Genomic DNA, 57,671 nt, shown 5'->3' on the forward strand with positions numbered 1-57,671 from the left:
ACCATATCGGCTTTGTTAAGGAAGACGAGAATATAAGGTACACCTACTTGACGAGACAACAAGATGTGCTCGCGAGTTTGTGGCATTGGGCCGTCAGCGGCTGAACATACGAGAATCGCACCGTCCATTTGCGCGGCACCCGTAATCATGTTTTTGACGTAGTCAGCGTGTCCTGGGCAGTCTACGTGCGCATAGTGACGAGTCGCTGTTTCGTACTCAACGTGAGAGGTATTGATGGTAATACCACGCGCTTTTTCTTCTGGGGCATTGTCAATTTGGCTGTAGTCTCTGGCCTCACCGCCGTTCTCTTTTGCAAGAATCGTTGTGATTGCTGCAGTTAATGTGGTTTTACCATGATCGACGTGACCAATCGTACCTACGTTGACGTGCGGTTTGGTACGTTCAAACTTTCCTTTTGCCATATCAGACTCCTGAAAGACGGTGTTTAATTAGTGCGATTGCTGTTGTGGTGCTCATGGTGGGAATCGGACCCACGACCTCTCCCTTACCAAGGGAGTGCTCTACCACTGAGCCACATGAGCATTGAAATCATGTTTGTCAGATATGGAGCGGGTGAAGGGAATCGAACCCTCGTCATCAGCTTGGAAGGCTGTTGCACTACCATTGTGCTACACCCGCACTAAACGCCTACCACAATAAAAAGGTGGAGCGTATGTGTAGCGACTGCTTATGCTAGAAATGAGCTACCACCCTAAATCTATCTGACATTTTAATAGCAACTACAGCATAACGCCGTAGTTGCTATGGATAATTCTGGTGGTGGAGGTTGGATTCGAACCAACGTAGGCGCAAGCCAACAGATTTACAGTCTGCCCCCTTTAGCCACTCGGGCACTCCACCAAATGGAATTAAGCATTATCACTAATTTACAAAGCTTTGTCAAGGCTTCGTGCTTAATTTTTTTGAAAAAGTTTTGTTTTTGTGTGATTTAAGACTCAATAATATCGCTAAGTCCTTGTTTTTTAAGGATATAATTAAGTTGGTCCCAGTTATGAAAATTAATGACCAAGCTGCCTTGTTGTTTTTTGTTGACTTTAATCTCTACTTGCGTACCTAGGTAATCGGCAATGGCACGTTCTAGTCTCAACGTGTCGCCGTTTTTAGTGGCGGTACTCGGTTTGCTTTTGATGACGCCCTCGCGAGCATTTTTCATGCGATTAATGAGTTTTTCGGCTTCACGCACGCTTAACGCTTGGCTGACAATTTTATTGGCGGCAATAATTTGTTCGGCGCTGGTCAAGGCCAATAAGGCTCTGCCCTGCCCCATGCTTAGCTTGTTTTGCGCCATCATTACTTGCACCGGTTCGGCAAGATTTAGGAGGCGCAAAATATTAGTAGTGGTCGCTCGTGAACGTCCAATCGCCTGCGCCGCTTGTTCATGCGTATAGTTAAACTCATTGATTAAGCGCTGTACACCTTTGGCCTCCTCGAGTGGATTTAAATCCTCCCGTTGCATATTTTCAATTAATGCAATGATGGCGGCTTTTTCGTCATTCACTTCAAAAATCACCACGGGTACTTCTTTGAGACCCGCCAGTTGCGAAGCCACAAAACGCCGTTCACCCGCAATAATCTCATATTTAACGTCTTTTTCTTTTTCTGCCTTATTGAGCGGGCGTACCAAAAGCGGCTGCACTACCCCTTCCGTCTTAATCGAGGCCGCTAATTCTTGCAGGGCTTCTTGTTCCATATGATGGCGGGGTTGATATTTACCGGCTTGCAGTTGGTGTAGGCCCAGCATGCGTGGTTTTTGTTGGTCGTCTTGCGTTTCTGTTTTGTTTTTTTGTTGTAAGCTTGCTGAAAAATCAATATCTTTGCCTAATAAACCATCTAGACCGCGTCCTAGACCTTTTTTGATTGGCGTTTTACCGGCTGTGGTTTTGCCTGTAGAAACCGTTTTTTTGCCACTGGCTTTTTTTGCTGTTGAATTATTTGATTTTTTTGAAATACTCACAATCTGTACCGTGTTCGTTGAAAGGGTTTAGTTGGATGGATTTATCTACAATTAAGTTTGCTTTTGTTTGGCTTTTTTCTTGATGCGTTGGATTAACTCTTTACCAAAAGCGCTATAGGCTTTAGCACCTCTCGAATGTTTATCATACAACACCCCTGGCAAGCCGTAGCTAGGTGCTTCTGCCAATCTGACATTGCGCGGTATCACCGTCTTAAAGACATTATCACCAAAATACTGCTCAAGCTGCTCAGAGACTTGTTGCTGCAAAGTAATTCTCGGATCATACATGACGCGCAAAATTCCCATAAATAACAACTCTGGATTGATGTTGTTATAGACCCGTTTGACGGTATTTACTAAGTCGGATAACCCTTCTAAAGCAAAATACTCGCATTGCATAGGAATGATAACGCCGTGTGCAATCGCTAAAGCATTTAGCGTCAGTAGCGATAAGGTGGGCGGGCAATCAATAAAAATATAGTCGTAATTGGCTCGTATCGGTTTTAGTGCTTTTTTTAGTCTAAATTCACGATCCTCTAAATCCGCCAAATCTATATCGATGCCGGCCAATTCCCTATTACTTGGTAAGACATCATAGCCAACTTCGTCTGGGTGTTGAATCGCCTCAATCAACGGCGCTTGACCTATCAAAATATCGTAAAGATTTATCTTCAATTGGCTTTTATCGATGCCTGAACCCATGGTGGCATTGCCCTGAGGATCAATATCAATGAGTAGTACTTTTTTGCCCATAGCCGCTACCACAGCAGATAAATTAGTTGCTGTGGTGGTTTTTCCTACGCCCCCTTTTTGGTTGGCAATACACAGTATTTTGGCTTTATCGGACATGCTTTCCCTTTTTGCTTTGTAAAGATATAAAAAATAACAAAATTTCAGCGAGCTAATGAGTTTGTGGCGTTGCTTGTTTTTTGGCTTGCAAATAAATTAAGCTGCGCTGCGCCTGCATTTCAGGCACCTGTAACTCAAGATACTTATGCACCTGCCAGGAGGTGTGCGCCAGTGCTTGCATTTCTGACTCATGATATTGAGCTTTCATGGCCACCATCATGCCTTTGTTTTTGAGGCAGTGCCCTGACCAATCTACGAAATCTCGTAATGATGCAAATGCACGAGAGATCACTATATCTGCACAGTGCGCTGGATAATCCTGAATCCTTGTGTGCACTGCATTAAGATTTTTCAGCTTAAGTAAACCCGCTACCATCGTGATAAAGGCTGTTTTTTTGTGGACCGCATCAATACACGTAACGTGCCAAGTCGGATTCATAATCGCCAAAACAACGCCTGGTAAGCCACCACCAGACCCTACATCAAGCACCGATAATGGTTGGACAGAGACATCTTGTGTGGACACTTGAGCGGCTTCGCTAAGTGCAGGATTACTGTAGGCCTTTAGATCTTGTTGCACTAATTCTTGTAAAGGCTTGACCACAGTTAAGCTATCAATAATATGCTGGATTAAGATATCCCGTGGGTCTTTGATCGCGGTGATGTTATAGGTTTTATTCCACTTTTTTATGAGTTCTACATAAGCCAATAGACGCTCGGCTTGTTGCGCACTCAGCGCCAAGCCTAAGACTTGACTGGCGGCTTGTAAGCGCTCAGCGAGCTGAGATTGGTCAGTGGCAAAAACGGGCGGCATAATATAGACAATCCTTAGACTTTGTTGATTGTAACGTGCATATAAAGCGATCGCTTACTGTAAATTTTGCGCTAATTGCAGACGTTTAAGATGGATCAGCAACAAAGAAATAGCGGCGGGTGTCACTCCAGAAATACGCGCGGCCTGACCAATGGTCTCAGGTTTGTGTTGTTTTAGTTTTTGGCGAACCTCAAAAGACAAGTTTTTAAGTTCATCATAGTCAATAGTGGCTGGGATTTTATGACTCTCGTACTGATTTTGGCGACGTACTTCTTCTTGTTGTCGCTCAATATAGCCGGCATATTTAATCTGCACTTCAACTTGGTGAATCGCCTCATCGCTTAAATTCACACCAGCAAATAGATCCAGACCTTGGGTCGTGGGTAGCTGTTGCAAATCGCTATAAGAGACATTTGGTCGTTTTAGTAATTCTGCCAAACTATAGTCTTTTTCTGGTGCTTTACCAAGCACTTGCGTAGCCGCCTCAGTTTGTAATTCACTTGGTTTGACACGAGTCGTTTGTAAGCGTTTAATTTCTGCTGCCACTTGTTGCTGTTTACTAGCAAACTGTTGCCAGCGTTCTTCGGGGACTACTCCCAGACGATAACCTATTTCTGTGAGGCGGAAATCCGCATTATCCTCACGTAAGCTCAAACGATATTCAGCTCTTGAGGTAAACATACGATATGGCTCAGTCACGCCGCTAGTGATTAAATCATCGACCAATACACCCAAGTAGGCTTGATTACGAGCCGGTGTCCAGCTGTCTTGACCCTTGATAGCAAGTGCTGCATTCAAACCCGCTAACAGACCTTGAGCAGCGGCTTCTTCATAGCCCGTGGTGCCATTGATTTGACCCGCAAAATATAGTCCTTGGATATATTTGGTTTCTAAACTTGATTTCAGTTCCCGCGGATCAAAATAGTCATATTCAATAGCATAGCCTGGGCGCATGATATGGGCATTTTCAAGCCCTTCTATGCTGTGTACTAAATCCAATTGCACATCAAAAGGCAAACTTGTTGAGATACCGTTAGGGTAGACTTCATGTGTATTTAACCCTTCTGGTTCTAAAAAGATTTGATGACTTTGTTTATCGGCAAACCGATTAACTTTATCTTCAATAGATGGGCAATAACGAGGCCCTACACCGCCAATCACACCTGTATACAAAGGTGAGCGGTCCAGCCCTTTACGAATAATCTCATGTGTATGAGCATTAGTTTTAGTAATCCAGCAAGAGACCTGAGCTGGATGCATGGCCGCATTGCCCATGTAAGAAAAAACAGGTACAGGATCACTGTCACCTTTTTGCTCTTGGAGTTTACTAAAGTCAATAGTACGAGCATCAATCCGTGGCGGTGTACCTGTTTTAAGTCGACCAATAGGTAGTTTTAATTCATTAAGTCGTTCTGCAAGACGACTCGCAGGCGGATCACCAGCACGTCCTCCCTTATAGTTACTCAAACCTATATGAATCTTGCCATTCAAAAAGGTGCCTGCAGTTAAGATCACTTTTTGCGCCATAAATTGCGTGCCAATTTGCGTAACGACACCAGCCACACGATCGCCTTGGAGAATCAGATCTTCAACGCCTTGTTGAAAAATCCAAAGATTCTCTTGATTTTCTAGAATAGAACGGATCGCTGCTTTATAAAGGGTACGGTCTGCTTGCACACGTGTGGCACGCACAGCCGGCCCTTTAGAACTATTGAGGATCCTAAACTGAATACCACCCCTATCGGCTGCCAATGCCATAGCACCGCCTAGGGCATCAATTTCCTTAACCAAATGACCCTTACCAATACCACCAATTGAGGGATTGCAAGACATCTGACCAAGGGTTTCGATGTTATGTGTGACTAAGAGCGTCTTACAGCCCATACGTGCAGCAGCAAGGCAAGCCTCTGTGCCTGCATGTCCGCCACCCACAACAATGACATCAAATATTTCTGGGTATTTCATTTTCTAACCTAAAAATCTTATTATTTTGCTATATAAAACAGAGACTATTTAAGAGTAGTCTATTCATTGCGTAAAGCAATTTGAAGTATGTTCCACGTGGAACAATTGCCTATTGAGAATTGGTTGATACTGATGAGATATAGGTACTTAATCAACCATTTGTGAAGCTATTATTATAATTTAAATACCATCTTTTTACATGATAGTAGGATATTTTAATCCCTAGTTTTCTACGTTTTTTGAGAAAACTTAAGTTTATGTTAGTGAGTTCAAATTTTTTTTCACTTGAAACTGTTTCTTTTGTGATTCTTATGTTTTGGGTATTTTTATAAAGTAAAAGCGTTAAGTGATAAAACAAAATCAATTTTTGTGATTTTATTTTATGTCTACATTAATAAGCATAATGCTAATAAAGCCAAGCAATGTTTTTCATATGTTCCACGTGGAACAAACCAGTTAAAAAACATTTGTTACCATGCAAAGTTTTTTAATTCTTTCATTTAATAAAAAAGGTCATGTTCCACGTGGAACATGACCTTTTTAGTATTTTGCTGTGATTAAACTCGAGTATTAATTTGCTGCAAAAATTGTTTAGTCAATGCTTGTTGTGGCTGATTAAGTAAATCTTCTGGACGGCCTTCCTCTATCACTCTCCCGTGATCCATAACTAAAACTTTATCAGCTACATCAAGCGCAAACTTGATTTCATGTGTCACTACAACCATGGTCCAACCCTGTGTGGCGAGTTCTTTTATGGTGTTGAGAACTTCTCCTACCAACTCAGGATCTAGGGCAGAGGTAGGTTCATCGAACAACAATAATTGAGGTGCCAGGGCCAGTGCGCGGGCGATGCCAATACGTTGTTGCTGACCACCAGAGAGCTGATAAGGATAAAGATTTGCTTTATCTGCTAAACCGACTTGAGCAATTAATTTTTGGGCAAGTTCTCGTGCCTCATTCTTGCTCTTGCCCTGAACGACAACCTGCCCTTCCATAACATTACCTAAGGCTGTCTTGTGAGGAAACAAGTTATATTGTTGAAAGACCATACCGGATTTGCGACGCAAAGCGAGTATCCGACTCTTAGAGGGTTTTTGACCAAAGTCGATACTTAAGGCTTGCTCCCCTGTAAACTCAATCGTTCCTTGTTCAGGCATTTCAAGCGCATTAAGGCAGCGCAAAAATGTGGTTTTACCAGAGCCTGACGGCCCCAGAATAACGACGACGCTACCTTTAGCAATATCTAAATCAATACCATGCAAAATTTCATGGTTATTAAAAGATTTATGAATATTTCGAACTTTAATCATTGATTCGCCCTATACAGCAATATGTTTACCTAAACGTTTTTCGAGGCGAGCCTGCAATACAAATAAAATCGTACAAAAGAACCAATAAAGCATAGCGGCTTCAATATAAACGGGTAGGAAATCATAAGTTCGATTACCTGCTTGTGAGGCTTCACGAAATAACTCAGTTACCGTCACAAATGACGCCAGTGAGGTGCCTTTGAATAAATTTATAAATTCATTACTCAAAGGCGGAACCGCCACTCGAACGGCTTGCGGAATAATGATATGACGGAAATTTTGTAAATACGTCATACCGATCGAATATCCCGCTTCCCATTGCCCTTTGTGTACGGATAGAATCGCCGCTCTGACAGTCTCAGAGCAATAAGCACCCACATTTAAGGAAAACGCAATAATAGCGGCAGGAATCGGATCAATGACAATATTGAGTGCTGGTAGGCCATAAAAAACAATACATAACTGTACTAACATCGGCGTACCACGAATGATGGAAACATAACTTCTTGCTATGGCTCGCAACAGCTTTATCGTGATGCCTTTATTGGGTACCACACGAATCAAGGCCACAATCAGTGCCAGTATCATGCCGATTAAAAATGAAACAATGGCCATCGGAATGGAGACCACAATACCTGCCTTAAGCATTGGCCAAAAAGCCAGCACGATGTTATGCGCCCTATCATCTGTCATGAAGGGCAACATAGCAAGAAGAGCTTCTATAGATGCGCTAATTTTTTCAAACACTTAACTATCCTGCAAAGATTAAAAGCCATTAAGTCTTATCTTATTTTTTGGGAATGCTGACATCCTCACCAAAATATTTTTCACCCAATTCTTTGAGTACACCCTCTTCTTTAAGCTCTTTGACAGCTTGACTGATTTTTTCCATCGCTTCTTCATTACCTTTGTTGGCGACCACAGAAGTACCGATTTTTTCATCAGGGCCCGCGCGCCATGCAATACGCACGTTAGCGTCTGGGTGTTGTTTCATATAATCTAAGAATGACAACTCATCATTAAAAGTCGCCTCAGCACGTTTTTGATTAATCAACATAATGGATTGAGCTAAACCATCGACTGGAACGATCTTGGCTTGGTACTTACGAGCCATTTCTCCGTAGTTACTGCTTAGGCTTTGTGCAGTTTTACGACCTTTGACATCTTCTGGTTTATTGATATCTGTCACGTCTTTGGGTGTGACGAGCATGGCGCCAGAGTAGGTATAGGGCTCAGACTTGATAAAGGTCTTTTGACGTTCCGGTGTGGTTAAGCCTACCTGATTGACGACAACATCAAAACGACCTGATTTCAACCCCGTCATCATGGCATCCCATTGGGTTTCTCTGAAATCTAATTTAATGTCTAGTTTTTTAGCAATAGCCCGCATTACATCGACGTCATAACCCACCAATTTATTAGACTTATCATGATAAGTAAACGGTGCATACGTACCTTCTGTCCCAACACTCACCGTACCATGATTATTAATCCGATCTAATAAAGAATCTGCTTGAGCAAGGCTTACACCACTTAACATAAGACTCACTAAAGCGGTTTTGAAAACAAATTTGGATAATTTCATATAATTCCTTGGTCAAAATAAAATGCTAGAAAAAAACAAATTTCTATAGCAAAAGCCTTTAGTTTACTAGTGACTTTAGATTTTTAAATTATAAGGTTAAATTGATTGTAACCTATGACGCTATTTTTAAAAAACAGCCATTAACTGTACGAAAAACCTTCGACTCAATCATAATAGTGTTCCACGTGGAACAATCCCTACACCTACTATAAAAGCCGATTAGTGAAAAACAATAATCGGCTTTTTGTACACACAATATCGGTTATTTTTTGCCAATATTGATACTAGCGTGATCAGGTGTTTTTTCTTCGGTTGCTTTAAAAGCGGGACGCGCTGTAACACGCTCGACATAGGCGAGAATATTTGGGCTAGTCGCTACTTTCTTAAGCGTCAGGGCACGTAAAGGGAACGCCATTTGAATATCAGCAAAACCAAATTTATCGCTACTAAAGTATTCATGTGAGCCTAAATAGTTTTCTACAAAAGCAATAATCTTACGAATTCTAGGCGTAGAGTAATTACTTTGAATTTGTTCCCGAATTTTTTTGGTGACAGGTCGCATCATCATAGGCACGACATCACTGTCGAGCATGTCTGTAACTGTCGTGAATGTCAGTAAAGGCATAAATGAGCCCTCCGCAAACTGCAGCCAAAAGTCATAATTCGTGAAAGCTTCTTCATCGCTAGGCTTGAATTCATTATTAGTATCAAAACGGCGTTGCAATAAATTTAAAATAGCGCCAGATTCTGTTAGCATTTGGCCATCGAGTTCTAACACTGGGGATACTCCCAAAGGATGAGCATTACTCAACTCATCTGCTGCTTGGCCATCCTCCTGCCGTTTATAGGGCACAATTTCATAGTTTTGTTTGAGTTCTTCTAGTGCCCATACGATTCTTTGGGCGCGGGAATTTTCTAGATAGTGTACCTTGATAGTCGCTGCGCTCATGACTGTCTCCTTAATAGTAAATGCTGTGAATTAAATTTAACTTTTAACAGTCGTTATCACTCAACACAATGAATGATAACTTTACTATGGTAGTCCTATCGATACAGCTTTATAACTAGGGTTTTTGCGCTATTTCGTAAAAAATTCTAATTTTCATATTAATCTAGGCGCTGTTCTTGATAGAATGTAATCCCTTATTTATTATTTAGTGTAAATTCATAGACTTGTTTGTATTTTTATGGCAAACAAGCAGATACCCATTAAAACTAGCCATCCTACTAATCATACGATGATTGCGAACAGATACGAAACGATATACATCGCCATCATGTTTTATAGGAGAACCTAATGTCTGCTACGACAGCCGTCAATTCTCAACACCCCTCCCAACCCAAAAAAAACTGGACACGTAAAGAAATCGAGGCCTTATTTGAATTGCCTTTTATGACTTTGATAGATAGAGCTCATCAAATTCATAAGCAATTTCATGATCCGCAAACGGTGCAATTATCTACCCTTTTATCGATTAAAACAGGTGGTTGTCCAGAAGATTGTTCTTACTGTCCTCAAGCTCAACGCTATCACACAGGCGTGCAAGCCCAAAAACTCATGGATCCAGAGACAGTTTTAGAAGCTGCTAAAGCCGCTAAAGCTGGCGGCGCTACTCGTTTTTGTATGGGTGCCGCTTGGCGCGGTCCAAAAGATCGTGACATTGAAAAGGTCGCAGAAATTATCCGTCAAGTCAAAGCACTAGGTCTAGAAACATGTGCAACCTTAGGCATGTTACAAGAAGGGCAAGCAGAAGCACTTAAAGATGCCGGTTTAGATTATTACAATCACAATATCGATACGGCTCCAGAATTTTATGGCAATATTATTCGTACACGTGAGTTCGAAGAGCGTATTGATACCCTAGAGAAAGTCCGCGACGCAGGTCTAAAGACATGTTGTGGTGGTATTGTAGGTATGGGTGAAACTCGTAGTCAACGCGCTGGCTTGCTACACACATTAAGTCAACTACCACAAGCCCCAGAGTCTTTACCCATTAATAATCTCGTACCAGTTCCTGGCACCCCTTTAGCCGATAGCGATCCAATTGATCCTTTCGAGTTTGTGCGAACCATTGCGGTAGCGCGTATTGTCTGTCCAACCTCTGTGGTGCGACTGGCGGCGGGTCGTCTAGAAATGAGTGATGAATTACAAGCGCTTTGCTTTTTTGCTGGCGTCGGTTCTATCTTTACCGGAGATAAATTGCTTATCACAGGTAACCCAGGTGAAAGCCATGACTTGCAATTGCTAGAGCGTTTAGGCCTAAAACCTCTGCATGTGGAGGAACCCGTAAGTGCTCACCAAGATATTATTGTGAATGAAGTCAGACGCGAGCGCAACGAAGAAACTGCCCACGCCTAAACCTATTTATCGCTTCATCTACTAAGGTATTGCCTATCAGGGCAATACCTTTTTTTGTCCTATTAATGAAGGTAATGACATAGACACTTTAAAAAGAACAATGTTCCACGTGGAACATTGCTGTGCATAAACCCTTAATAAGCTGTATATAAACTCTGCATAGTGTGTTATCTTTATACCATTATTTGTGGATTTCTTTTGATAGCACCATGTTGACTTCCAAGCTTCCAAATGTAGGCACGACGATTTTTACCACCATGAGTAAAATGGCTAAGCAATACAATACCGTTGACTTAGGCCAGGGTTACCCTAGTTTTGATCCTGACAAAGGGCTCATTCAAGCTGTTAATCAGGCGATGTTGGACGGCTACAATCAATATCCAGAAATGGCTGGTGTCAAAGCCTTAAGGGATGTGCTAGCACAAAAGATTAACTCCCTATACGGTTATCAATATCACCCTGATACCGAGATAACGATTACCAGTGGCGCCACTGAAGCCATTATGGTTGCCATTCAAACCGTCATTCGGCCAGGAGACGAAGTCATCGTCATAGAACCTTTTTATGACATGTATGTGCCCTGCATTGAATTAGCTGGCGGCTCTCCGGTATTTGTCCCACTGGATCCACCTTCAGTGACCAATCACAAATACTCTTTGAATTGGAATAAAGTGGCGACGGCGATAACCCCTAAAACTCGCCTGATTATTCTCAATTTTCCACACAATCCAACGGGTATTACCCTAAAAAGTAGTGATCTAGACGCACTCGAAGAAATTGTGCGTAATCGTAATCTCTATATTTTGGCAGATGAGGTTTATGAACATATCGTGTTCCACCATAAATTCTTAAGTCTTAGCACACGCCCTAATTTAGCGCAGCGCAGCTTTGTGGTGGGCTCTTTTGGTAAAACTTACAATACTACAGGTTGGAAAATAGGTTTTTGTGCAGCGCCTGCTGAATTGACTAAAGAATTTAGAAAAATTCATCAATTCACCGTCTTTACTGTGCCTTCACCAATGCAACATGGCTTGGCAAATTTCGCAAGCAATCCAGAGACCTATTTGCATCTCTCCGATTTTTACCAGAAATATCACGATTATTTATTTACAGAATTACAAGACAAGACTCGCTTTAAACCTCTCAGAAGTGAAGGTACATTCTTCTTGTTAGCGAGTTATGCAGACATTAGTGACAAAAAAGAAAATGATTTTGTTATCGAGTTAACGCAAAAACATGGGGTGACCGCAATTCCAATTTCTGCTTTTTATATGCAGCCTGATTCAGTTCGAGCCAATAATCGTATCGTGCGCTTTTGCTTTGCTAAGAAATTTGAACTCTTAGAAGAAGCGGTTACTCGCTTAGCTAAGTTATAGACTGATAAATCAAACGGTAAGCATATTACAAAAAAGCAAACTCCATTCTCTTAAAAAGCAGAGCTTAAGGCTCTGCTTTTTTGTGCATAACTGCTCTATATATAATCTGTGTATAAATTGTGCATAGTATGAAAATAAGTGATCTACCTTAAGAACGCACAAAATTTATGCCATTTTATTATTGAGTTAAAAGACAAGCTTATACGCTCAAAAAATTACGTTAAGTGTTTGTTTATGCATTAAATTTAAAACTTTTCAAGTTATGCACAGGATATATTATTATTTCTTTATATATATAAAAATAAATGGATAAATAAAGATTGCCCAGACTTTATAAAATAATTTAAAAAACATTAAAGAACAACATTTAAAGCCTACACGGACTTGATACTTGCACTGCACAGTACACTGCCAATGGTAATCAACGATTAGAATATGCTGATGCTTATAGCCAGTAAGCTTACGATCGATGTTGTCATCATCGATGGCTATAAAGACAAACAAAGCCTTATAGCTCACCTCATGACTCTTAGCTATCTTTGATGGCAAATAGTCACAGGATCAATCAATGGCTAGGTCTGTGATTTGTGGTTCTAGTCTTTTAGCAATCAACTTACAACGATCATCACGATGTCATCTAAAAGATATCACCTGCACTAGCCACTATCTTCCAGCGCTCTTTAATTCACCCCGATCGTTTGTGCATAACTCCTCTATGAGTCCTTTGTGTATAAGACGTGTTCTTGTTTTTTATAACTTCAATATTGCCAACTACCGCAAAACTTATTCGACGTTATAAGTCTTTTTATCAAAAGGCTTATACCCTTATAAAATATTAACTAAGGCCTTGTTTAAACAACGCTTTTCAACATTATGCAGTTATGCACAGGCTATATTATTATTTCTTTATATATATAAAAATAAAGGTATAAAAAGAAGCAAAACGCTTTGGCCCATCAAGCGCAACAGAAACGCAAAAAAAATCCCCTAAAAATTAGGGGATTTAATCAATCAGCAAATGAGCTTATTTATATTTGGCGATATGTTCAAAAATAGTCGTTTGCACATCCACCCCATTGTTAGGCAGCCAGTGAGTGGCTTTAACTTTTTCGAATTGATAGGGTGCATCGACATATTTCTCGCAGTTTTTGGCACTGACTTCACCGACAGCGACATCTTCGGAAGCCCAAATGTATAAAGCAGGAACTTTGACAATCGGAGTTTCAAACGTAAAGCTATCTGATTTCTGGTCCATGCTGGCGCGGTACCAATGAACAGACGTGCGATAGGTATGCCCCTGTTGCATACGGTCTGCATTAAATTGAATTAATTCCTCTGGAATGGAATTTTCGAAGGCGGCTTTGACGCGCTCACCCTGATTTTTTTGAAGATATTGATCCGTTTCTTCTACATTTTGGAAGTTACGCACATATTCAAAACGTTTATGTTGATCAGGATCGTTATTGTAGGCTTCGCGCAATGATACCGGGTGCGGTGTTGTTAAGCTAGAAATCGAAATCACACGATCTGGAAAATCAGCGGCCACTTGCCAAGACACTAAACCGCCCCAATCATGACCCACTACGTGGAATTTTTGGGCACCGAGTTGATCTGCGACGTCGATGACATCTTGCGCTAATTTTTCGATTTGATAGCTTTCGATATCGTCAGGTTGTGCTTCTAGCGCGTAGCCGCGTTGATCGAAGGCTACCGCAAAATAACCTTTGTCGGCGGCGACAGGTAGTTCATTGTCCCACCAATTAGCAAATTCAGGCCAACCATGTAGAAAAATAATCAATGGCTTGTCTTTGTCACCACAAAAACGCGCACTAAAAGTAAATTTATCGGTTTTAATGTTGCCTGTTTCGATGGTATACGTCATGTTTAATCCTTGAGTTAAATAATTCGTATTAAAAAACCACTCTTTAATCATAACGTTATCAGTTTAATGTCTTGTTACAAATCCTCGATTAGCCATGTAACAATTTGTTGAATCATCCTAAACACTGCTGTTTATTTGCAACATAGGAAGTATTTTTTTTGAAAAAAAATTTGTTGATTATAGTTACCCTTATTTTTTATATATAAAGATAATAATTAATATGTCCTGTGCATAAGTAGTATAAGGTAGAAAATCCCCGTAGATTCAGACAATTAAGACCATAAAAATCAGCCAAAAAAGTTTTTCATGAAAACTTCATAAGCTTGCATAAGTTTTTTTAATGTACAAAAAAATATAGATATGCAGAATTTTTTGATGGACTTATGCACATATGCATACCCAGAGCTTATGCACAAACTAAGGCACCTCTTAAGACCTTTAGCGGCTTTCGCGACGGTTTTAAAAAATCTAAAACTAGGCTATATTAAGCAATTACAGCGTTAGTTTTGAGTTTTGTGCGGCATTTTTAGCAAGGAAACGATTTATGATCCATAACCATTATGAAGACAATGTATTTACCAAGATCCTTAATGGCGACTTGCCGGCCATCAAGGTTTTTGAGGACGAAAAAACCTTTGTCATGATGGATATCATGCCGCAAACTAAAGGGCATTTATTAGTGTTGCCTAAGCAAAAAGCTGTAAATTTCTTTGATATTTCAAGTGATTATTTACAAGCATGCATAGACACTGCCAAAAAAGTGGCGCCGGCATTAATGGCCGCGACCCAAGCTGATGGTATGGTCTTGACGCAATTTAACGGTAGTACGGCTGGGCAGACTGTTTTTCATATCCATTTTCATTTGATTCCTACTTATAAGGATCAAAGCCTCAAAGGTCATGGACGTGAACAAGCGGATCAAGAACAACTTAAGGCCTTGGCACAAGAAATTATCAAAAATCTCGATGCCTAAAGACTTAATTAGCCTATAACACATTATCTAAGGCGGTATATCTGGCACTGCTGTATCGAGTGATGCCCGTTCTACACCAAGGCCCTTTATACACAACTTATGCACAGCAAAAATAGCTGTGCATAAGTTCTTAAAGACTGTCTAAAAATTGTGTATTTTCTATAAAAATTAGAATAAATTCAAGTAGTTATATGAAATTTTTAAGCTATAGTCTTGTTCATAAAGTGGTGCATGAATGTATACGTATTGGCTGACTCGTATTTATTTACCAATACAAAAACTCGAGAAAATCTCGCCTAATAGTTCATCACTACTGAATTCACCGGTAATTTGCATCAGAGCTTCATGGGCTAAACGGAGTTCTTCGGCAAATAAATCCAAGACACGATCATTGAATTGGGCATGTTGCGCAGCCATCTCTAGATGTTCATTTGCTTGAATGAGCGCGTTAATATGACGCTCACGGGCCAACCAAGGCGTTTCTTGTTGATTATGCCAACCCACAAGCTGTAATAAGCGTTGTTTGAGTTGTTCTAGATGTGTGCCCTCTTTAACAGAGATAAATAAGCTAGCGACCTCTGTGTCAGAGCTTGTAGTCGGTTTGGCTTGCATGCTTTGCAATTGCTCTGGACTGAGAAGGTCTATTTTGTTGATGACATTAATAATGGGCACATGTTTAGGCATACGGGCACGGATAGCTTGGACATCGACTAGGCTATCCTGACACGGATCTTGTAGATGTAAAATAACGTCCGCTTTGGCGATTTCTTGCCAACTGCGTTCAATCCCTATGCGTTCAACTTCGTCGTCGGTTTGGCGCAGTCCAGCGGTATCGATAATATGTAAAGGAATGCCTTCGAGTTGTATTTGCTCTACGACGCGATCGCGCGTGGTGCCTGCTATCGGGGTCACAATCGCGACGTCATCGCCTGCTAAGGCGTTTAGTAAGCTAGATTTGCCCACATTGGGTTGGCCCGCTAACACAATATGTAGCCCTTCTCGCAAAATCAAGCCTTGGCGAGAGATCGTGAGCACTTTTTGTAAGTGTTGTTGGATTTCTAGGAGTCGTTGTGAGGCCTGATATTTTTCAAGAAATTCAATTTCTTCTTCAGGGAAATCTAAGGTGGCTTCCACCAGCATGCGCAAATGCACGATTTGCTCAGAAAGCTGATTGATTTGTTTTGAAAAGTCGCCCTTGAGAGAACTCATGGCACTTTTTGCGGCGGATTCAGAGCCCGCATCAATTAGGTCAGCAATGGCTTCGGCTTGAGCTAAGTCGAGTTGACCATTTAAATAAGCCCGTTGAGTGAACTCGCCAGGCAGCGCTAGACGCATATTTAAGTGATGTTGTTGGCTAATAGTCAGGCAGCTTTGTAAGACCCGTTTAAGAACTGCTGGACCGCCGTGCCCTTGTAGTTCAAGAATATCCTCTTTGGTATAGGAATGCGGCGCCTTAAAGTAAAGCACAAGGCCTTCATCAATGGTATCGCCGTTGTGATCTCTAAAGGGACGCAAATGCGCATATCGAGGCGTTAGAGATGAGCCAAAATAATGCTCAATAAAGGCGCTTAAGTCTTTGCCGGAAATGCGTACAACACCGATACCACCACGACCTGGCGCGGTGGCGATGGCAGCGATGGGTGTATCGTCAAAGGGAATCATAGAAACTGTACTTGAAGGACTTGTATAAAGTTAAATTATACCGGTTCAAGTACAGTGAATGGGCATAGCCATTGATTGCTATGCCCTAAGTATGAGGATGTGGCTTACCACCACCAGAACATAAAGCCCCAAGCGCAATCAATGACCGCTAGGACTAAGGCAAACATAAAGAGTGTAAAGGCCGTTTGCTTTTTGGAGAGTTGCCAAAAGGCTGTGATTTTAGCGGCTAAGTAAAAACTGAATAAAGTCGCGACTACGAGTAATGCCAAACGGGCATTATTAATCCAGTAGAGATGAAAACCATCATAGCGTAAGATATTTACTGTGGTGGCGGAAAGACCCAAAAACACACCTACGCCAGCAATCGGAATTAAAGATTGTGAAAAATGAATAAAGAAACGCTTGCGGTTTTGTTTGATGGCAAGACAGGAAATGGCTAATAAAGCAGAAATAATACTCGCCATAATAATGCCGGTAGCGACAATATAAAACACCACCAAGAAGCCATCTAACCAGCTAAATACGTCATTTTGTTCTGGGTAGTTGGTAAAGATAAACCAAGGCGTATTGGTGGCGAGTGGCCACATAATATTGTGGTCAATTAAGAAGTTCGCACAGGCGATTTTCAGTTGAATCATGTAGGGACTGACTGTCCAGTGGAAGGCGCCAATTGCTAATCCTAATAAACCGAAAATCAATAAGAAGCTTTGCCAGCCAGTGCTATTTTCTTTGTCGACTTGTACCACTTCTTCGGTGATAGGACGACGTGTCAATTCGACCGCACCGCGGTAGTCCGAACAACGTGAACACATATGACAGTGTGTATTACCTTGCATATTGCGCACGTGTACTAAGGGGGCACAGTTAAAGGCAATGTTTTTTTCGGGGTGTAAACGTTTTCCTTCTTCCCAGGCTTGTTGATCAACCTTGTAGTGAATTGGTGCTAGTTTGGAGAGTAATTGAAAGACGCCATTGACGGGACAGAGATAGCGACACCAGATACGTTTTTTGCGGGCAAATAAAAACCCTACTACAATTGCCGCCGCTGTAGACCCCCCTAAGACAAGAAGGACGGCCAGCGGATATTGATAGACGCTGACCATTTGGCCATAAATCGTGGTGCCTGCAAAGGCCACGGTCGGCCAACCACCCCAACGTAACCAGCGAGGTGTGGCTTTTTTGAGACTATAATGGGAAGCCCATTCGCTCAATGCACCTTCTGGGCATAATACGCCGCACCAAATACGACCAAATAAGACCATAGAGAGCAGTACAAATGGCCACCAAATGCCCCAAAAGACGAACTGTGCAAAGACAGTAATATGGGTGAGAATGTGGTCACTATTACCTGGCAACGGTACAAAAATAGGCACAATGATTAAGGTGGCATAAAGTAAAACAATTGCCATCTGAATCCAAAATATTAAACGCTGATGCCGTTTGATAAAATTACCAATATGGATTAAGCCAGCATCGAACTTGTCTATAAATGTAGGTTGGCGAGTAGTTGTTTGCATAATAGTGACCACGCACGGTTAAATTAAACCTGAGCTTGTTCAGTGTGATTATGCGTCACTTTAGGAGTGGCAGAATTACGATTGCTGCGAGCAAATAAAGCCAGCACAATAATCCAATAAACAGCTAAGGTGATTAAAACCAAATAGGTTGGTTTAGAACGATAAGCAAAGAACGACGTCAGTAAACTACCGATAGCACTATCGTCAGATAGGATGCCTGAGGTGTCCCAAACTTGGGTAAATAACCAGTCTGGCAACATGATGTCGTGCTCGATTAAATATTCATTTTCGAGGGAAATATCAGCAAGTGATAGTACCCCTTGGAGGAACAAAGAAGAACCTAGGAATAACAATAAAATTGCGGTGATTTTGAAGAAAAATTTCCAGGCAATAAAATGATTAAATACTTGTAATAAAAGAAATGAGAGTAAAGCTAAGACAATACCGACGGCAATGGTAAGAATAAATTGCGGTGTGGTATCAGAGGTTAATGCTGCGATTTCTGCAGATAAGAAAATCACAATCTCACTACCTTCTCGAGCGATAGCAATGGCTGCAATAATAGCCACGCCTAACCAACTTGATTTTTCGTAGCTCCTGTTTAAGTCATTTTCTAGGTTCTTTTTTAGCATTTTACTATTTTTACTCATCCAAAGCACCATTTGTACGATAAGTATGGATGCAAAAATAGTTAAAACAGCAATAAAGATGTCATTAGCCTCTGGACTCAGTAAGTAACTCGTGCCATATAAGCTCAATGCCAGCATGACGGCTAGTAAAATACCGCCGATAACCCCTAAACCTAGGTATTTTTTGCCTCTTGCGCCATCAGGGTGACGATTGAGCCAACTGTACAAAATACCAATCACAAGTAAGGCTTCGATAGATTCGCGCCAAACAATAAATAAAACGGAAGAATCCATAAATCACAGTCTCACAAAAAGTTATTCGGCAATAATGGTGGCATGTTTTGAGCCGGGGCTGAAATCATCAAAAAACTTGTATTCGCCGGGAGATAATTTTTTGATGACCATGACGCGGTTAACACCTGGAGCCAGAACCTTTTCTTTGTAGAGTTCGGTACTTTCGAATTCGGCAGGTTTAGTACCTGAATTGGTAATATTGAGGCGAATCATCGTGTTGGCCGGTACCCTGATTTCTAGCGGTGTGATAACACCATCCTTCATATCAATATCAATGGTTTTGGATTCAGCGTTTGCTGTATTAACGCTTAATAAACCTGACAAGACGGTCAGGCAAAGTAACAAAAATCTTTTCATGGTGTGTTACCTAACAAAAAAATTGGGAAAACCGTACAGGCTTTCCCAATTGCATTTATAAAAAGGCTTTGTAGTCATGCATTTCGAACACGTCTTGTACGCTAGACGCGACAAGCACTACAAAATCCAAAGGCTTATTAGTAACCGCCTTTTTTGCCTGTACCGGCATAGTTAAAGTCCCAAGAAACTTCAACTGGTTTGAACCATTCATCGACACCAGTTTCTTTGTCAGTGTGGCGACCGAAGACGATGTCTTGGTTAGCTGATGGTGGAAGAATTTCATATTTGAGGTTGTATTTACCAGGACCGTCAAGTTTGACGTTTTCGCCGTAGTGAGGACCGTCATCAGCTACCATGGCCATGAAAGTACCTTTTTTAGACCAGTCGCTGTCTTTTTTCTTGAGTTCGTAGTTAACGGTCAAGTAAGGAACCCATTCGTCTTCAGCAAAACCGTTTTTGTTTTTAGCTAAGGCGTGGATGTCGGCTTCAACGTGAACGTCAGCTTCTTTGGCGCTCAACATTTTGTGACCTTTTTTGACCCATTGGTCACCGATTTCCATCTCGATAGGTTGTAAGTATACAGCGGCGATTTCTAGGCCAGCATCTTCGTTTTTGACTGGTTCACCGATAGGTGTTTCGGCGGCCATGGCGGTGGCACCTAAACCTAAAAGAGAAAGGGCTAAAAGGGTTTTTTTGAAAGTTTTCATAGATAACCTCTGAGTTGACATAAAAAAATCTGAATAAAACTTATAGATCATCAGATAATTGCTAAGCTCCATTTTAAAAAATATAAATGCAAATAGCAATTATTATTAGTTAAATCAAGTCTTAATACCTACTTTTTATAAGGTTTTTAGGTAAATTTGTTAGAAAATGTTAACAAAAAAGCCCTAGCAAAATGCTAGGGCTTGGCGATTAATCAAGCTTATTTATGCTTGATAATTTCTTGATTCGAGGCTTGGTTAAGGCGTCGAGTAATAAATTGCTGTTGGATAATGGATAGGATGTTATTTACAATCCAGTACAACACTAAACCTGCTGGGAAGGCAAACATCATGACGCCAAAGACCAAGGGCATAAACATCATGATTTTGGCCTGGGTCGGATCGGCTGGTTTAGGGTTGAGTTGGAACTGTAAGAACATGGTACCAACCATAATCACAGGCAGGATGTAATATGGGTCCATGACAGAGAGGTCATGAATCCAACCAATCCATGGGGCACCGCGTAACTCGACACTGGCCAAAATAACGCGATACAAGGTCAAGAAAATAGGGATTTGAATCAACATTGGGAAGCAACCCCCTAATGGGTTGATCTTCTCGGTACGATACATTTGCATCATGGCTTGGTTAAGCGCTTGACGATCATCACCGTATTTCTCTTTGAGTGCTTGCATACGAGGTTGCAAGTTTTTCATTTTGGCCATGGATTTATAACCCTTGGCAGACAATGGGAAAAGCAAGAGTTTGAGAAGTACGGTGAGAGCCACAATCGTCCAGCCCCAGTTACCAATAAAGGAATGAAGCCAGGTCATGACGGCAAACATCGGTTTAGCGATGATGGTAATCCAACCGTAGTCCACCACCAAGGGTAGGGTTTTATTGACCTGGTGTAAAAGACCTTGGTCTTCGGGACCGACCCAAAGCGTAGAGTTAGCTTCTTGGCTACTACCGGGCTCGATCTCACCCATATTGTGCACAGCACTGATGGCATAGAGATTTTTGTTGCCTTTGAGTTTACGGATCGTGACGTCGTGCTCTTGGCCTGGCTCAGGTAGCCAAGCTGTCACAAAGAAGTGTTGAATAAAACTAATCCAACCGTCATGGATTTGCTTGGTGTAATTCATGTCGTTTTTGTCGACATCAGAGAGCGCCACTTTTTGGAATTTATTGGCCTCAGAATACATAGCAAAGCCATGGAAGGTGCTGTAGAACTTAACAGTGCCTGGAGGCTCAGTATCGTCACGTGTGATTTGGTAATACACCGAAGGATCTTGCGCTTGGTCTGAGATGTTTTCGACCTTATCGTTGACATCCACCTTGTAATTATTTTGATGCAAGGTATAAGTCCGAGTGACCTTTAGACCGCCTGCTTCGGCTTCAAAGACCACCGGTAGCGTACCGTCACCGTTAAGCTCAGTTTGTTGGGAGACGAGTTTAAACGGTGTGGTGTGATTAGGGAATTGGCCTTGCTGTTTGCTAGCACCAATTAAACCACTTTGCACTGTATAGATTTGCTCACCATTATCCAAAAGCGTAAAGCGTTTGGCCTCTGATTTATTATCACGAATATCGATAATATCGGCGTGAATAATTTGGGCACCTTTGGTATCAAAGGTCAATTCCATCACATTATTTTTGACGAGAATTTTTTCGGATTCCGCACCCTGAGTCGGCGCAGTATCTGTGGCGGCTAGCTGCTGTGAGCTGTCGTTAGACTTAGCAGAAGCAGGAACAGAGTGGTCTTTGTCATCGTCTGGATGCGCCTGATTTTGGTCCTGCTGTGCTTGTGATTGGTCCGCTTGAATGGGAGGATTGGTATAGAGTTGCCAATTATTCCACACCATAAACAGCGAAAAGGTAATAACTATCCAAAGAACGGTACGTTTAATATTCATTAGTCTGACTTTTCGTAAACAATTACGGATTTTTACAAATAAAGCGTAAGTTTAACCCAGCGCTATATTTGTATGCCTAATTTAAGATTTGTCTTGCTGTTTTTTTTGGGGCACGGGGTCATAGCCTCCCTGTGCCCATGGATGACAGCGACAAATCCTTTTGATTCCTAGCCAGGTCCCTTTGATGGCACCATGGAGTTGAATGGCTTGGAGCGTGTAATTAGAGCAGCTAGGATGAAAGCGACAAGCATTACCCACCCAAGGACTCAAAAAATATTGATAAAACCTGATCAAGGCGATGAGTACGGTTTTCAAGATCAACCTCGCCGCTTCTGAACGTTGGCCAGCATCAAGGAGCTGAGTAGCTCATGAGTAACGACAAGCTTTAGCAAATAGTGCATCAATATCCTGACGAGCGCGTTGTTTGAGTTGACGTAAGGAGGGACGAGTTATTTGGGCTGGTCGCGACGGCTTAGCGTCTTGGTTTTGCATTGCGGTAATGGGGGCGTGCAGTCGTAGCACATAATCACCCGGTGGTAAATCTGCTTGGTAGTGTCGAAAGGCTTCGCGACCCACACGCTTAAGGGCGTTACGGGCGGCCGCAGTGCGAGTATAGCGTTTGGCGATAATAAACCCAATGCGCGGGCTTATTGAGGTGATTTGAACGGTAGACGAGGCAGTAGATTTGGGTAGGGGCTGCGTTTGCAGATGAACCGTACTCAAAAAAGGTTGCGCTTGATAGATCAAAGTGAAAAACGCCCCCCGAGTTTTTCGCTGGCTTTGTAAGGCCTTTGAAAACTCAGTAGGGCGTCTGATTCGAGCCGATTTCGGCAAACTCGCATCGTTCACACTACATGCAACAGTCGCACTTGAGACTCATCAACGGTGTGTTGTCGTCTTAAATGCCTAGTGCCCTTGCAAACAGCAATTAGACGGCTAAGCGTTTGCGACCTTTAGCACGGCGTGCATTGATCACTGCACGACCACCACGAGTTTTCATGCGGACACGAAAACCATGAGTGCGTTTACGACGAGTAACTGAAGGTTGGAAGGTACGTTTCATAATATGTCCTAACTATACTTGCAATGGTAAAAAATAACACAGTAAAAGGGCTAAAAGCACCTAACACTATGTTTTACAAATAAACTTGTGAAAAATAAATATTCTTTTGAGGCAGAGCTGGGCTTATTAAAAGAGCCACTTATGGTCGAAATTGCGGTCTGTATTGCCGTAACTACGTATCCATATGTAGCGCCTGAGCCAATAGCTTAAGGCATACTAAAGAATATATAGAAATCTAGAGATTAAAAATCAGAATTTAACAATCAATAGGTTTGGCAAAATTAAGACTAAGCTGTTTAAAGCCACTTTATTTTAGTCATCAGTCCCTGACTATTTCTGACTCTGTAACTCTCTGGCCCTATTGGCTTCTACCCTATTAGCATTTACCTCTATTAACATCGATGATGCAATAGTTGATCTTGGCCAAAAATAAATCAACAAAATAAAATCCACTAAAATTAATGTAGAGCTAAAATAAGTCAAAATAGAGCTCTGTTTTATAGCCTATTTTAATGCCTACTTTAGAGCCTATATCACTAGATCAGCTAATTTTTTAGTCAATTTTCAGCCAATTCTATTTAATTCCTATCTAATTCTTTTATTAGTTCTTATTAGCTCTTCACTAGTGTTAAGAAGCTTTTAAAAGAATAAGTAAAGCCTATCATTACACCAATTAAACCCTATAAAGTCAAGTAAATACAAGCGTTTATAAACAAAAATCAGGGAAAACTGTGTAAATAGTGGTAAAAAAAGCACGCCTGTTCATAAAAAACATTCTTGTGCAAAACTAGGTAGCCTGTGGATAAGTCCAATGGCAATAGGTATAATTGTTTCTTAATATTTACAGTGGCATTATGGATAAATTTTGGCAATCCTGCGTACAAAATTTAGCGCAGCATCTCTCAACCGACACCATTGATATTTGGATCGCTCCCCTTCGCCCGCTCGAATTCGATGAGGTCTCTGGGGTCTTACAATTAGTGGCCGAAAATCCCATGAAGCGTCAAGTCGCAGAAAGATTCAAACCCGCTATTCAAGAACAAGCGCGTCAATGGTTCCAGCAAGACAATCTCAAGGTAGAAATCATTCTTCCTAAGCGCAAAAGCAACGGTCTTAAGGCGACCTCTAGCCAGGCAGCTTCACGCCCCAAGACCAAGGCGCCTGCGGCTTCGGCGTCAGGTCTTGTCGCCAATGTGATTGCCAGTGCCGACTCACCCTTACCGCAAGCTCGTGTTACGAGCGATACGAGCGAGCCGGCGGTCTCATCTCCCAAAACAGAATTTGCTCAAGAGGTGGACGCCGTTTTCAAGAATTTACACGAAAAACAAGGCAAAGCGGCTTCTCTAAATACCTCGCAAACATTCGATAATCTCGTCGTCGGTAAAGGTAATGAACTCGTGGCGGCTGCTGCCAGACGGATTGCCGATAATCCTAGCGAATCGGCTAGTGGTCATAGTTACAATCCTTTTTATATTTATGGCAGTACAGGCCTGGGTAAGACGCACATTATGCAAGCGATTGGCAATTATGTGGTGGCCACGCGTCCAAACCTTAAGGTGCGTTATATTCACGCTAATGACTACTGGCGTGATATGGTGAGTGCTTATAGTCTCAATAAGATTGATGAATGGCAAAAAAAATATTTGGGTATTGATTTATTGTTAATTGATGATATCCAGTTTCTTGCCAAAAAAGATCGAACCCAAGAGCAGTTCTTCTATTTGTTTGAGACTATGGTGTCAAACAATAAGCAGATTGTTATTACCTCAGATACCTTCCCGCATAAACTCAAGGATATGGAGCCGCGTCTGGTCACACGTTTTGCCATGGGCTTGTCCGTAGCGTTAGAGCCGCCAGAGTTAGAAATGCGCGTCGCCATTCTGCAAAAGAAAATGAAGAATCGCCCGGGCTTTGTGCTCCCAGAGGACTCTGCGTTCTTTATTGCTAAAAATGTGCGCAGTAATGTGCGAGAGCTTGAGGGCGCCTTGACCAAGGTAGTGGCATACGCGGGCTTTCGCAATGAGAAGGAACTGAAGGTAGAAATTTGTCGCGAGGCCCTTAAAGACTTACTCAGCTCCAATGTGGGTCTGATCACCATTGATGGTATCCAAAAAACAGTCGCGGAGTATTTTAAGGTGCGGGTTTCTGATTTAACCTCGACCCGCAGACACAAACAGATCGTGATGCCTCGGCAAATTGCTATGTATTTATGCAAGGAGTTAACTCGCAAGAGTTTACCGACCATTGCCGAGCAATTTGGGGGCAAAAATCACACGACTGTTATTCATGCCGCCAAAAAAATCAGCAAGGAGCGTTTGGTGGACGAAGAATTAAACCACCAAATTCATGTTCTTGAACAATCCTTAAAGGGGTAAAGGAAACTATGCAATTATTACAAGCCAGTAGTGAGGCACTCATTAAGCCACTCTCAACGGTGATTGGTATCGTTGAAAAACGCAGTACCATGCCGATTTTGATGAATATTCTTATTAATAAAGTCGGTTCACGGGTTGAGTTTTTGGCCACTGACTTAGATGTAGAAATCACCACCTTTGTGGATTTGGGTAGTCCCGATAGCAATGCAAGCTTTACTGTTCAAGCTAAACGTATGTTTGATGTGCTTAAGTCCTTGCCTTCAGCAGCAGAGACGGAGCTATTGCTTGAGCCTCAAAAACACAGTAGCGATGCCGAGCGCCTAATCGTCAAGAGCACTGGCTCTCGTTTTTCTTTGTTAACTATCGATGCCGAGCAATTCCCGCGCATGGATAAACCCAAAGAATGGATTACAGAATTTACCCTTCCCCAAAAAGAGCTGTTACGCTTGTTTAGCATGGTGTCTTTTGCCATGGCTAAGCAAGACATTCGTTATTATCTCAATGGTATTTTGGTCGTGATGGAACCGGGTAATACGGTGCGTACCGTGGCGACTGACGGTCATCGTTTGGCACATATGGCGCTTAGTTTGGACCAAGATTTACAGCTCACCGAAGAAAAACAAATTATTCTTCCGAGCAAAACAGTGGTCGAAATGCAGCGTTTATTAGATGACTCTGATGAGCCCGTAAAAATCAGCGTTGGTGAACGTAATGTACGTTTTGAATTTGGCAATATTGAGTTTTTCTCTAAACTCATTGAAGGCCGCTTCCCAGATTTCCGTCGTGTCATTCCCCAAGATTATCAAACGCAAATCCACATTAAGCGAGAACAATTGCAACGCTGCTTGCAACGTGCATCAATTCTAGTCGCCGATGATCGCATGCATGGTATCAAACTAAAATTTGAAGATAATTTACTTCGTATTTTTGCGCAAAACCAAGAGCAAGAAGAAGCGAAGATCGAGATGGAAGTCAATAATCCAGACGCTCAAGAGCTGGAAGTTGGCTTTAATGCGAATTACTTACTAGACGTGGTAGCCAGCGCTCGCAGTGAAGAGATTGTATTTTCTGTGAAACCTAATAGCAGTAGCTCTTCCGTCTTAGTCACCATCCCAGATGCCGAAAACTTTAAATATGTGGTGATGCCATTGCGCATCTAAACCATGCCCTTGGCATGGTGGGCACTGTGAGTGCTGCAGTGCTTTATAAGCAATACCTAAAAGAAAAGCAAGATGATCGAAGATTACAATCAAGAACAAAGCGAAAAAGACTATGGGGCAGGTAGTATCAAGGTGCTTAAGGGCCTTGAAGCTGTCCGTAAACGCCCTGGTATGTATATTGGTGATACCTCCGATGGCACTGGTTTACACCACATGGTGTTTGAGGTGGTGGATAATGCCATCGATGAGGCCCTAGCCGGTTATTGCGACGAAATCATCGTCACTATTCATGCCGATAACTCTATTTCTGTCAGCGATAACGGTCGCGGTATTCCGACCGATATTCACCAAGATGACGAAATGCATCGTAGTGCTGCCGAAATCGTTATGACTGAACTACATGCGGGGGGTAAATTCGACCAGAACTCCTACAAAGTCTCTGGCGGCCTACACGGTGTAGGGGTGTCTTGTGTGAATGCTTTATCTGAATGGTTGCGTCTGACGATTTGGCGTCACAATGAAGTGCACCAAATGGAGTTTCGTCAAGGTGAGCGCGTCGAGCCGCTCAAAGTCGTGGGCCAAACCCAAAAGCACGGTACCAAAGTGCACTACATGGCAGACGTCGAGATCTTTGGCAAAGTCGAATACCAATATGAGATTCTCTCCAAGCGCTTACGTGAGCTGTCATTTCTCAATAACGGGGTCAAAATCCTTCTGGTCGACGAGATCAACAATCGCGAAGAGAACTTTGCCTATGCTGGTGGGGTGAAAGGCTTTGTTGAATACGTTAATCAAACTAAAACGCCGATTAATCCCAACATCTTTTTGGTAAGTAATCAATCCTCAGCGGGGGGCGTCGACGTCACGGTTGATGTCGCTATGCAGTGGAATGACAGTTATTCTGAGCAGGTGCTTTGCTTTACGAACAATATCCCGCAACGGGATGGTGGTACACATCTCACCGGTTTACGAGCAGCCATGACGCGCGTCATTAACAAATACATTGCCGAGAGCGATTTGGGCAAAAAAGCCAAAGTCGAAACCATGGGCGATGATATGCGAGAAGGCTTGGTTTGTGTACTTTCTGTCAAAGTGCCAGAACCAAAATTTAGTAGCCAAACTAAAGACAAACTCGTGTCCTCTGAGGTTCGACCCGCGGTCGAAGAAGTCGTCAGCAGTAGTCTTGAGACGTGGTTACTAGAAAATCCTGCCGATGCTCGCTTGATTTGCGGCAAAATCATCCAAGCCGCCACCGCGCGTGAAGCCGCGCGTCGTGCGCGTGAAGTGACACGTCGTAAAGGCGTCTTAGAGGGTGCTGGATTACCGGGTAAACTGGCGGATTGTCAAGAAAAAGACCCAGCAAAATCAGAAATCTATATTGTGGAGGGTGATTCAGCGGGCGGTTCGGCCAAACAGGGGCGAGATCGTAAATTCCAAGCGATTTTGCCATTGCGTGGTAAGGTCCTTAATGTCGAAAAAGCACGCTTCGATAAACTCATCTCCAGCGAACAGATTACGACCTTAATTACGGCGTTAGGTACCAGTATTGGACCGGATTTTGATGTCGATAAGCTGCGTTATCATCGCATTATTATTATGACCGATGCGGACGTTGACGGTGCCCATATTCGTACCTTGCTGTTGACCCTACTCTATCGTCAGATGCCAGAATTGGTCAGACGTGGCTATGTCTATATTGCACAACCTCCGCTTTATCGCATTAAATTTGGTCGTGAGGAGCGTTATCTCAAAGATGAGATTGAAGAGCATCAGTTTATGCAATATGTCGCCCTCAAAGATGCTGTACTCATTACCTCTACTGAAGGGCCACGGCTTGAAGGTGAACAGCTGCAAGCCTTATTTACTGTCTATAATGAGGCGCATCGAGTCATTAATCGCCTGTCCAAAATCATGGATAGCCAGGCGCTCTCTATGATTGCCGAAGGGGTGGAGATTGATTTGAGTTCAGAAGCGGCAGCGCAAGCGAGCGCTGATCACCTGCTTAAGCGTCTTCAAGAATTGCCGAACCCAGAGACTTATGAGGCTGAAGTGGAGTATGATGCCGAGTTGAATCGTTGCCGTTTATTGCTGAATCGCCATCATCATGGCAATATTCGTGTCACTGTTTTCTCGCCTGAATTTACGCAGAGTAAGGATTACAAGATTCTACAAGAAGCCGCGCAAACCTTCCGTGGTCTCATTGGCACGGGTGCCAAAATTAGCCGTGGTCTAGGTGAAAAAGAGCGCAGCCAAGGAGTCGGAGACTTCCGTGAAGTGGTGCAATGGTTATATGCTGAAGCCGAGAGAGTAGTCTCTAAACAGCGTTACAAAGGTCTTGGTGAGATGAATCCTGAGCAATTGTGGGAGACCACCATGAATCCGGACACGCGTCGCCTACTACAAGTCGAAATCAAAGACGCCATGATTGCCGATGAAATCTTTAGTACCTTAATGGGTGATCAGGTGGAGCCACGCCGTGCCTTTATTGAGCGAAATGCACTCTTAGCACATAATATCGATATCTAAGATGCGCTTTTGCTTCTTGACGTAGGAGTCCATAAACCGCTTTATGTGTCATGCATAAAGCGGTTTTTTAGTGGCGTGCACGAGAATTTACGCAAGAAAGTAGGCGGTTTTTAATGGTTCAGCCACCCGCATTTACCCTAGTGAGCGTCATGTTTTGAATCCCTATCCATAATTGTGGCAAAATTCATTAAGTCTGTACAGTTTGTTACATGGCAAGCCATTTGTTCTTTTTTCTATTCATTCAGCTAACCCTATGAAGAGTTTCGATAACATTAAAGCGCGTGAATCTGGTTTACGCAATGCCTTGTCCGAGGGCCAGATGTCTATGATCGCCATTGGTGGTGCCATTGGCACGGGTCTGTTTTTGGGCAGTAAATTAGCGATTAGTTTTGCCGGTCCGAGCGTGATTTTAAGTTATGTAATTAGTGGTTTAGCGGCGCTTTGTCTAATGGGCTGTCTGGTTGAAATGACAGTTCAGCATCATACCTCGGGTTCTTTTGGTGCCTATGCCGAGCATTATATGGGGCCCGCTATGGGATTTATCCTGCGCTATTGCTATGTCTCGGGCATTATTATGGCCGTAGGCTCAGAAGTCATAGCAATTGGTGAATACATGAAGTTCTGGTTTCCGACGGTCGAGCCGGTGATATGGCAAATACTCTTTTCGGCGGTATTGATCGGTGCCAATCTGACCAGTGTCAAGGCCTTTGGCTCCATGGAATGGGTATTTTCCATGCTCAAGGTCTTTGTCATTGTGGCGTTTTTAATTGTCGGTGCCGGCTATTTATTTTTGAGCCAAGATACACAACAGATCAAAGAGCATTTATGGGCGAATGGCGGTTTTTTCCCACAAGGGTTTAAGGGAACCTGGTTTGGGGCTGTAGTGGCGGTTTTTAGTTATTTTGGATTAGAGTTCATTGCCGTGGCTGCCGGCGAAGCGACGGCGCCCGAAAAATCAATTCGCAAGGCCTTTAAATCCACCATGGTGCGTTTATTAGTATTTTATTTGTTGACCCTAAGCTTAATTATCATGATGGTGCCGTGGCAGCGCCTCATAGAAAAAGATGCACCTAGCCCTTTTGTGATGGTGATGAATGATATTCATCTGCCTTTTGCCGACAGTATTTTGAATGTGGTGGTGATAGTGGCCTCATTATCGGCCATGAACGGCATGCTTTATATTGCTAGTCGTATGTTGTTTAGTTTATCGCGTTCGGGGGATGCGCCCAAAAGCCTCGGCAAGGTCAGCGTCACTGGGGTCCCGGTTAATTCCTTACTACTGTCAGTGATTGGTATTGCCGTAGCCGTGATTGTGTCTCGCCTCAGTCCGGATACCGCTTTTCCCATTATGATCGCCCTCACCATGTTTGGTTTACTCTTTACGTGGTTTATGATTTTTGTGACCCATATCTTTTTTAGAAGGGCTATGGCGCGGCAACAAATCGTCCTAAAATACAAGATTCAGGGCTATCCAGTGGGTACCGTGCTAGGTATGATCATTGTTGGGGCGATTATTGTATCAACCTGGTTTGCCGAGGATTTTCATGCGACGTTGGTGTTCGGAGTGCCTTATTTGCTGGTGCTCACCGTGGTGTACTACGGTAGGCAGTATTATCGATCTAGGCACCGCGGATAGAGCCTGGCGTCAAGCCCATTTGACGCCACTGCGGATCACTGCTAAGGGGGTACTTTGAGTGCCCCTTTTCATTTAGATCAATGTGTGTATAATCAAGTTTAGGCACTTATTTTTTGTGTGGCGTTTTACACGCTGGCTATACAAGGGGTACTGGGGAGTACAAATAAGTGCTAAATATACTGGACGATTTATCCTAATTGCAGTCCGTAACTTGCTAAACTGGAGTCTTAATGACTATTGCTAACTGTTTTTCGATTCAATCTTTACCTTTACAGCTTGCTTTTTGTCGTCACCAAGGCGATTGCTATATTCAATTAGCTCTCAATAAGCATTGCACTGCTCATCTCAACGCCCAAGTTCAACTACTACGCGCTAATCCACAGCAACTACAGTCATTGCTGCATGGCTCAGCCATACAAGCTCGGCATTCCAAGCTCTATCAAACATTGCGTCAAGCGCTCATCTCCTACGAAATTACCGATATTCATGCGGCGATGGCAATGATCGCTCAGCAGCTTGAGAGCCTATTGCAGATTTTACAAGCGCTTGATTTACTCTCTACTCAGGCCTACGCCTCTAGACACCTCAAAAAAGTGCACAATGGCGATTTACTAGCCGCTTAACGTCGCATTGCCGTAGACCGAGACCCTGTACCTAGTCGCTGAAAGACTCATGCATACGCTCGCTGATAACCTGATCTGTAGTGCCTTGGCTGTCGTTAAGGTTTTCGATAGCGGCTTACTAATACCCCGTAAAACGAATCAACCTCAGCTTTAGGCCTGCTGGGGCTTATTTTCGAAAGTCATAGGTGCGAGTCGCTCTCTGAGCGGATGATCTCTATACCGTGTTGCGTCAGCGTGGCGGCGGTTTGAGCATCTGTATCTGGCGTGACCGGTGCCGTCAAATCCCACAAGAAGTGCACCCTAAACCCTAAGCGTTTAGCATCGAGCGCGGTCCATAAGACACAGACGTCACGCGCCAGGCCGGCGACATAGACATGACGGACGCCCCGATCGCGCAACCAAGCCCCTAGCCCAGTTGATGGCCGCTGCCCATCGGGGCCATGATTTTCTTGAAAAGCACTGTAGGAATCCACCTCTGGATGATTACCCTTGCGCAAAATAAGATCCATGCGATGCCAGTCAATATCAGGATGTAGTTGCGCCCCCTGTGTGCCAACGACGCAATGCTCTGGCCAAAGCGTTTGTGGCTGTTGATAGAGCATTATGCTAGCAAACGGCTTTTGCCCAGGGTGTTGAGTGACAAAGGAGATGTGATTCTGCGGATGCCAATCTTGGGTGGCAACATAGTGATCAAATGGGGTGCTCTCCAGGAGTGCCTGTATGGGCCCCGTGATGCGCTGCCCCTCATAGCAGGCTAGAGGCCCCCCAGGCATAAAGTCAGGTTGGACATCGACCAGAATTAAGGCGGAATGGGGGGCAGGTGTTAGCATCATTGGTGTTGTTAAAAAGTAAACGTCAGGTTCTACGCACTAGTAACCCAAGGTTGAACCATCGGGGTTGCGCGGATCAGAATAACCATAGATATAGCCGTTACCGACTTGGATGGTTTGGGTACGACCCATGCTTGGTTTGACGACCGTCTTGTAGCCCATTTTTTGTAATAAGCTGACGGTGTCTGGGCTAAAGCCTTGTTCAAGCCGTAATTCATCTGGCGTCCATTGGTGATGGAAACGAGGCGTAGCGGCATTAGCCGCCGGATTCATCTTAAAGTCAATGCCATTAACCAAGGTTTGTAAGACAGTGGTAATAATGCGTGCACCACCTGGACTACCGGTGACCATCCATGTTTTATTGTCTTTGAGGACAATGGTAGGGGTCATGGAAGATAGCGGGCGCTTGTGACCCTCAATGGCGTTGGCTTTGCCACCAATCAGGCCAAAGGCATTGGGTTCTCCGGGTTTAGCAGAGAAGTCATCCATTTCGTTGTTGAGTAAGATGCCGGTATCGCCCGCCACAATTCCACTGCCAAAATTTAGGTTAAGCGTATACGTCACAGCGACGGCATTGCCTTGCTTATCGACCACTGAATAATGCGTGGTTTGATCGCTTTCGTAAGGAGCGAGATCACCGGCTTTGATTTGCTTGGCTGGTACGACTTCATCCTTGCCTACGATCTTGGCCAGATGATCCGCATAGGCCGTGCTGGTCAATTGTTTTTGGGGGATTTTAATAAAGTCAGGATCACCCAAATACTCGGACCTATCAGCGTAAGCGTATTTCATGGTTTCTGCCATGAGACGGATAGTCTTGGCACTGTTGGGACCATAGTCACTAAGCGGGAAGTGGCTCAGTACATTGAGCATCTGAATAATATGAATACCGCCTGAGCTAGGAGGCGGCATGGTAACGACTTGGTAGCCCCGATACTCTGCAGAGACCGGTTGGCGTTCGACGACTTTGTAGTTGGCCAAGTCTTCTTGCGTGATTAAGCCCTCGTGCTTGGCCATTTCGTCGACAATAGCCTTGGCAATAGGGCCTTTATAAAAGGCGTCGCTGCCGTTTTTGGCGATCAGTTTGAGGCTTTTGGCCAGTTGCGTCATGACCAGCTTGTCGCCCATTTTTAGGGGTTCACCGTTTTTGTAGAAAATGGCTTTAGTGTTGTCCCATTTGCCGAGGTGATCTGTGGAATTAGCGAGGGCATCGGCCAGTGTGGCTGAGACTCTAAACCCTTTTTCGGCCAGTTCGATCGCCGGTTGCATGACATCTGCTAATTTCATGGTGCCCCATTTTTTGAGGGCATGTTCTAAGCCTTTGACCGTGCCCGGTACACCGACGGCCGTATGCGTAAACCACGATTTACCGGGGATAATGTTGCCATTTTGGTCTTGGTACATGGTTTCGGTCGCCGCTGCAGGTGCGGTCTCACGGAAGTCGAGGGCAATGTTTTTGTGACTTTGGGCGTCATGTACGAGCATGAAACCACCGCCACCGATATTACCCGCGTTGGGTAGGGCAACTGCTAAAGCGAAGCCCACGGCGACTGCTGCGTCGACGGCGTTGCCGCCTTTTTGGAGAATTTGTAAGCCGATTTTGGAGGCTAAAGCCTGCTCAGAAGCCACCATGCCATTTTGCGCAATGACTGGATGAAAAACATTGAGGTCGTAATCGTAATTGGGCTTAGGAGATGGTTGAGTGCTGATGGCGGCTGTGCCGGCTTGGTTTGGCGCTGTAGTGCTTTGGGCTAAGGCGACTGGACTGCAAGCGAGACTGAGGCCGCAGATCGTGGCGGTTAGGATAAGACGCCATTGGGAAATTTTAGGGTGAAGGCTTGGCTGGTTCATAGTGTGTCAATGAAAGGAATGAATCTTTTGGTTAATACAACAGGATCATAATGCCAGCGCTAGCGCGATAACGCTATAGGGTATTAACCTAGGTGAGGCCTTTTTACTAAATACGCTAGGGTCTGCTACACTACGTTAATAGTTATTGTTTTTATTCACTTAGCCACTGCTGTCAGTTTTTTTGATCGTTAACTATGGTTGTATATTCTTGTCGTTATGGAACCAGAGCATCGAATTTTATTTTTTGGAGATATGCACGGCACGTTTGACCATGTCTTGCCCGTGGTTCAACGATACCGACCGCAGGCCATCATCCTGCTTGGCGATATCCAAGCGGAACAGCCGATTAATGCATTAATCCAAGAAATTATGCAGCTAACGCAAGTTTGGTGGATACCCGGTAATCATGATACCGATTCCGAAGCGATTTATGACAATGTCTATGGTTCCTTACTAGCAGACTACAATCTTAATGGTCGAGTGGTAGACATTGCGGGTCTTAGGGTTGCAGGTCTTGGGGGTGTCTTTAGGGGGAAGATTTGGCACCCTCATGATATGGGTTGGCAATTTTTCAGTCGCCAAGAATTCTACGAATCCTTAAGCCACCGTGCGCGTTGGCGCGATGGGATTAGCTTACGCCATCGCAGCTCGATTTTTCCCGAAGATTATATGAATTTACGCCAGCAACAAGCCGATATTTTGGTCACTCACGAAGCCCCCTCGAGTAATCTCTATGGTTTTGCGGCGCTAGATCGTTTAGCTCAACAAATGGCTGTAAAAAAGCTTTTTCATGGTCACCATCATGATTATTATGATTACAGTGGACACTTTATGAGCCTAGGCTTTGAAATTTACTCGGTAGGCCTAAGAGGAGTATCTGACTTAAATGGTCAGGCTGTCTTACGAGGGGTACACGATGGACAACTTGGAAATCGCGTCGCTAACCCCCATAATCCCAAATAGATTAATCCAACAAGGAATCAACAATGACTGTACAAAATACTCTCACGATCTCTGGTATGTCTTGTGAGAACTGCGTCAAACACGTCACTAAGGCTTTGCAAGGACTGGCAGGTGTGCAAGACGTGCAGGTCTCTTTGCAAGCTGGTCAAGCTCGCGTGCAAAGTGAGCAACCCCTTAAGCAAGCCCAAATAGCAGAGCTTTTAGACGACGAGGGCTATACCCTAGAAGCGATGAAGCTCGAGAGTTGATGCAGGCTTGGCATGATTTGCAGTGTCTTAGGATGCTGTTTAAGCCATGCCATTTTGCACAGTTTTTCTTGGGGTTGTGCGCGTAACCCATACACTAGAATCGTTAACTGGCGGGCTCGGCACTGCTCACATAACTGCTGCATGACTTCTAGGCCAGAGGCATCCACATACACAACCCCAGAAAAGTCTAAGACCAAGTATTGTTGAGGCAGGTCGCGCCGAATAATGTCAAGCGATTCGAAAGAACCAAAAAATAAGGCGCCTGTCAGATGCCAAGCTTTGACTTGGGGCGCGGTCAGATCTGGTCTTAACTCAAAAGGTTCGGGTACTGATAACTTAGAAAATTGATAAATGGCGGTAGCGCAAGCGTACAAAATCCCAAAGCCCACGCCCACGGTTAAATCTACCATGACCGTTAGCAAAAACACCCCTACCAAAATAATGCGATAGGACACGCTGTGTTGCCACATCTGCTTAAAGGCGCGCCATTGTCCCATATTGTAGGCAACAAATAAGAGAATAGCCGCTAACACGGCAAGGGGTATGTACTGTGCCAGTGGCGCAAAGACAAACACCACTAATAAAAGCGTGAACGCGTGCACCATGCCCGCGACAGGGGTGCGGCCACCATTTTCGACATTGGTAACGGTGCGGGCAATGGTGCCCGTGGTCGGCATGCCACCAAATAAAGGCACAATCATATTCGTTATCCCTTGGCCCAGCAGTTCTTGATTGGAATCGTGTTGGTCGTGGATTAGGGTATCGGCCACGCGTGCGCAAAGTAAGGATTCAATCGCGCCTAACAGTGCAAGTGTCACGGCAGGTACCAAGAGCGCGCGCAATGAGGTGCCCTGCAATGGTGGCAGGCTGGGTGCAGGTAGGGTTTGAGGAATCGCACCGAATTGCTTACCAATCGTATGTACATCAAGATCTAAGCAAGCACTAATACTTGTAGCGATGATGAGCGCCACAATCGATGCAGGCGTGAGCGTCATCAGGCGCTTAAGGATGGAGTGATTGTTTTTGTCACGCCGTAAATGCTTATTAAGCTGTTGCCAGAGTATGAGAATGGTTAATGTCCCCAGCGCCAGCATGATGGCTATGGGATTGGCGCTAGGCAAAGCTTGATACAGCGTTGTGAGCATACTAAAGAATTCTGCGGGCACTTTACCATGGATGGTTAGTCCAGCAAATTCTTTGAGTTGTTGCAGGGCGATAATGACAGCAATACCGTTGGTAAATCCCAAAATCACGGCCAGAGGTATATAGCGAATGAGGTGTCCGAGCTTGAAGATACCCAGCAAGATCAGAAAAATCCCCGAAAGAAAGGTCGCGATCATGAGTCCTGAGACGCCAGACTCTTGGACGATGCCATACACAATGACAATAAAAGCACCTGCTGGACCGCCAATTTGTACATTAGAACCACTTAATAAAGCCACCAAAAAACCGCCGATAATGGCGGTAATTAAGCCCACTTGCGGACTGAGTCCCGAAGCAATCGCAAAGGCCATCGCCAAAGGAATAGCGACTACGGCAACCGTAATGCCTGCGCCAATATTTAGGGCCAATTGTTCAGTAGAATACTGCTTAAAAAGCGAGAGGCTGCGAGGTCTAAAACGCAAAGAAGGTTTCATGGGGGATGGTGGTAAGGGGTCGAGCAAAGCACTAAAGTCTTTTAAACTTAATCCCTAGCCAGAAAAATTGCAAGGCATGCCGTTACAATAAAGTCTGTTTTTAGTCATTCTAGTCAGTCTGCGTGACTTAAGTGTTGCGACTGACCGAAGGATTTATGAGTAAAGCGTTACAGAGCCCGTTACCCATGCGTGACGGCGTCAATCCTAGTTGTGTGTTTCTACCCAAGGCCGAATGGCCAGATTTATTGAGTTTTCTGTTAGAGCGTTTCCAATACATGGAGGCTGAGGTCATAAAGCAGCGTTTACAAGCAGGCGAAATGGTCACGCAGTCAGGGCAGGTGCTTAACTTACATAGCCCATACATGCCAGAAACCTTGATTTGGTATTATCGTGAGGTACCCAATGAGCCGGTGGTGCCTTTTGAGATTGAGATTCTGCACCAGGATGAGCATTTATTGGTCGTGGATAAACCGCATTTTTTAGCCACAACCCCTGGTGGTAAATATTTGCAGCAGACGGTGCTTACCCGTTTGCGTAAGGCCTTGAATAATCCGGCCATTAGTCCGATTCATCGGCTCGATAAGGATACTGCCGGGGTGTTGGTGTTTTGTCTTGATGCAGATTCGCGCGGTCTCTACCAAAGCTTATTTCAGCAAGGTCGAATTCAAAAAATTTATGAAGCCGTGGCGCCCAGTCCGCAGGGTGCAGATTGGCACTGGCCCTTGCGACGTCGAAGTCGCATTGACCATAGTGCCAATTACTTTAGGATGTGTGAGGTGCAGGGTCCCGCCAATAGCGAAACGGTGATTACCTTATTGCGGCGCGGTCCGCGTTATAGCCTTTATCAGTTACAACCGCTCAGTGGTAAAAAGCATCAGTTGCGCGTGCATATGAATGCCCTTGGGTTGCCCCTTTGCAATGATAGTTATTATCCGCAATTACTACCTGAGCAAAAAGAACAAGACTTTAGCAAACCGCTGCAATTATTAGCCAAACACATTGCTTTTGTGGATCCTATTACCGCGCAATTTCGACAATTTACGAGTCGACGTCATTTAAGTATGCAAGCGCTCTGCGATTGCCGTCCTTCTGTATAAAAATATCATGACCGCTACTATTCACTCCTCAGCTTCTGAACCTAGTACAGAGCAGGTAGTCCAAGAAGCCGCTTTTATTGATGCGCGTGCCGGCAGTGGTAAATCGACTGTCATTGTCAAACAAACCGCCTACTATGCGCAAAGCGATCGCTGTTTGCTGCTGTCCTTTAGTCAGGCCGGTGCTGATGTACTGAATAATTATTTAAAAAGGCTAGATCAAGATTTCAATGCCTTGATTCGAGTGTATACGGTCGATAAATTTGCCAATGTCATCTTGCAAAATCTCAACGACTATCGTTTTCCGATGGAAACCGCGGATTTTGTGCGTCATTTACTACCGGAGCTTGCGCAACGCGCCTGTGATCACTTAACGGCGCGCGCCATTGCTTTTGATGGCCAAGGCGAAGCCATGGATTTTGTGGCGCCACAACTGAACGAGTCACAAATGGGCTTGTTGTTTAGGGATTTAGAGTTTTTTCGCAGTTCACTGGCCTTTGAAGCCGAAGATAGCTTTGCGGTTCAAGAGATTTGTGAGGGTAATTTGCATTTCGATAGCCGCTTTGTGCAAGAAGTCTATTACTTGTATGAAGACATGCGAGCGCGTTGGCGACCGGAATATAGCCGTCATTGGTCAGCCGCTCAGCAGACTAAGCTGCGCAACTACGAAGAAGGTTTTCGACTGATCGGGGATGCTGTTTATGATGTGATGCAGTATGACAGTCATACGATTGCGGCGGTCGTAAGTGATATAGATAGGGTCTTTATTGATGAGTTTCATGACATCACGCCTTTGCAATTGGAATTTATTAAACGCATTTGTCAGCACAAAAAAAGTGTGATGGCTGTTGGTGATCGCTTTCAAAATATTTTTGCCTGGCGTGCGACCAATACCGATGTGGTGTTTCAAGAGTTTTTACGATATTTTCATGGCGTTGTCGTGCAACAAAAACATAGTCATCGGTTTGGAGCCCGCTTAAGTGCTTTGTGCGCTCAGATTACGCAACGTGAGGTGCTATCGAGTACGACTTATGATACGCAAATTGAGTATCTGCCTTTGCAACCAATGGCGGCGCTCAAGCTCAATCCGCATTGCACAGCGCTGTTGGCCCAAGATTATGTACAGTTGCTGCAGGCAGTATTTGGACTGTGGCAGTATAAGCCAGCGCAGAGCGAGCTAAAGTTTAGTTTTGCACTGCATAATTGCTTGGTGGTGCATTTATTAAATCTGATGTATGCCCTGAAATTCCATCAGTTCTTGGGCCATGAACGACAATTTAAATTTGACGCAGAACGTTTTTTTAACAGTCATGTGGTGAATTTAAGCGATCTTGCTAGACAAGAGTTACTTGAAGATTTCAATCTCAAACGCTTGCAGCACTATATGCGCCTATTTATGCAAAGCCAAGGCGCGCCGCTAGGTCAAAACGAGGAGGTCTTTAGTCAATCATTCAAAGCGGTTTTTATGGCTTGTTTGCGGCAAGACCATATCACTATTGTCGAGATCTTGCGTTCACTGGTAGAGCAAGGGCGCATCTTTACGGTTAGCCAGGGTGGTGTCCCGAGTCGATTCGATACCATGGCCTGGCAATTATTTCAGCAGGCAGCTGGGCAACAGGGCTGGCGCTTGAGTGATTGGCCGACGGTCTTTGGCAGCCTCTTGCGGCACTGGAAAAAAAAGGGAGGTGTGCCGTGTATGACGGTGGCTCAAGCCAAAGGTCGGGAGTTTGATACAGTCTTTTTGTATGGTGCTGATGAGCACGGTTTCTTGGCGCGTCCAGACGGCACAGAAGTGTCGCGCAATGAGTTTTATGTCGGTATTACGCGTTGCAAGAAAAAACTGGTGCTGATCAATGAGACACCACAGCCTTAGCGGCTAGTCAGCACCACTCATTAGCATAGACTCACGGCAATAAATTAAAGGCTGCCATAAGCAGCCTTTAGGAGATGAAGAAAGGTATCTAAGCGCTTGAGCTTACTGATCGGCAAACGCCCGTTCAATGACAAAATCGCCTTGTTGGGTGGTATTGCCCTCGGTCAAGCCATTGTCTTCGCAGATTTGTTTGAGGTCGCGTAACATCGCAGGACTACCACAAATCATGACGCGGTCAGTTTCTGGGTTGAGCGCAGGGACACCTAAATCTTGGTAGAGCTTGCCGCTATTCATTAAATCAGTGATGCGGCCTTGATTCTTAAAGGGTTCACGCGTCACCGTTGGGTAGTACTTAAGCTGTTTGCTGACATATTCGCCCAAATAAGGATCCTGTGGCAGATCTTTAGTGAATAAGTCGTAGTAGCAGAGCTCATTGACCTGACGCACACCATGAATCAAGATGACTTCGTCGAATTTTTCGTAGGTTTCGGGGTCACGCGCAATACTAAGAAACGGTGCCAAGCCCGTACCCGTGCCAAGCAAATACAAACGTTTGCCAGGTAATAGATAATCTGTCAATAAGGTACCTGTAGGCTTGCGACCAATAATAATCGAATCACCAGGTTGAATATGTTGCAAGCGCGAGGTCAATGGACCGTCTTGCACCTTAATGCTCAAGAACTCTAGGTGCTCTTCATAATTAGGACTGGCAATACTATACGCTCTCAAGAGTGGCTTGCCATTGACGGGTAAGCCAATCATGGTGAAATGACCACTGCTAAAGCGTAAAGAGCGATCACGCGTGGTGGTAAAACTAAACAAGCGATCGGTCCAGTGATGCACGGTAAGGACCTTACCCTCTAAAAAAGCTGCCATTCTTATCACCGTAAAAATTAAAACCCATATTTTATAATAGAAATTCAACTAGGGTAAACGCTGTGCGATTTTATTAAATAATAATCATTCTAAATTAATAATTAACCATACAGCCGCGCAGATACACCGTTATTCCTGCTCTAAGAGCAACATAGTGCCACGGCAATTGGCACTTCCACAGCAACATTTGTAATTTTGTTTGAGTTCGTCGGTGATTTTTTCGTCGGTTATTAGACAATAATCAAAAAATAGTTCCTGGTCTTTTTTGATATTTTTCTTGGCAAGAATATAAACCCGTTTGCCATCAGCGCTTTCTTCGGTTTCACAGTTGGGATTACAGCTATGATTAATCCACCGGGCATCGTTGCCCTTTTGACCGCCATCGATGATCTTGCCACTGCTCAATGAGAAATAAAAGGTATGGAAAGGATTGTCTGGATCCACTGGCCATAGCGCATCGGCTTTTTTTTGGCTAATGCGCTTGCCTGTATATTCCATAATGGTGGTGCCTTTTTTGATGGCACAGGCTGCAAACACCCCTTTGCCGTGTACGGTGGATTGGGCAACGTAGTGTAAAACCTTAGGGGTGGATTTTTTCATGACAGTACGGCGGCTGACAGGCACAAAATATAAAAAAGATACTATAGCAGTAAGCCATCTTCTAATAAACTATTTTGATGGCAGTGTTACTATAATAAGCTTTACTGAATCATTGATTGACTAAAGAGCGAATATGGACCAGCAGCTTAACCAGGCCGATACCCATCAGGTGTCTTCAGAGAATCTACGCAGTGGCGCCCAAGCGCTACTTGATACCCTTATCGAAAACGGTGTGGATACTGTTTTTGGCTATCCCGGCGGCGCCGTCTTGCCTTTGTATGACGCGCTTTATAGCGAACCGCGGATTAAGCATGTCCTGGTCAGACATGAGCAAGCGGCTGTGCATGCGGCCGAAGGTTATGCGCGCTCTACTGGACGGCCGGGTGTGGTCATCGTGACATCAGGGCCCGGGATGTCAAATACTACCACGGGTTTATTGGATGCGTTTTGTGATTCGATTCCTGTATTGTGCATTAGCGGTCAGGTAGCGACTACTGCCATTGGCACGGCCGCCTTCCAAGAATGCGATGCGGTGGGTATTTCACGTCCCGTCACCAAATGGAACTCGCAAATCAAACGCTCAGAGGATATTGTGGCAGTGGTCTCCAAAGCCATTAATCTCACGGTCGAGGGTCGGCCAGGTCCGGTGTTAGTAGATTTTCCTAAAGATTTACAAATTGCTCCAGTCCCTGCGGTTCGTGCCAATCACTCAATAGAACCACAAACGCCCAGCATACCAGACTCGGTAATGCAAGCGGCCATTAAGCGTGCCGCCGCGCTGATTGCCAATGCGCGCCGACCAGTGTTCTACGGCGGCGGGGGCTTGATTAATTCGGGCGCCGATGCGTGCGAGGTTTTTAGTAATTTAGTGCATTACACGGGGGCGCCTTGTACCCTAACGCTGATGGGGTTGGGAGCTTTTCCTGCCAATGAAAAACAATTCCTTGGTATGTTGGGTATGCATGGGACGCTCGAAGCCAATTTAGCCATGCATCATGCGGATTTGATTGTCTGTGTAGGGGCACGTTTTGACGACCGTATTACAGGACGCCTATCAGATTTCTGCCCTCATGCTGTCAAAATACACTTAGACATTGATCCAGCCTCCATCGACAAAGTTGTGCGTGCCGATGTCGCCTTGGTGGGGGATTGTTACCTCACCCTTAAACAATTATTTAACGAGGTTAAACAACAAGAAAGCGTGCCTGAACAACTAAAAGATTGGTGGCAACGCATAGACAAATGGCGTGCCAAAGATTGCTTGAACTTCAGTGCTTCGGATGAGGTGATTTTGCCGCAAGATTTGCTGAGTACGCTCAATCGCTTGCTCGAAGACCGTGACGCCATTGTCTCTACCGATGTGGGTCAACATCAAATGTGGGCGGCTCAATATTTGCACTTTAATCGCCCAAATCGCTGGTTAACTTCAGGCGGTGCCGGTACCATGGGCTATGGCATGCCAGCGGCGATTGGCGCGCAAATCGGTAATCCAGAGGATCTCGTAGTGTGTATTAGTGGCGATGCCTCTTTCTTAATGAATATGCAAGAAATGGCAACGGCTATTCAACACCGTACACCGATTAAGGTAATTCTTTGTAATAACGAACATATGGGCATGGTTCGGCAATGGCAGGAGCTGATTCATGAGCGTCGTTATAGTCATAGTTATAACGAGAGTATGCCCGATTATGTGGCGGTCGCACGGGGCTTTGGTTGGCAAGCGGCGCGTGTCTCCGATCCGTTCGAGCTAGAAGATGCACTGCTTGACTGCTTAGAGTCAGATGGGCCTTATTTATTGGATGTGCGCGTGCAAAAACAACAAAACTGCTTTCCTATGATGCCTGCGGGCTATGGTCATCAACAAGTCATGTTGTCCGAAGATACGTGGTATGTTGAATAAAGGCGAGCTCAATAGCTTGATGCATTAGTGCTTTAGGTTAGTGCCTTTGGTTTCTGTTGCAGTCACAAAAAACGGCTTCTTCAGAAGCCGTTTTTTAATAGCGACTATAGCATCTCAAACGCCATGGCGACGGCCTCACCACCGCCAATACATAAGCTCGCGATACCTTTTTTGCCACCGGACTGACGCAAAGCGGCCAATAAAGTCACGATAATGCGGGCACCGGAAGCGCCGATAGGGTGACCCAGCGCCGTCGCCCCGCCGTGGATATTGACTTTTTTGGGATCTAAGTCCAGTTCTTTGGTGGCCGCCATCGTGACTACAGCAAAGGCTTCATTGATCTCGTACAGATCGACTTCATCCTTGTTCCAACCGGCTTTATCGAGCACTTTTTTGAGGGCTGAAACAGGTGCCGTGGTAAACCACTCAGGCTCATGTGAGTGCTGAGCATGGGCAACAATCTTGGCCAATGGTTTGAGACCCTTTTTCTCGGCGACAGATTGACGCATTAACACCAAGGCCGCAGCACCATCGGAGATCGCCGACGCATTGGCCGCAGTAACAGTACCGTCTTTTTTGAAAGCCGGGCGCAGACTTGGGATTTTTTCGGGTTTGGCTTTGCCAGGGAGTTCATCGGTAGTGACCTGCTCTTCGCCTTTGCGAGTTTTGACGGTCACAGCTTGAATTTCCCAGTCAAAGGCACCGTCTTGAATGGCTTGATTGGCACGACGTAAGGATTCGGTGGCAAATTCATCTTGTTGTTCGCGCGTGAAGTTGTATTTTTCGGCGCATAACTCACCATACACACCCATGGCAGTACCTGGCTTGTAAGCATCTTCGAGACCGTCAAGAGCCATATGATCATAGACCTTGTCGTGACCGTAACGATAGCCAGCACGGGCTTTTTTGAGGAGATAAGGGGCGTTAGTCATGCTCTCCTGCCCGCCTGCGACGGCGACCTCACAAGAACCGGCCAATAATAAATCATGTGCATACATGGCCGCCTTCATACCTGAACCACACATTTTGTTGAGTGTGGTACTGCTGACAGAGGTCGGTAAACCCGCACCGAGCGTGGCTTGACGAGCGGGGGCTTGACCCTGACCCGCTTGTAGCACATTACCCATAATGACTTCTTGTACATCTTCGGCAGCAATGCCTGCTCGCTCCACAGCGGCTTTGATGGCAATAGCGCCTAATTCGTGTGCGCTTAAGGGAGAAAGACTACCCATCATACTGCCCATTGGGGTACGCGCAACGGCAACAACGACAACAGGATCTGACATAAAAGGCTCCTATGATGAATGACTGGATTAGTGGTAATAAGGGCTAAGTCATCAGAAAGATGGATGGCGTCTTACCGTTTGCTGGTCCCCCAGCGGACGGTGGTGAGCCAACTTAGCAGAGATAGTTTCATTATCTTCATATTTGCTCGGCGCATATGAGGAATGGCAGCTGACTAGTAAAAACCACTATTTAACCTGCAGAGCTTCAGTTTTAATTTTATAGAGGAAACTTGACAGTAATACGACAGTTTTAAACGACTGTGACGATGAGGTTTGAGCATGAATAAAAACGAAGCAAAACTCCACTTTCCCTGGCAAGAGCAATTACCTAAACCTGGTCACGCCATCACCATTACGGAGGGCCTGAAATGGTTACGCCTGCCTTTGCCTTTTGCCCTTGATCATGTCAATGTCTGGTTGCTGGCCGATGAATACCAAAACCGACGCGGTTGGACCTTAATTGACTGTGGCATCAATAAACCAGCGGTACAAGCCCTATGGCAAGAGATTTTTGATCATGTTTTAGAGGGCTTACCCATAGTGCGGGTAATTGTCACGCATATGCATCCTGATCATGTGGGCTTAGCGGGCTGGCTCTGCGAGCGTTGGCAAGCTCCCTTGTATATGAGCATGACGGATTATTTTGTGGCGCGCTGTATGTTAATGGACCCAGAGGGCGGTGTGACGGGCGGTAACAATGCCGTACGACATTTTGCCGCACACGGTTTGCGTGATCCAGAATCCCTCGAAAAAATCCGTGAAAGAGCGCGTTATTACCCAGGCTTAGTGGCTCCCTTGCCCAAAAGCTATCATCGCTTAGTGGATGGCGAGCAGCTGTCGATTGGTCAACATACATGGCGCCTTATCAAAGGCTATGGCCACGCGCCCGAGCATATGGCGTTATATTGTGCAGATTTGGATATTTTGATAAGTGGCGATATGCTTTTGCCAAGGATTTCTACCAATATTAGTGTGATTGATTCTGATCCAGAAGGTAATCCTTTGCCCCTCTATTTGCAAACCGTCAAACAGTTTTTAGAGATACCGGATCATACCTTAGTCCTACCGTCGCACGGTCGCCCCTTTAAGGGCATTGCAGAGCGTGTTAAACAGCAGCAAGAGCATCACCAAGAGCGTTTGGATGAGGTATGGCAAGCCTGTCAAGAGCAAGCGCGAAGTTGTGCGGAGATTGTGCCGATTATGTTTAAAAGGCAGTTGGATTTGCATCAACTGACCTTTGCTATGGGCGAGGCCTTGGCCCATTTACATGCGCTGTATTTTGCAGGTAAATTGCAAAGGCAGCAAGATGCCGAGGGTGTGTATAAGTTTAAGGCGCTATAAGCCCATCGCTACACAGCACTTATGCACAGAATTCTCGAAGTTATACATGGGTTTATGCACAAGCCTAGGGGCTTGGTTCCGTTATGCTTGCGCGATGGCGCTGATGATTAAATATATAGCCAAGCCCCCCAATATAAACGCTGAGATGCGATTAAACCAGCGTTGAGCTTGGGGTTGTTTTTGCATATAACGGCCCACCTGCTCGGCCCCTATACAAATCAGCCCAAAAATGATAATCGTTGAGAGGATCATCAACGCCCCCATGATGATGTATTGCACGGCCACATGACCTTGCTCGGGACGTATAAAAGGCTGCGTAATAAATATAAAAAAGAAAATAATTTTAGGGTTGCTAATATTCATCAAAAAGCCCTGACGATAGGCCGACCACAGGCTTTTTTGGGGCGCACTTGGAGGCAATTTAGTGGCACGCGTATCGACCACTAAGGGCGGTGCCTTAAAGACATTCCAACTTAAGAACAGCAGATAGCTGGCGCCCAGTAAGCATAGCAGCAAATAAAAAATAGGTGACTGCCTCAAGATACCTGCTAGACCCAAAGCGACAATACTGGTATGTACACATAAACTGGTGCACAGGCCGGCAATAATGGCAAAACCTACACGTCGACCATGACGCACGGCTTGGGTCAGCAAGAAAATATTATCGGGACCAGGAGACATGGCCATCAGGCACGAAGAGATAAAAAAAGACAATAACAGAGGAAAAGCCATGTATAACCTGCAATACAATGCTTGCTCGAATGCGAGCATTGCTAAATCAGCAAAATTCATTAAGATTATAGTATGTTATGTCATAACTCGATGACTAAACAAGCCATACCGCTAAGCGCTACCGTCGCTTGCTCCCTGCGCGTCTTGGTGACTGCACTTACGCCTCGCTCTAAGGCCTCGTACTGGGAGCTGAGTTTTTAAAACGCCTAAATGGACGCCCTAAGTGAGCGGCTAGCCCAATCAATAAGGATTAGATTGCATGAAAAAAGAATATCAATTACTCACTCGTTTGCAACATCTTGGCACAGCGCCACTCGATGAAAACCACCCGTCGGCCCCTGTGCCTTTGCCGGCGATGCGTACCAGTACGGTTCGCTTCAATAGCCTAAAGGATCTCGAGAAAGCCAATGGCCTCAAAGCGCAAGGTCAGCGCGTCGTCAGCTACGGTCGCATGGGCATGGATACGCATCATGAACTTGAAAAAGTATTTTGCGCCCTTGAAGGTGCCGATAGAGCCTTTTTAGCCTCTTCTGGGGTGGGGGCAATTTGCATGACGTTATTTTCTTTATTGAGTCAGGGTGATCATTTTGTCGCGACTGATAATGTGTATGGACCCGTTCGAGAGGTCAGCGAAATTGTATTGTCGCGCATGGGCATTACTGTGGATTTTTGTCCAGGCAATGACTTGGCCGCCCTAGAAGCTGCCATTAAACCCGAAACTAAGGTGCTTTATACCGAGTCGCCGGGCTCGTTATTGATGGAAACGCTAGACTTGCCCGCTCTAGCAAAATTAGCCAAAAAACATAATTTGATTTTGGTGGTGGATAACACCTGGGGTTCAGGCTGGATTTATAAGCCATTACAGATGGGCGCCGATATCACCATTATTGCGGGTACTAAGTATATTGGTGGTCACTCTGATCTGATGATGGGGGCGGTCATGGTCAAAGGCAAAGAACTCAGCCAACAAATCATGAATAACCAATATGCCATGGGCTACTCGATCAGCGCTGATGATGCTTGGCTGGCTTTGCGTGGTGTGCGCACCTTAGCCATCCGACTTAAGCAGCATACTGAAAACGCCCTCAAGGTCTGCGACTTCTTTGCGCAGTTGGGTATCACAAAACAGATTTACTTTCCCGCTTATGCTGGCGATAAGCGCCATGCGCTTTGGCAGCGCGATGCGACGGGAGGTAATGGTCTGATGTCGGTGGAACTCAAGATTAGTAATGAGCAAGCGCGCACATTTGTCGATGCGCTAGATTTATTTAGTATCGGTTTTTCTTGGGGCGGCTATGAGAGCCTAGTGCAGCTGGTATGGACTAGCGCTCTTAAACAACATAGTTATTGGCAAGAAGACGATACACAGGTGTTACGTCTGCATATTGGCTTAGAAGATGTCAATGATTTAATTGCTGACCTAAGCCAAGCTTTGCAAAAAGCAGGGGTTATCTAAAGTCTTCAGTGCAGTCGCTTATGCGTGCTTAGCGGATTGTTTTGAAGCGAGTTGACAAAGACGATCACAAAGCCACGCGTAGGTGACGCGTAGGTGAGTCAATCGTTGGATTCGCTAGGCACTTAAAAAGCCCTCAGGTATCGAGGGCTTTTTTAATTCAGGTAAAGAATTGCTATAAAGCGGTTGCTGGCTATCGTTGATTCTCGACCTCAGCGCCTAGCATGACATATTCAGCCAACGCTTATTGGTCTTGGGCTTTTTGTACCAAGGCTTGGACTTCTTCGAGCATTTGCGCATAGCCACCCGCCATGGCAGGAGAGGTGGCATATTTACCGTCGACCACAATGGTTGGTGTGGCATCGATTTTGTAGCGATCGGTGATTTCACGTGCTTGCTTGATTTTGGTGCTGACACCAAAAGAATCGAATACAGATTCGGCTTTGGCTTTGTCGACTCCCTGTTGAGCCAGCCAGTCAATGATGTCGTCACGCTTAAAGAGTTTTTTGTGCTCTTCGTGAATGGCTTTAAAGGCCTTGTCGTGAAGGTCTAAGCGATCTAGCACCACAAGGGTGTAATACAGACGCTGCATATCCTCCATATTGACGTTCCAGCTCACAGGAACGGAGGTGAAATCCACCTTGTCGTCTTTTTGTTTGAGGAATTTATCAACAAAGGGCTGAGATTGTGCACAATGTGGGCAGTTATAAGCAAAAAATTCTAGGACCTGAATATGACCATCAGCGCTATCGGTCGCAATCGGCGGCTCATAAGTGCTGAATTTTTCTTCTGCCGTCGCCACTTGACTAAGACTTAACAAACTCATAGAAAAAGCGCCCGTGAGCAGGATTTTTTTGAGGAATGGTGTCATATACGTACCCTTAAAAATGTTATTAAATGGTGGCACCGCTTAAGCGGTCAAACGCCATAAACGGTGCTGAGCTTAGAAAGTCAGCAAAAGCCGCTAAATTTTTGGCTAAATGAGCGTTGATAAAAGACAGCGGCGGTATCATTGATAGACATGATAGCGGCCACTTAGTTCCCTATCACTTTGTACTTAATCTTTTGAGCCTTAAGTGCCTTAATGGCTTGTTGTAAGTCGGATTCAGCGGTGTAAGGACCCAACAAGACGCGGCTGACGGCTTTGTTATTGAGCGAACCATGCTCAATATTAATTTGAGAAAAGCCATTGAGTAGCAACTGCGCCTGGAAACTCTCGGCTTCTTGAGAGCTCTTAAAAACGCCTACTTGCAGTTGTTTGGGACTCGCGGCCGTGGCTTGTTTAAGATCGATGTGGCGCTGGTCAATGACTACCGCTGACTTTTGAGGGTCTTGGGAGTCAGCCGGCAGCGTATGAATTAACTTAGCAATCCCATCTTCAGCGGGTGCTGATTTTTTTGGGGCTTTTTTGGGAGCGCTCGTAGGCGCCTTTTGTTGCTGTAAAAACTGACCAATCGAATCCTCTGTGGCTTTGGGCGCCGAAGATGCACGACCCGCGTCATTTTGAGACGGGTTCACAGGCCTGTCATGCGGGGCATTGGGTTTGCTGCTACTGCCAGCAGTAGTGGCAGGCGCTGTGTTAGGTTGCGGTGCCGGTACGCCATGACTTGGCTGCTCAGGTGGGTTAGCTTGTCCTGATGGTTTTGGTGCTGGGCGTTGAGTAGGTCCCGAAGCAGGCAAAAACGGTCCTGTACGCTCATTGCGACCATAAAGATAATAGAGCACCGCAGCAATCAGCAAGCCCAGCAATAAGCCGAGTAATAAGGTTTTGAAGCTAGAGCCCTTGCTAGTTTTTTTGCTGGGGCTGCGGCGACGAGTAGATTTTTTGGTGGCCATGAAATACCTGTTAAATTACATTTGTTCAGGAGCGCTAACCCCCAGAAGATTAAGACCATTGGCTAATACTTGACGCGAAGCATCGGCTAAGGCTAGACGCGCAAGACGTAGCGCATCATCTTCGACGATGATGCGTTGATCGTTATACCATGCATGAAAATCAGCGGCGCAATCGAGTAACCAAAAGGCAATGTGATGCGGAGCAAGTTCCTGAGCCGCCGTTTGGATGAGCGAAGGCAATTCGGCAAGACGTTTGAGAAGGTTGATTTCGCTGTTGGCGGTAAGCAATGAAAGATCTGCCTGTGACCATGCGGCGGCATCCGCTTGGCAGTCCCGCAGAATCTTACAAATTCGCGCATGGGCATATTGCACATAGTAAACAGGATTCTCTTCACTCTTAGAAAGAGCAAGATCGATATCAAACACAAACTCGGTATCGGCGCGACGCTGGATCAAGAAGAAGCGCACAGCGTCTTGTCCTACCCAGTCAATTAAATCGCGCATGGTGACATAACTTCCTGCCCGTTTGGATATTTTGACTTCTTGACCACCCTTGGTGACTTTGACCATTTTGTGCAAAATATAAGATGGATAGGTTTTTGGAATACCGATTTCTAGGCCTTGCAGGCCTGCGCGAACACGCGCGACCGTACCATGATGATCACTACCCTGAATATTGATGGCGTGATGATAACCGCGCTGCCATTTGGTGAGGTGGTAAGCCACATCTGGCACAAAATACGTGTAGCCGCCATCGGTTTTGCGCATCACACGGTCTTTGTCATCGCCAGTGCCAAGCTCGGTAGTTTTGAGCCAGAGTGCGTTGTCTTTTTCATAGACATAACCATTTTGGGTTAGCGTCTGCACTACTTGTTCGACTAGCCCATCGCTGTATAGCGAACTTTCTAGATAGTAACGATCAAATTGCAGATTAAAGGCTTTGAGGTCCATATCTTGCTCGCGGCGCAGGTAGGCGACCGCAAAACGTCGTATGTCCTCAATGTTGTCCGTATTGCCGCTGGCCGTGATCGACTGGTCGTCGGCGTTGACAGTAGCTTTTTGTTTGAATTGTTCGGCTATTTCTTGAATGTATTCACCACGATAGCCGTCAGCAGGGTAATGGGCATCATCCGGCTGGATTCCTTGTAAACGTGCCTGGACACTTAAGGCGAGGTTGTCAATCTGATTACCCGCATCGTTGTAGTAGTACTCCCTGTGAACCTGAGCCCCCGTAGCGGTAAATAAATTACAAATACAATCACCTAAAGCGGCTTGGCGCGCATGGCCCACATGGAGCGGCCCAGTTGGATTGGCAGAAACGAATTCTACGATTAATTTTTGTGGATTCAGTTGGCTATTGCCGTACTCCTGACCTTGTTCACGGATGACATTAATCACCTCTTGAATTACGTGCGCATGCAAACGTAAATTAATAAACCCTGGACCGGCAATTTCTGCGTTTTGGATGAATTGTTGGCTCGCTTCACTGGCCATTAAATGCTGCACAATTTGCTCTGCTAAATCGCGCGGCTTAAGACCATTAGCTTTGGCCAATTGCATCGCTATATTACAAGCGATATCACCATGCGCCGCTTGTTTTGGACGCTCTAACTTAATATTAAAATCTGTTTGACATTGCGGCAGGCTTTGTTGAACCGCTTCACGTATAAAGTTGGAAAGTTGCTGCTGAAGCTGCAATAGCATTGTGAATCTCTCTTAGTGGTGGCAAAACAAATACATAAAAGCCAGCACCTATCGCAAAGCATAGCGATACTATGCAGTGACAATAGGTGCAAAAAAATGAAATTTGGAAAAAAGGCCTAAGCTTTGCCCATCAATGAATGTCTAAACCTTGATTATAAGTGAACTTAAGACCGCTTTTCCAATGGAGCTTATGCTCTAAGTAATTTACGTAGTCTTGGGCATTGATCAGGGCGCGGGCGCTTTTGGACAATACGCCCACTTGTCTGAGTACATAAACAGATGCCTCTACCATCTTTACAGGCGTAGCAGTTGCTAAACCCATATATTTGTCACCTATAAAGTGATTATCTGGCACAAATGCCTTGACGAAAGTAGAAACATTTCTGCGTTCGAACTTACCCAGCTGCTTGTCCTTATACTGTAGTTTTGACTTAAAAGTTCTCAATTTAACGTATCTACCCACGTCGCGGTCATAGTAATAGTGTCTTAGGTAATAAGAAACTGCTTTCGTCCACCGTGGAACCATATAAGGGTGAAAGGGCGGTATTAGTTCAGCCGCGTTGTATAAAGCGTTTACAGGATCCCTTAGAAAACTTTTTGGTATGCTACCCCCTTCATTCCAGGTTTCGATATTTCGATCATAGTAGATCTCACCAAAATCTTCCTCTAGTTGTTTAGTCCAATCTAAATGGGCAAAGGGATGCTGTACAGTATCTAAGTGCCATTTAGCCGAACTACTGAGATCCTTTAGATTGACGCCTGCCAAACGCGCTTGACTATAGACCCAATTGAGCGGAATATTGCCTAAATCACTACTAGGCTTAGCGATAGTCGCTGAAGTTTGAGCATCGTCGTGAGTCCTCTCTGCGCTGACATTACGCATCGTACTGTATTTCTCGCACGGTTGAGCTTTTGCGCCGTCTGGCCTCTCCAGACTTTCTTTGCAAGTAAACCGAAACCAGTTATCACTGTTATTGAGATTGCTCGAGGCTGAGAGTACCAAACTGTTTTGGTCTTTTTTTGCATACAGTTGCTGATAAGTAGTGTTCAGGTCATCATCAAAGAGCGTTCCCCCAATATCAGAGTGCGATCCAATAAAAGGCACTTCCTTGACATTTTTATATTGAGAAAGCCCCGTGACGGGAAATGTTGTGCGAAATTCATGCAGAGCTACAGCATGAGCCACACTTTTCCAGGCGGGCGCAACACGAAGATCATACAGATAGTTATGGGCACCTAAGGCTGCAAATTGAGCCACCGTATCAAATAAACCCATAAATCGCAGGTTAACGCAAGCTTGTATAGTTTGATCGGGGAACCATTCACTTTCGTAAGTAAATAAGCCTTTATGTGTATAGTCAGCAATACGACTTGAGAATGCTAGACTCAGTGCTGCTCCCCGAGAAAATCCAAAAATGTCGATAGGAACCGTTTTTTTGGCGTCGGGCTTGCCTAAGTGACTGAGTTCTTGAATCAATTCATACCATTGTGCATTAAGAATATTGGATCCTGTAATAGCGACAAGCGAATCATACCATTTGAAGGGAGGATTGATCCAGTACTCGTCAAATTCACGTTTGGAGGAGGCAAGTTTGTCTGCTTTGTCGGCATCATAATGTGGATGTATCGCTTCTTCTGTCCCCGGTCCAGCATGATAGTGGACAGGACCGTCATTGTATAAGGTCATGAGTTTGTAGGGGTTACTTTCACTTTCAGGCGTATTGCTCGTACCGTCAAAAACAAACAATAATAGACCCAGCGGATCGATGCGAGTCAATGGTCTTTGATCTGCATAGCCGTAAGGGCTAGTCGTCAGTTGGGGGCCCAGCGGATCTGTTTGCAAGTAATGCCCGGCCTGAGGATCATAATAGCGATAGGTGTTTTGGTGTAGACCGCTTTCAGCATCGAAATACTGACCAGGTAAGCGTAAGTTAAAGTCGATAGAGGCTTTTCTAATGTCAGCGTAACCAAAGGCATTCAGGTGCGCGAGCCAAACAATTTCTTGTTTAGCATTGCTTAGCATATAAGGTTGACCAATCATATTATTGTGAATATAAAAGATCTCTCCCTCGGGATTTTGGGTGTAATCCAACATGGCAATGGCCGTGACGCCATCATAAATATAGCGTCGAGTAATACGGGGTGACTCCGTAGTTGCTGGATTAAAGCTGGCTTCTGCCACTAATTGTTGGTCTACATAAAAAAACTGAGTTTCGCGGGCTTCTTGCTGTTTGGCTGTGCGTAGACCGAGGGCATTGTATAGATAGTGCACACTAGGTGAGCGCAATTCTGTTGGAGAAGCTGGTCGCGACGTGACGCTTTCGAGTAAACCACGACTGTTGTAATGCAAGTCGAATTTAGGCGTGGTCAGCGCAAGCCCTGTTTGGGTAAAGCGCGTATCATTCTCGAAAACATTGAGTCCTGACTGATCGCCATTGAGACGCAGCAATAGCTGGCCATCGCGATCCCACTGATAGTAGCTCTCACGTCGCCCCTGAACCGCAGGACCATCACTGTGGATGCTGTGCAGTGAACCTTGGGGGGTGTAGTCAAAATCACGATGTACCGTCAGTTGAGCCAATGATTGTTGCCCTTCAATACGCTGTTCTTGGAGCAAACCCGTGACGCTGTAGCGCCGTTTTTCTTGGTGTAAAACCGTGTATGGTCGTTGTGAGCGGATGCTGGACTCACTAGAGGACGCCGATGGCGCTAAAGGGTTCTGCATTTGTCGTAGCTCTAGGTGCTCACGATAGACGGGGGCGACTCGGCGCACCACTGAACTCGCGGGGTGCGTTTTTTGACTATGGAGTACAAGGTGGTTGCCATATTCAAAATTATTATTGCCTTTACGCCAAAGTTGCTGAGCTTGATGCCGCTGATTAAACCACGTGATTTGTTTGAGTTGTAGTGCTTGACGGTTCCTAGCGGTTTGGCCTAATGCTGAAGTCTGCGCTTTGGCCGCTTCGTATTCATACAAAAGGTATCCGCCCTCCGGCAGGTCATGGCGTAATTGCTTGTTGGCATAATCAGGTCTAAAGGATTCTGTGATTTTTAGGGAAGGGGTATAGGCCTCAGCTTGACCATCTTTTGCCAGTGCATTCTGCAAAAAACGGATGGTTGTTTTTGTGAGTCGCCCCTTGGCTTGATCGAAATGAAACCGTTCGCTGCCTACTGAATCTCTCAGTAAAATTGTGGCTTCATCGATTTTTTGTAAATGAGCAGAAAAATCAGGTGGCGCACCGGAGGCAGAAGCGCTAAAAGACTTAATGTCACCTTGCTTGTCGTAGGCAAAATTCTGACTATAACCGTCAGCGTTGTTAACCCGTTTGAGTAGAGGACCCGTAAATCGCTGCCATGTGCTAGCAGTGCTTGGCGTGGACCAGACTTCGGGATAAGCGTTGGCATCGAACTGTAGCGCTAGGCGTTGCCATGCGCCATACGGCAAGCTAAGTGCTTGCAAGCGCCCGAAGCGATCATGCGAAAAATATTGATCATCCCATTGTGTCAGTTGGCCGCGTTGATTGTAACTAGCGTGCGTGCCAGGCTTAGGACATACCGGGCAAGCAGCGCCCTTAACGGATTCCAGCACATAGCGGTGATTAAGCCAACGATACTGGACCTGAGTGGTCGTCGATTTAAAAGGAGTGGCTGCTTCCAGTGCTTCCAGAGGTAATGAGTTTTGCTTGTCTTGAAATTTGGGTACGTAATAATAATGACTGCGAATGAGGGTCAGCCCCTCATCATCGGGTGCCAAAGGTGTCTTGCTATAGTCCAGGTCGGCTTTATAAATGAGATTGTTTTTGGGCTGAAGCACCATGATTTGTGTGACCTTGGCTCGATAGTGGGATCCGCTATCGTAACGCCAGAGATTAGTGATGGATGGGTGCTTTTGCCCAGGAGCTTGGTGCGCAATAGCGCTTAACAAATAGGGATCATAGGGCGCGTGTTGCCTTGTTTGTGAAGCCTCTTTTTGGGGATCAAGGCCCGTGATAAGCGGCTTTATACGGTCTTTTTCGGCATACGTTGGCACTTGATAGCGGTATAAAAACTGCCATTGCTGGGGATTCTGAACGCGAATTAAGCGCGGTTCGATCGGACCTAGAGGCTTATGGTTGAGGACTGGCGACAGAAAATCGTATTGGTAGCTAAATTGACCTACTGGACTTTGTACACTTACCAAACGCAGCTGCTTGGCGATTAATTGATAACTGAGTTCGAGACGTTCGCCATCCGCGCTATGGATAGCCGCAAGACGTCGTTGCGATGCAAGTGCTTGAAGTTCTTCATGGCTAAGATGACGAGTCTGATGACCATCGCGCACCCCGTCTAGCCCTTGTTCGTAACTAAATTCTAAACGGGGCCAAAGCGGATGTTCGTAGGCCACCAGTTCGCCTGCTCTATTAAAAATATGCTTTATCCCTTTGGCCTCTGACCAAATCCACTGGCCGCTGAGATCAAACTGAAGTTGGCTAGTACCATCTACACTTTGACTGCTTGTTTGGGTCGAACTAAAATCCTGAAAATCAATGCGCGTGCCGTCATCATCCAAAATAAATGCTTGGTAATGGTATGTGGTTTTGTGACCTGTAGCCACAGGTTGAGCGCTGATATATAAGTGTCGGCTATAACTATGGCGCCAGCCTGGTCCAAAAGGCTGGATTGACTGGCTTCGCGCTAATTGCTCAGTAATGAGGGCGGAGTTGTAATAGCGCTGCCATTCGAGACCCGAGCTCCTTAAAGGGAGATCATCCTCCCGTTGAAACTTATTGCCAGTGGCTAAATTCACGGGGTTGCCCGCCCCCAAATTTAGGCTCGGCCCCTCATCCTGACTATTGCAAGGATTACCGCTCTCACTGGGTACACAGTAGTCACCACTTATCTCGGTAGATACAGGTTCTTGAGCCATCAAGCTGCCAGGCAGCACACTCAAACTAGTGAATAGACTGAGCCAAGCCTTCAGGCGCCACCTTGCAGCACGACGGTCTGGATATGGAGTTAGGAGAAAGTGTTTGTGAGGGCAAGAGCGGGTGATGTTGTGCATAATTATTTGTTATAAAAGCTTTTAAAAAGCTTATTGTGCCCTTGCAACTCTGTTATACACTATCAGAGTGACAAAAATAGCCTAGGGTAGCGAAGGCTGGTATTCAAGCACAGCGGGTGTAGTCACTGATTTGACAAGCTAAAACCCTTGCTATAAATTTATTTATCTTAACCAATATGAGGCCTATATAATGATTGTGACCTTTAGCTCCAAAAACAGCGCAGACATCGTCATGCTTGATAAGCATGCCCTAGAGATCTTTAATATTATGGGTCGAAATTATTCAGAAGTTCCCTCTGAAGGGGTCATTACTGTTGCGCAAATTCCAGAGGCCATTGCCAATATTGAAGCGGCCAGCGCCGAAGAAAAACCACAAGATGAGTCTTATGCAGCCCACGATCAGCGCGAAGAAGAACTCGATGAGAGCAATGCCGATAAGCACCCAATAGCGGAGCATGTAGGCGTTTCACGTCGCTCATGGCCTCTTTTACAAATGCTTGAAGTCGCCAAAACTCATGGTGATGATATTTTATTTTCTTGCGATCAAGGCTATTAAACCGCCAATCTCGGCTTAACACTCAGCCAGTTAAAGTCCAAAAAAGACCGATTTATAAAGCATAAATCGGTCTTTTTGTATCTCGGGTTGTAACTCGCTTAGGCCGCTTTGCGACTGGCTTGGTCTAAAGCAATGTGGCGATTGACGGCGCTGAGTACCGCCAAGAAGGAGGCCGTTACAATATCCTTATGAATACCGACGCCAAAGCCCGTGGCCGAGTCATTGAGGCGTAATTCCACATAACATGCGGCTTGGGTTTTTTCGCTACCCCCAATGGCATGCTCATGGTAATCCATAAAT

General features: G+C 44.9%; 47 protein-coding genes and 3 tRNA genes (1 of these 50 running past the window's edge). 16 read left to right on the forward strand and 34 right to left on the reverse strand.

What is annotated here, in order from left to right; translation table 11 throughout:
• The 12 genes from Q335_RS0102375 to Q335_RS0102430 form a co-directional block, all read right to left on the reverse strand.
• Positions 1-422 (reverse strand): GTP-binding protein (locus Q335_RS0102375; RefSeq protein ID WP_028357263.1); only part of this gene is annotated, 422 nt, incomplete at its 3' end.
• Between the two features lie 45 nt (positions 423-467).
• Positions 468-542: transfer RNA gene (locus Q335_RS0102380), tRNA-Thr, on the reverse strand.
• Positions 543-565: 23 nt separating this feature from the next.
• Positions 566-639: transfer RNA gene (locus Q335_RS0102385), tRNA-Gly, on the reverse strand.
• A gap of 136 nt (positions 640-775) precedes the next feature.
• A tRNA-Tyr gene (locus tag Q335_RS0102390) sits at positions 776-861 on the reverse strand.
• An 88-nt stretch (positions 862-949) separates the two neighbouring features.
• Positions 950-1,879, reverse strand: a complete 930-nt coding sequence (locus Q335_RS0102395) for a ParB/RepB/Spo0J family partition protein (protein ID WP_028357264.1) — start codon at positions 1,877-1,879, stop codon at positions 950-952.
• A 147-nt stretch (positions 1,880-2,026) separates the two neighbouring features.
• On the reverse strand, positions 2,027-2,824 hold the full coding sequence (locus tag Q335_RS0102400; RefSeq protein ID WP_028357265.1) for a ParA family protein: 798 nt from the start codon (positions 2,822-2,824) through the stop codon (positions 2,027-2,029).
• Between the two features lie 52 nt (positions 2,825-2,876).
• The gene (gene rsmG / locus Q335_RS0102405; protein WP_028357266.1) at positions 2,877-3,638 is read right to left on the reverse strand and encodes a 16S rRNA (guanine(527)-N(7))-methyltransferase RsmG; all 762 of its coding nucleotides are present in this window, start codon (positions 3,636-3,638) and stop codon (positions 2,877-2,879) included.
• A 54-nt stretch (positions 3,639-3,692) separates the two neighbouring features.
• Complete coding sequence (gene mnmG, locus Q335_RS0102410) at positions 3,693-5,603, reverse strand: tRNA uridine-5-carboxymethylaminomethyl(34) synthesis enzyme MnmG (protein ID WP_028357267.1); 1,911 nt, start codon at positions 5,601-5,603, stop codon at positions 3,693-3,695.
• Between the two features lie 557 nt (positions 5,604-6,160).
• Positions 6,161-6,913, reverse strand: coding sequence for an amino acid ABC transporter ATP-binding protein (locus Q335_RS0102415; RefSeq protein ID WP_028357268.1), 753 nt, complete (start codon positions 6,911-6,913; stop codon positions 6,161-6,163).
• Between the two features lie 9 nt (positions 6,914-6,922).
• Positions 6,923-7,606: an amino acid ABC transporter permease gene (locus tag Q335_RS0102420; protein ID WP_028357269.1), complete on the reverse strand. Its 684-nt coding sequence runs from the start codon at positions 7,604-7,606 to the stop codon at positions 6,923-6,925.
• 94 nt (positions 7,607-7,700) lie between these two features.
• The gene (locus Q335_RS0102425) at positions 7,701-8,498 is read right to left on the reverse strand and encodes an amino acid ABC transporter substrate-binding protein (RefSeq protein WP_028357270.1); all 798 of its coding nucleotides are present in this window, start codon (positions 8,496-8,498) and stop codon (positions 7,701-7,703) included.
• A 262-nt stretch (positions 8,499-8,760) separates the two neighbouring features.
• Positions 8,761-9,447, reverse strand: coding sequence for a glutathione S-transferase family protein (locus Q335_RS0102430; protein ID WP_038369269.1), 687 nt, complete (start codon positions 9,445-9,447; stop codon positions 8,761-8,763).
• 348 nt (positions 9,448-9,795) lie between these two features.
• Between Q335_RS0102430 and bioB the strand changes: the two genes are divergently transcribed.
• A complete protein-coding gene (bioB, locus tag Q335_RS08995) occupies positions 9,796-10,857 on the forward strand; it encodes a biotin synthase BioB (protein ID WP_051532250.1) in 1,062 nt (353 codons plus the stop codon).
• Between the two features lie 209 nt (positions 10,858-11,066).
• On the forward strand, positions 11,067-12,233 hold the full coding sequence (locus tag Q335_RS0102440) for a methionine aminotransferase (RefSeq protein WP_028357272.1): 1,167 nt from the start codon (positions 11,067-11,069) through the stop codon (positions 12,231-12,233).
• 1,024 nt (positions 12,234-13,257) lie between these two features.
• On the opposite strand, the gene Q335_RS09000 is transcribed toward Q335_RS0102440, so the two are convergent.
• The gene (locus tag Q335_RS09000; protein ID WP_051532251.1) at positions 13,258-14,115 is read right to left on the reverse strand and encodes an alpha/beta hydrolase; all 858 of its coding nucleotides are present in this window, start codon (positions 14,113-14,115) and stop codon (positions 13,258-13,260) included.
• A 544-nt stretch (positions 14,116-14,659) separates the two neighbouring features.
• On the opposite strand from Q335_RS09000, the gene Q335_RS0102455 reads away from it, so the two are divergent.
• Entirely contained in the window at positions 14,660-15,088 is a 429-nt protein-coding gene (locus Q335_RS0102455) for an HIT family protein (protein WP_028357274.1), read from the forward strand.
• A 261-nt stretch (positions 15,089-15,349) separates the two neighbouring features.
• Here Q335_RS0102455 and mnmE read toward each other — a convergent pair whose 3' ends face one another.
• The 9 genes from mnmE to rpmH all read right to left on the reverse strand — a co-directional run bounded on the left by mnmE (position 15,350) and on the right by rpmH (position 23,230).
• Complete coding sequence (gene mnmE, locus Q335_RS0102460; RefSeq protein WP_028357275.1) at positions 15,350-16,750, reverse strand: tRNA uridine-5-carboxymethylaminomethyl(34) synthesis GTPase MnmE; 1,401 nt, start codon at positions 16,748-16,750, stop codon at positions 15,350-15,352.
• Positions 16,751-16,854: 104 nt separating this feature from the next.
• A complete protein-coding gene (locus Q335_RS0102465; protein WP_084493516.1) occupies positions 16,855-18,267 on the reverse strand; it encodes a 4Fe-4S binding protein in 1,413 nt (470 codons plus the stop codon).
• Positions 18,268-18,290: 23 nt separating this feature from the next.
• Complete coding sequence (locus Q335_RS09005; RefSeq protein ID WP_051532252.1) at positions 18,291-19,190, reverse strand: FTR1 family iron permease; 900 nt, start codon at positions 19,188-19,190, stop codon at positions 18,291-18,293.
• Positions 19,191-19,211: 21 nt separating this feature from the next.
• Entirely contained in the window at positions 19,212-19,547 is a 336-nt protein-coding gene (locus Q335_RS0102475; RefSeq protein WP_028357277.1) for a cupredoxin domain-containing protein, read from the reverse strand.
• A 137-nt stretch (positions 19,548-19,684) separates the two neighbouring features.
• On the reverse strand, positions 19,685-20,254 hold the full coding sequence (locus Q335_RS0102480; RefSeq protein ID WP_028357278.1) for an iron transporter: 570 nt from the start codon (positions 20,252-20,254) through the stop codon (positions 19,685-19,687).
• A 218-nt stretch (positions 20,255-20,472) separates the two neighbouring features.
• Positions 20,473-22,167 carry a membrane protein insertase YidC gene (gene yidC / locus Q335_RS0102485; RefSeq protein ID WP_028357279.1) on the reverse strand — a complete coding sequence of 565 codons (1,695 nt, stop codon included), beginning with the start codon at positions 22,165-22,167 and terminating at the stop codon, positions 20,473-20,475.
• Positions 22,168-22,248: 81 nt separating this feature from the next.
• Entirely contained in the window at positions 22,249-22,485 is a 237-nt protein-coding gene (gene yidD, locus Q335_RS0102490; protein ID WP_211248241.1) for a membrane protein insertion efficiency factor YidD, read from the reverse strand.
• A 48-nt stretch (positions 22,486-22,533) separates the two neighbouring features.
• On the reverse strand, positions 22,534-23,016 hold the full coding sequence (gene rnpA, locus Q335_RS0102495; protein WP_028357281.1) for a ribonuclease P protein component: 483 nt from the start codon (positions 23,014-23,016) through the stop codon (positions 22,534-22,536).
• Between the two features lie 79 nt (positions 23,017-23,095).
• Positions 23,096-23,230, reverse strand: a complete 135-nt coding sequence (rpmH, locus tag Q335_RS0102500; protein ID WP_023951589.1) for a 50S ribosomal protein L34 — start codon at positions 23,228-23,230, stop codon at positions 23,096-23,098.
• A gap of 854 nt (positions 23,231-24,084) precedes the next feature.
• Between rpmH and dnaA the strand changes: the two genes are divergently transcribed.
• From dnaA to Q335_RS0102525, 5 genes are all read left to right on the forward strand, one after another.
• A complete protein-coding gene (gene dnaA / locus Q335_RS0102505) occupies positions 24,085-25,605 on the forward strand; it encodes a chromosomal replication initiator protein DnaA (RefSeq protein ID WP_028357282.1) in 1,521 nt (506 codons plus the stop codon).
• Positions 25,606-25,613: 8 nt separating this feature from the next.
• Positions 25,614-26,765 (forward strand): DNA polymerase III subunit beta, encoded by a 1,152-nt coding sequence (dnaN, locus tag Q335_RS0102510; protein ID WP_028357283.1) that lies wholly within the window; start codon positions 25,614-25,616, stop codon positions 26,763-26,765.
• Between the two features lie 72 nt (positions 26,766-26,837).
• Positions 26,838-29,291, forward strand: coding sequence for a DNA topoisomerase (ATP-hydrolyzing) subunit B (gene gyrB / locus Q335_RS0102515; RefSeq protein ID WP_051532254.1), 2,454 nt, complete (start codon positions 26,838-26,840; stop codon positions 29,289-29,291).
• A gap of 253 nt (positions 29,292-29,544) precedes the next feature.
• Positions 29,545-30,927, forward strand: coding sequence for an amino acid permease (locus Q335_RS0102520; RefSeq protein ID WP_028357285.1), 1,383 nt, complete (start codon positions 29,545-29,547; stop codon positions 30,925-30,927).
• 230 nt (positions 30,928-31,157) lie between these two features.
• A complete protein-coding gene (locus tag Q335_RS0102525) occupies positions 31,158-31,550 on the forward strand; it encodes a hypothetical protein (RefSeq protein ID WP_028357286.1) in 393 nt (130 codons plus the stop codon).
• A gap of 179 nt (positions 31,551-31,729) precedes the next feature.
• Here the strand turns inward: Q335_RS0102525 and Q335_RS0102530 are convergent, their stop codons facing one another.
• Positions 31,730-32,383 carry a nicotinamidase gene (locus Q335_RS0102530; RefSeq protein ID WP_028357287.1) on the reverse strand — a complete coding sequence of 218 codons (654 nt, stop codon included), beginning with the start codon at positions 32,381-32,383 and terminating at the stop codon, positions 31,730-31,732.
• A 36-nt stretch (positions 32,384-32,419) separates the two neighbouring features.
• On the reverse strand, positions 32,420-34,231 hold the full coding sequence (ggt, locus tag Q335_RS0102535; protein WP_028357288.1) for a gamma-glutamyltransferase: 1,812 nt from the start codon (positions 34,229-34,231) through the stop codon (positions 32,420-32,422).
• 216 nt (positions 34,232-34,447) lie between these two features.
• On the opposite strand from ggt, the gene Q335_RS0102540 reads away from it, so the two are divergent.
• On the forward strand, positions 34,448-35,194 hold the full coding sequence (locus tag Q335_RS0102540) for a metallophosphoesterase family protein (RefSeq protein WP_038369271.1): 747 nt from the start codon (positions 34,448-34,450) through the stop codon (positions 35,192-35,194).
• A gap of 23 nt (positions 35,195-35,217) precedes the next feature.
• Positions 35,218-35,442, forward strand: coding sequence for a heavy-metal-associated domain-containing protein (locus Q335_RS0102545; protein WP_028357290.1), 225 nt, complete (start codon positions 35,218-35,220; stop codon positions 35,440-35,442).
• Here Q335_RS0102545 and Q335_RS0102550 read toward each other — a convergent pair.
• On the reverse strand, positions 35,409-37,079 hold the full coding sequence (locus Q335_RS0102550; RefSeq protein WP_028357291.1) for a SulP family inorganic anion transporter: 1,671 nt from the start codon (positions 37,077-37,079) through the stop codon (positions 35,409-35,411). The genes Q335_RS0102545 and Q335_RS0102550 overlap by 34 nt on opposite strands.
• Before the next feature lie 155 nt (positions 37,080-37,234).
• Here Q335_RS0102550 and Q335_RS09010 point away from each other — a divergent pair, with 155 nt between their 5' ends.
• Together Q335_RS09010 and Q335_RS0102560 are read left to right on the forward strand one after the other, a co-directional pair.
• Positions 37,235-38,176 carry a pseudouridine synthase gene (locus tag Q335_RS09010; protein ID WP_038369272.1) on the forward strand — a complete coding sequence of 314 codons (942 nt, stop codon included), beginning with the start codon at positions 37,235-37,237 and terminating at the stop codon, positions 38,174-38,176.
• Positions 38,177-38,183: 7 nt separating this feature from the next.
• Positions 38,184-40,046, forward strand: coding sequence for a UvrD-helicase domain-containing protein (locus Q335_RS0102560; protein ID WP_028357292.1), 1,863 nt, complete (start codon positions 38,184-38,186; stop codon positions 40,044-40,046).
• Positions 40,047-40,148: 102 nt separating this feature from the next.
• Here Q335_RS0102560 and Q335_RS0102565 read toward each other — a convergent pair whose 3' ends face one another.
• Together Q335_RS0102565 and Q335_RS0102570 are read right to left on the reverse strand one after the other, a co-directional pair.
• Complete coding sequence (locus tag Q335_RS0102565) at positions 40,149-40,922, reverse strand: ferredoxin--NADP reductase (RefSeq protein WP_028357293.1); 774 nt, start codon at positions 40,920-40,922, stop codon at positions 40,149-40,151.
• 129 nt (positions 40,923-41,051) lie between these two features.
• Complete coding sequence (locus Q335_RS0102570) at positions 41,052-41,522, reverse strand: SET domain-containing protein (RefSeq protein ID WP_028357294.1); 471 nt, start codon at positions 41,520-41,522, stop codon at positions 41,052-41,054.
• A gap of 133 nt (positions 41,523-41,655) precedes the next feature.
• On the opposite strand from Q335_RS0102570, the gene ilvB reads away from it, so the two are divergent.
• Positions 41,656-43,422, forward strand: a complete 1,767-nt coding sequence (gene ilvB / locus Q335_RS0102575) for a biosynthetic-type acetolactate synthase large subunit (protein ID WP_028357295.1) — start codon at positions 41,656-41,658, stop codon at positions 43,420-43,422.
• A 104-nt stretch (positions 43,423-43,526) separates the two neighbouring features.
• Here ilvB and Q335_RS0102580 read toward each other — a convergent pair whose 3' ends face one another.
• On the reverse strand, positions 43,527-44,708 hold the full coding sequence (locus Q335_RS0102580) for an acetyl-CoA C-acyltransferase (RefSeq protein WP_028357296.1): 1,182 nt from the start codon (positions 44,706-44,708) through the stop codon (positions 43,527-43,529).
• A 279-nt stretch (positions 44,709-44,987) separates the two neighbouring features.
• Between Q335_RS0102580 and Q335_RS0102585 the strand changes: the two genes are divergently transcribed.
• Positions 44,988-46,049, forward strand: coding sequence for an MBL fold metallo-hydrolase (locus Q335_RS0102585; protein WP_028357297.1), 1,062 nt, complete (start codon positions 44,988-44,990; stop codon positions 46,047-46,049).
• Between the two features lie 81 nt (positions 46,050-46,130).
• On the opposite strand, the gene Q335_RS0102590 is transcribed toward Q335_RS0102585, so the two are convergent.
• A complete protein-coding gene (locus Q335_RS0102590) occupies positions 46,131-46,781 on the reverse strand; it encodes a LysE family translocator (RefSeq protein ID WP_028357298.1) in 651 nt (216 codons plus the stop codon).
• A gap of 259 nt (positions 46,782-47,040) precedes the next feature.
• On the opposite strand from Q335_RS0102590, the gene Q335_RS0102595 reads away from it, so the two are divergent.
• Positions 47,041-48,237, forward strand: a complete 1,197-nt coding sequence (locus tag Q335_RS0102595) for a trans-sulfuration enzyme family protein (protein WP_028357299.1) — start codon at positions 47,041-47,043, stop codon at positions 48,235-48,237.
• Between the two features lie 241 nt (positions 48,238-48,478).
• On the opposite strand, the gene Q335_RS0102600 is transcribed toward Q335_RS0102595, so the two are convergent.
• The 4 genes from Q335_RS0102600 to Q335_RS0102620 form a co-directional block, all read right to left on the reverse strand.
• Positions 48,479-49,105 carry a thiol:disulfide interchange protein DsbA/DsbL gene (locus Q335_RS0102600; RefSeq protein WP_038369273.1) on the reverse strand — a complete coding sequence of 209 codons (627 nt, stop codon included), beginning with the start codon at positions 49,103-49,105 and terminating at the stop codon, positions 48,479-48,481.
• A 164-nt stretch (positions 49,106-49,269) separates the two neighbouring features.
• Entirely contained in the window at positions 49,270-50,070 is an 801-nt protein-coding gene (locus tag Q335_RS0102610) for an SPOR domain-containing protein (RefSeq protein WP_028357301.1), read from the reverse strand.
• A gap of 15 nt (positions 50,071-50,085) precedes the next feature.
• The gene (gene argS / locus Q335_RS0102615) at positions 50,086-51,774 is read right to left on the reverse strand and encodes an arginine--tRNA ligase (RefSeq protein ID WP_028357302.1); all 1,689 of its coding nucleotides are present in this window, start codon (positions 51,772-51,774) and stop codon (positions 50,086-50,088) included.
• A 130-nt stretch (positions 51,775-51,904) separates the two neighbouring features.
• A complete protein-coding gene (locus tag Q335_RS0102620; protein ID WP_028357303.1) occupies positions 51,905-56,680 on the reverse strand; it encodes an RHS repeat-associated core domain-containing protein in 4,776 nt (1,591 codons plus the stop codon).
• A gap of 325 nt (positions 56,681-57,005) precedes the next feature.
• On the opposite strand from Q335_RS0102620, the gene Q335_RS0102625 reads away from it, so the two are divergent.
• Positions 57,006-57,371, forward strand: coding sequence for a DUF1840 domain-containing protein (locus Q335_RS0102625; protein WP_028357304.1), 366 nt, complete (start codon positions 57,006-57,008; stop codon positions 57,369-57,371).
• 98 nt (positions 57,372-57,469) lie between these two features.
• On the opposite strand, the gene leuA is transcribed toward Q335_RS0102625, so the two are convergent.
• Positions 57,470-57,671: the final stretch of a 2-isopropylmalate synthase gene (gene leuA, locus Q335_RS0102630; RefSeq protein ID WP_028357305.1), read on the reverse strand. Its footprint extends 1,490 nt past the window's final position; the window shows 202 of its 1,692 coding nt (coding positions 1,491-1,692); its start codon lies beyond the right edge, outside the window; its stop codon occupies positions 57,470-57,472.

Source organism: Brackiella oedipodis DSM 13743 (assembly GCF_000621025.1).
GTDB lineage: Bacteria > Pseudomonadota > Gammaproteobacteria > Burkholderiales > Burkholderiaceae_B > Oligella > Oligella oedipodis.

Excerpts from the sequence above, each read along its gene's own strand:
- Q335_RS0102400 (WP_028357265.1), bottom strand. The coding sequence starts at position 2,824 with ATGTCCGATAAAGCCAAAATACTGTGTATTGCCAACCAAAAAGGGGGC.
- rsmG (WP_028357266.1), bottom strand. The coding sequence starts at position 3,638 with ATGCCGCCCGTTTTTGCCACTGACCAATCTCAGCTCGCTGAGCGCTTA.
- mnmG (WP_028357267.1), bottom strand. The coding sequence starts at position 5,603 with ATGAAATACCCAGAAATATTTGATGTCATTGTTGTGGGTGGCGGACAT.
- Q335_RS0102415 (WP_028357268.1), bottom strand. The coding sequence starts at position 6,913 with ATGATTAAAGTTCGAAATATTCATAAATCTTTTAATAACCATGAAATT.
- Q335_RS0102420 (WP_028357269.1), bottom strand. The coding sequence starts at position 7,606 with ATGACAGATGATAGGGCGCATAACATCGTGCTGGCTTTTTGGCCAATG.
- Q335_RS0102425 (WP_028357270.1), bottom strand. The coding sequence starts at position 8,498 with ATGAAATTATCCAAATTTGTTTTCAAAACCGCTTTAGTGAGTCTTATG.
- Q335_RS0102430 (WP_038369269.1), bottom strand. The coding sequence starts at position 9,447 with ATGAGCGCAGCGACTATCAAGGTACACTATCTAGAAAATTCCCGCGCC.
- bioB (WP_051532250.1), top strand. The coding sequence starts at position 9,796 with ATGTCTGCTACGACAGCCGTCAATTCTCAACACCCCTCCCAACCCAAA.
- Q335_RS0102440 (WP_028357272.1), top strand. The coding sequence starts at position 11,067 with ATGTTGACTTCCAAGCTTCCAAATGTAGGCACGACGATTTTTACCACC.
- Q335_RS09000 (WP_051532251.1), bottom strand. The coding sequence starts at position 14,115 with ATGACGTATACCATCGAAACAGGCAACATTAAAACCGATAAATTTACT.
- Q335_RS0102455 (WP_028357274.1), top strand. The coding sequence starts at position 14,660 with ATGATCCATAACCATTATGAAGACAATGTATTTACCAAGATCCTTAAT.
- mnmE (WP_028357275.1), bottom strand. The coding sequence starts at position 16,750 with ATGATTCCCTTTGACGATACACCCATCGCTGCCATCGCCACCGCGCCA.
- Q335_RS0102465 (WP_084493516.1), bottom strand. The coding sequence starts at position 18,267 with ATGCAAACAACTACTCGCCAACCTACATTTATAGACAAGTTCGATGCT.
- Q335_RS09005 (WP_051532252.1), bottom strand. The coding sequence starts at position 19,190 with ATGGATTCTTCCGTTTTATTTATTGTTTGGCGCGAATCTATCGAAGCC.
- Q335_RS0102475 (WP_028357277.1), bottom strand. The coding sequence starts at position 19,547 with ATGAAAAGATTTTTGTTACTTTGCCTGACCGTCTTGTCAGGTTTATTA.
- Q335_RS0102480 (WP_028357278.1), bottom strand. The coding sequence starts at position 20,254 with ATGAAAACTTTCAAAAAAACCCTTTTAGCCCTTTCTCTTTTAGGTTTA.
- yidC (WP_028357279.1), bottom strand. The coding sequence starts at position 22,167 with ATGAATATTAAACGTACCGTTCTTTGGATAGTTATTACCTTTTCGCTG.
- rpmH (WP_023951589.1), bottom strand. The coding sequence starts at position 23,230 with ATGAAACGTACCTTCCAACCTTCAGTTACTCGTCGTAAACGCACTCAT.
- dnaA (WP_028357282.1), top strand. The coding sequence starts at position 24,085 with ATGGATAAATTTTGGCAATCCTGCGTACAAAATTTAGCGCAGCATCTC.
- dnaN (WP_028357283.1), top strand. The coding sequence starts at position 25,614 with ATGCAATTATTACAAGCCAGTAGTGAGGCACTCATTAAGCCACTCTCA.
- gyrB (WP_051532254.1), top strand. The coding sequence starts at position 26,838 with ATGATCGAAGATTACAATCAAGAACAAAGCGAAAAAGACTATGGGGCA.
- Q335_RS0102520 (WP_028357285.1), top strand. The coding sequence starts at position 29,545 with ATGAAGAGTTTCGATAACATTAAAGCGCGTGAATCTGGTTTACGCAAT.
- Q335_RS0102525 (WP_028357286.1), top strand. The coding sequence starts at position 31,158 with ATGACTATTGCTAACTGTTTTTCGATTCAATCTTTACCTTTACAGCTT.
- Q335_RS0102530 (WP_028357287.1), bottom strand. The coding sequence starts at position 32,383 with ATGATGCTAACACCTGCCCCCCATTCCGCCTTAATTCTGGTCGATGTC.
- ggt (WP_028357288.1), bottom strand. The coding sequence starts at position 34,231 with ATGAACCAGCCAAGCCTTCACCCTAAAATTTCCCAATGGCGTCTTATC.
- Q335_RS0102540 (WP_038369271.1), top strand. The coding sequence starts at position 34,448 with ATGGAACCAGAGCATCGAATTTTATTTTTTGGAGATATGCACGGCACG.
- Q335_RS0102545 (WP_028357290.1), top strand. The coding sequence starts at position 35,218 with ATGACTGTACAAAATACTCTCACGATCTCTGGTATGTCTTGTGAGAAC.
- Q335_RS0102550 (WP_028357291.1), bottom strand. The coding sequence starts at position 37,079 with ATGAAACCTTCTTTGCGTTTTAGACCTCGCAGCCTCTCGCTTTTTAAG.
- Q335_RS09010 (WP_038369272.1), top strand. The coding sequence starts at position 37,235 with ATGAGTAAAGCGTTACAGAGCCCGTTACCCATGCGTGACGGCGTCAAT.
- Q335_RS0102560 (WP_028357292.1), top strand. The coding sequence starts at position 38,184 with ATGACCGCTACTATTCACTCCTCAGCTTCTGAACCTAGTACAGAGCAG.
- Q335_RS0102565 (WP_028357293.1), bottom strand. The coding sequence starts at position 40,922 with ATGGCAGCTTTTTTAGAGGGTAAGGTCCTTACCGTGCATCACTGGACC.
- Q335_RS0102570 (WP_028357294.1), bottom strand. The coding sequence starts at position 41,522 with ATGAAAAAATCCACCCCTAAGGTTTTACACTACGTTGCCCAATCCACC.
- ilvB (WP_028357295.1), top strand. The coding sequence starts at position 41,656 with ATGGACCAGCAGCTTAACCAGGCCGATACCCATCAGGTGTCTTCAGAG.
- Q335_RS0102580 (WP_028357296.1), bottom strand. The coding sequence starts at position 44,708 with ATGTCAGATCCTGTTGTCGTTGTTGCCGTTGCGCGTACCCCAATGGGC.
- Q335_RS0102585 (WP_028357297.1), top strand. The coding sequence starts at position 44,988 with ATGAATAAAAACGAAGCAAAACTCCACTTTCCCTGGCAAGAGCAATTA.
- Q335_RS0102590 (WP_028357298.1), bottom strand. The coding sequence starts at position 46,781 with ATGGCTTTTCCTCTGTTATTGTCTTTTTTTATCTCTTCGTGCCTGATG.
- Q335_RS0102595 (WP_028357299.1), top strand. The coding sequence starts at position 47,041 with ATGAAAAAAGAATATCAATTACTCACTCGTTTGCAACATCTTGGCACA.
- Q335_RS0102600 (WP_038369273.1), bottom strand. The coding sequence starts at position 49,105 with ATGACACCATTCCTCAAAAAAATCCTGCTCACGGGCGCTTTTTCTATG.
- Q335_RS0102610 (WP_028357301.1), bottom strand. The coding sequence starts at position 50,070 with ATGGCCACCAAAAAATCTACTCGTCGCCGCAGCCCCAGCAAAAAAACT.
- argS (WP_028357302.1), bottom strand. The coding sequence starts at position 51,774 with ATGCTATTGCAGCTTCAGCAGCAACTTTCCAACTTTATACGTGAAGCG.
- Q335_RS0102620 (WP_028357303.1), bottom strand. The coding sequence starts at position 56,680 with ATGGCTCAAGAACCTGTATCTACCGAGATAAGTGGTGACTACTGTGTA.
- Q335_RS0102625 (WP_028357304.1), top strand. The coding sequence starts at position 57,006 with ATGATTGTGACCTTTAGCTCCAAAAACAGCGCAGACATCGTCATGCTT.